We start from the raw sequence: 57,671 nt of genomic DNA, 5'->3' as shown, positions 1-57,671 counted from the left end.
ATAAAATTAAAAAGAGAAATACAACCATTGTTATGAGAAAACAAATCGCCGCAGCCAACTGGAAAATGAATCTTACAATAAAGCAGGGAGAAGCACTGCTGGATGCAATTATTGCCCAACCGCATTCTCTTGGTGCAGACCAGCAGGTAGTATTTGCAGTGCCTTTTCCATACCTGGCTATGGCACAGCAAAAAGTTGAAGGCAAAAACAATGTTTTCATTGCCGCACAAAACTGTTACAGCAAGAAAAGCGGTGCGTATACCGGCGAAACATCTGTTGAAATGCTGCAGTCAATCGGCATCAGCGTTGTAGTGCTGGGCCATTCAGAACGCCGCGAATATTTCAACGAAAGCAACCAGTTACTGGCAGATAAAGTAAACATTTGTCTTGAGTATAATATCACGCCCATCTTTTGTTGCGGCGAGCCGTTAGACATTCGCGAAGCCGGTACACAAAATGAATTTGTGGCCAAACAACTGGAAGAATCACTTTTTCATTTGTCTGCAGAACAGTTACAAAAAGTGGTTATTGCATATGAGCCTATCTGGGCCATTGGTACCGGCAAAACGGCTACCAGTGCACAGGCACAGGAAATGCATGCACACCTGCGTGCTGTTTTGGCAAAGCAGTATGGCGAAGAAGTTGCAGCCAACACCAGCATACTCTACGGCGGCAGCGTAAAGGCCGGTAATGCAAAAGAAATTTTCTCACAGCCAGATGTAGATGGCGGTCTTGTAGGAGGCGCATCATTAATTGCTGATGAGTTTGTTACCATTATCAACAGCCTTAAATAACAACATGTTTTTTATGTAGCCGGCATTGGTAACTTTATGCAGCTCCGGTTGTGTCACTCACTTGTACGTTCAGCACATTACTGAGCTTTTCGATGCAGCAGCACAACCCTGCTTTTACCAATATCGGCATAGCATGAAAAGACACATACAATTACAACCATTATCAAGACAGCACCACAACGGTTTATTGGCCGTACTGCTGCTAAGAAAAGGGCTCGACAAAGCAGCCAGTCTCAAAGACATGGCTGCTTTTATTTTAACGCTCTGGCAGCAGGATCTTGCTGCACATTTTGCCGCGGAAGAAAATGTGTTGTTGCCCGCTGTACCTGTTACAACAACAACCAAAACAAATATTAAGCGTTTGCTGGATGAGCACCGGCAGATTCGCGGCCAAATCAGTTTATTTGAAAAGAATGCGCCAACCAGTGAAGCTGTAAAAGCATTTGCTGCATTACTGGAACAACATATTCGTTTTGAAGAACGCATTTTTTTCCCGCTTGTTGAAACATTGCTCAGCGAAGCAACACTTGCACACATTGGTGCGGCGCTGCACGAAGACCTGCAAAACACCTGCATGAATTACCCTGTAAAGTTTTGGGAATAACGCAACGGCGTAAATCTTACTTCCATCCTATCTGTAACAAGAGTTGTATTTTAGCAGCATACAGCATACGCATGAATTTTAAAAAGTTACTGGCACAAAGTATTTTCTGGCGTGGGTTTTATTTTTTTTCCATTTTGCTGGTAAACATTTTTTTGTCAAGATACCTGCAGGCAGCAGGTTCTGGCAGTCTGTACTTTCTCACCATTATATTTTCTTTTTCACAGGCTGTACTGGCACTGGGGCTTGAGCAGGGTATTACATATTTTGCCTCGGGTAGTATGATTCCAAGAAACAGGCTTATCATTATTGATGCTGTGTGGAGCATTGTTGCAGGCCTGTTAATGATCGCAATAGTGCGTGTGTACCTTTACTTTGATGATACAATCCAATCTTCTTTAGATACCAACTGGCCACTGTATGGCTTTTTATACATTGCCGGGCAGTCTTTAATGAATTACACAACGGCACTTTATTATACAAAAGAAAATTACCTGCTGCCAAACTTTCTAATTTCGATTGTAAACATTGTGTACGTTTTTCTTATCCCGTCTAAAGATGCGGTAACTACAGCAAAAGAAACAGAACAGGTGATAACGCTCTACTTCTTTACTTTCTTTATCTCGGGTTTAGTTTTGTTGTGCTCGTTCCTGCTATACAACCGCAAAGAAGGAACCTATGGTTTACCATCGAAAACGTCTTTTAAAAATTTCCTGCGTTATTCCCTTACTGCTTTGGGTGCAAATGTTATTTTTTTCCTGGTGTACAGGATAGATTATCTTTTTGTAAATGAAAGCCCGGCCGCAACTGCAGAAGACATGGGCAACTACATACAGGTTGCAAAGCTGGGGCAACTGCTGCTGGTGGTGCCACAAATTATTGCGAGTGTTGTGTTTCCCCGCACGGCCAGTGGCATAGACCGGGAAAGACTGAATGCGGTGATCATGGTAATATCCCGTTTATTCTCGCAACTGTTCCTGTTGCTTTTTACAGGGGTACTTATTTTTGGTAAAGCCTTTTTTATAAAGTTGTTCGGAGAAACATTCAATGCCATGCAGGCACCCATGCTGATACTTATTCCCGGTATATTTTGCTTAAGCGTGCTGGTGCTGTTATCTGCGTATTTTTCGGGTAAAGGAAAAGTAAAGGTAAATGTGCAGGGCGCTGTAATGGCACTGGTGGTGATGGTAGCCGGCGCATGGATGTTTGTTCCCCGATACGGCATTGTAGCGGCTGCAGCCGTAAGCACTGTAAGCTATGCAGTAAATATGGCTTATTCATTGTTCGTATTTTATAAAGATTACCGGGTAAACTTTATCGATTTTTTCAGGTGGCGAAAAGATGACTATTCATGGATAAAGAACCTGCTGGTGAAAGAAAAATAGAAGAGCAGGAACGGGTTTCACCATGCTGCAAAGCGATACACAGTACAAGAGTGCGACGCAACAAAAGCTTAATAGCAGTAATATAGCCCGGCTCCAAAAAATTACCTAATCAATCTATCATGAAAGTGTTGTGGCTGGCAAGCTGGTACCCTAATTTACACGAGCCGTACAACGGCGATTTTATTCAGCGGCATGCCATTGCTGTAGCATCGGTTATACCGGTTGATGTAATACATGTGCTGCAAACCGGCCATAAAGTAAATGTGGCTGACGATGCAGTTACGATAACAAAAAAAGATGGATTGACCGAGTACATTTGTTCATTTGCCTTTCGCCAAACCGGGATAGGTATTGTTGATAAAATCCGCTACAATATTTTATACCACAGGTTCTACCGCAAAGTTGTCAAGGATTACATACAACAAAATGGCAGGCCAGATCTTGTTCACGTGCATGTACCTGTAAAAGCCGGCCTTATGGCATTGGAGTTAATGTACACATACAAGATTCCCTATATTGTATCTGAACAATCTTCTCATTACGAAGAACGCTCACCGGATTATTTTTTTAAACGCAGCAAATACTTCCGGCACAATACCAGACGCATTTTTGAAAATGCGCTTGCTGTAACCAATGTATCTGCAACCATTGGCAGCAGGCTGCAATCACTGTTCCAGATAAGATCTTACAAAACCATCCATAACCTGGTTGATACAACAAAGTTTTTTTACAGCGAACCGTTACCGCATCATACCCTGCGTTTACTACATGTATCGTCGATGAGTGAACAAAAAAATGTGGCAGGTATAATAACGGCACTTGCAACATTTGACAGGCATTACAAGTACTGGCAATGTACTTTTTGCGGCCCTCATGCGGCTGGGTTGCAGGAAATGGCTGCAACCGCCGGCATTGCAGATAAACTGTTTTTTACAGGTGAAATTGCTTACGCTGACGTTGCGTTACAAATGCAACAGGCAGACTTTTTTGTCCTGTTTAGCAACCATGAAAATTTTCCCTGCGTAGTGGTGGAAGCATTGTGTTGCGGACTGCCCGTTGTTTCGTCTGACGCCGGTGGTGTACGCGAAGCAATCGATGAAAGCAACGGCCTGCTTGTAGCGGTGGGCGATGAGCAACAACTGGCTGATGCTTTAAAGAAACTTACAGCAAACAGGCATGTATACAACAGGCCGCTCATTGCATCGCAGGCAAAAGGAAAATATAATGCAGCAGGTATTGCATCCGCATTTGTAGAACTATACCGAAGCACCATTAACAAAACCGGTGAAAAACAACAAAAAATATAACGGTGAGGAACACCCAGGTGTACACGTAAATATTAATGATATTGTTTGCAAGCATGTATTCTTTGCGGTCCTTATTGGTACTCATATAAAAATCGCTTTTGGAATAAAAGCGAAAGAAGCTGGTAACAATGGCAGGTATATTACCGCCACGGTTTCTAAATGCGAGAACAGCTTTCAGGAGAATAAGCACCGCTGTAAGTATGTGCAGGTAGCACATAATATATTCCAGTAATTGCAGAAAATAATCCATTCAGTTTCAGTTTTGCTCGTAAACAATTTCCATTCTCATTAGCACGAATTATCAAACGTACTGAAACAGCACGTAAAAATCATATAATCAGCAATCTGTAATTTATTATTATTTGTAATATGAAGAAAAGCCCGTTTCAACCTGGTGTTACTGTGAAGGTAATACGAATTCTTCAGATTAACATTATCCAATGATTATCTTTGCCGCATTATTAAAAAATACGGATGAAGCAAATCAGGAATTTTTGCATAATTGCGCACATTGATCATGGGAAGAGTACCCTGGCCGACCGGTTACTGGAGCATACCAAAACGATTACAGAACGGCAGATGATGGACCAGGTACTTGATGATATGGATCTTGAAAGAGAGAAAGGGATCACTATTAAGAGCCACGCTATTCAGATCAACTATTTTCATAAAGGACAGGAATATATTCTTAACCTCATTGATACACCGGGCCACGTAGACTTTAGCTACGAAGTTAGCCGTGCGCTTGCCGCGTGTGAAGGCGCGCTGCTGCTGGTTGATGCATCGCAGGGTATACAGGCCCAAACCATCAGTAATCTTTACCTGGCGCTCGATAATAATCTGGAGATCATTCCGGTGATCAATAAGATCGATATGGATGGCGCCATGATTCCTGAAGTAAAAGACCAGATCATGGACCTGATTGGCTGTAAAGAAAACGAGATATTGCTCGCAAGCGGCAAATCAGGCATCGGTATAGAAGGTATACTCGAAGCCATCGTAGAACGTATTCCATCTCCAAAAGGCAATGAAGACGGGCCTTTGCAGGCGCTGATCTTCGACAGTGTTTTCAACAGTTTTCGGGGTATCATCGTTTATTATCGTATTCTCAATGGCAGCATAAAAAAAGGCGATAAAATTCAGTTTGTTTCCACGGGCGAAGAATATTTTGCTGATGAGGTGGGTGTACTAAAACTTAGTATGACGCCAAAGAGTGAAGTAAAATGCGGAGATGTGGGCTACATTATTACCGGTATAAAAGTAGCCAAAGAAGTAAAAGTGGGCGATACCATTACACTGGCTGCCAACCCGGCGCCAATGATCAAAGGCTTCGAAGAAGTAAAGCCAATGGTATTCGCAGGTATCTTCCCCGTTAATACCGATGAGTTTGAAGAACTGCGGGATTGCATGGAAAAACTGCAGTTGAATGATGCTTCACTCACCTTTGAGCTCGAAACCTCGCAGGCCCTTGGCTTTGGTTTCCGTTGCGGATTTCTTGGGCTGCTGCACATGGAAATCATCCAGGAACGGCTGGAACGTGAGTTTAACCAAACGGTCATCACAACCGTTCCAAACGTGAGCTTCATCGCCTACACTTCCAAAGGCGATAAATTTATTGTCAACAACCCCGCTGAAATGCCCGATCCAACAAAGCTTGACAGGATCGAGGAACCATTCATCAAAGCGCAGATTATTACCCTGCCGGATTATATCGGCAATATCATGACGCTCTGCCTTGGCAAGCGCGGCATTCTTATAAACCAAAGTTATCTTACACTAACACGTGTAGAGCTGATTTTCGAGATGCCTTTAACCGAAATCGTGTTTGACTTTTATGATAAACTCAAAAGCCAGACACGCGGCTACGCTTCTTTTGACTACTCACCCATCGGCTACCGCGAGGCAGACATTGTAAAAATGGATATCCTGCTCAACAGCGATAAAGTAGATGCGCTCAGTGCACTCATACACCGCAGCCGCGCACAGGATTTTGGGCGCAAGCTTTGCGAAAAACTGAAAGAGTTATTGCCAAGACAGCAGTTCCAGATTGCCATACAGGCTGCCATCGGCGCAAAAGTTATTGCACGCGAAAACATCAGCGCTATGCGTAAAGATGTAACCGCGAAATGTTATGGTGGCGATATCAGCCGTAAACGTAAGCTGCTCGAGAAACAAAAAGAAGGTAAGAAACGCATGCGCCAGATTGGCAATGTGGAAGTACCGCAGGAAGCCTTCCTAGCAGTGCTGAAACTCGATTAAATGCGATAATATTTTATATCAAAACCGGCGCAATGAACATGCTGCCAGTTTTTTTATGTAGCGGTGTTGAATGTTTTTCTGCAAAAGAAAAATAATGTACCCGGCAGCAGTTTTTTATGGCATCACCTGTTGTGTCACTCACTTGTACGTTCGGTTTACATGGCAGCTGCGGCGATCAGTTTAACCCACCACCATTCGGTAACAATCAGTCTTACAAGAACATCGTTGCAGCATGCAATAAAGTAAAAAAGAAGAAACAAACATGCATAAAAAAAGCACGAAACAAAAGTAAAATACAGTTGCCGTGCTTATGTTGGTTGCTTTGGGGGTTAAGCAGCTATTTCAAACAAATTAGTTCACGTGATTTACAAGAAAGAGATCATTCGAGAATTCCTGCATGCAGGTTGTTCCTCTCTGGTAATCCCTGATGTTTGTAATATCGCCATCGTATTTTTTTGTTTCGTAGATCAACAGGCTCGATTGTGGCTCTGCATCAATCTTGGAAATATAAATAAGGTTGGCGTGTTGAATATCGAAAGTTGGGTGAAGATTGATCAGTAAAATAATTTTCTGGTAGTAATCATTGTGATAAGCAAGGCGGTAACGTTTAGGCTGCCTGGCTACCATGGTATTTACCATTTCTCTGATGTCGTTCCAGGAGTAATCATAGTACTGGATTCGGAATGGATTGGTGATAACTTCTTGTTGCATAACACACGGTTTTTAATAGATGATTGGATTCGGTTTTTTCAATAACTTAAAGTTAATATAGCCTGTACTGGCTATACAATTAAAAAAACACTAAGCCACCTAAGAATCAATTAAACTTTACCGTCTTTTATGAAAGAATAAATTTTTGTAATAATTATACTACAACTGCATTTGCTTCGTTCTACACGCTGCTAAAGTCCATTCTACAAACACCTGATCGCTAGGCCATTTTGTTGCAAATAACTGTTGATCGCCTGCGCAAACGCCACCGCGTGATCGCCATCTCCATGTACACAAATCGTTTGCGCCTTAACCGGCACTAGGCTTCCATCTGTAGTAGTAACAGCCTGTTGTAACACCATTTGCAAAACATGCCGCTGCATTGTTTGCACGTCAGTAATAACTGCTCCGTGCTGTGTGCGTGGTGTTAAACTGCCATCTGCGGTGTATGTTCTGTCTGCGAAAACTTCGGCCGCAGTACGTAAACCGGCTTTCTCCGCTGCCTTAACAGAATGGCTGTTGCTAAGCCCATAAAGAATAAGTCTGTCATCAAAGTCTTTTACTGCTGCGGCAATAATTGCTGCAATACGTTCATTGCCCGCACTCATATTGTACAATGCGCCGTGAGGTTTTACATGCTGCATAGATGCACCTTGTTTCAGAAGCTGCTGCTGCAATATTTCGAGCTGTGTAAAAACAAGATCATAATATCCTTTATCTGTAAGCCATATCTCTGCGCGGCCAAAATTTTGTTTATCATCGAAACCGGGGTGAGCGCCAATGGCCACGTTGTGCTGCAACGCCATACGAATAGTTTGCTCCATTGTTAAGGCATCGCCTGCATGATAACCACAGGCTATATTAACAGAGCTTACATGAGACATCAGTAAATCTTCACCGGGCATACCTTCCCCCAGATCGCAGTTAACATCTATTGAGAGCATATTATAAAAAAAAATGTTTCAGTTGTATCATGCATTGCTCTTGCAACACATGTAACCTTGATTGCTGTTGCATAAAAAGTGCATGCGCATTCGCAATACCGGTGAAAGAAAAACAGATAACTGCACCCGGCTGCATTTGCGACAGTAAAGCAATATGGCTGCTGCATACATGTGCAACAACAGGATAGCCACCCGTTGTCTGATGGTCTGCCATTAACACAACAAGTTCCCCGTTTGGTAAAAGCTGCACCGCTCATTTTGTAACGCCGGATGATATCGTTGTTGCTTGCGTGGTATGCGCAGGAAGGTTACCCTGCAACCTGTAACCCATACGATCACTCTGCCGGGTAATTGTAAAACCGTTATGCATCAAGGCTTCTTTACTTGCATCGCCCAGCGCATAAAAGTCTTTTCCCTGCAAACAACATATTTTGTTATCACTGGCATAAAATTCAGCGGTATCGATGGTTATTGGTATAATGATTACAGCAGAAGGCTCCATTGCTGTAGCCATTGTCCGTTCACCACGCAAAACCAGTACATCATTCTTTTGCAAACGCCTGCCATTATACCCGCCAACCGCTAATGCAGTGTTTGTACTGTAGCTTCCCAGCCACGCATCTGCATTTAGTTTACCCTGCACCGACAGATATACCCTTGCACCTGAACGATAATTCCTGAAAGTGAGTACGGATTGCCTCCCTGCAAGTATCGCGGTATTCAATGGCACAGGCTGTTCATTGATATGCGCACCAAAATCGCCGCCGCTTAATGCAACCAGGCAATCTTCTTCAAAAAGAAACGAAGCGGCCGGGAAATGCATTTCTATTACAGGCGTATGCATATTCTTACCAACGAGTATATTAGCAATAGACGCGGCGGCAGGGTCCATTACACCTCCGGGATTTACACCGAGGTGCTGATAACCATAGCGCCCCATATCCTGTACCGTATCGAACAGGCCTGACTTTAGCATGCGAATGCTCATCGTTTGTTGATTAATTCTTCGAAGTCTGTTTTGCTTATGGACACAAACTGTACAGTATCACCGGCATTTAAATAACAGGGAGCACTATTGTTTACATTGAACATCTTTACCGGGGTTCTGCCAATTATGTTCCAGCCGCCTGGTGAAGCGACAGGATAGATACCTGTTTGCGAACCGGCAATTCCAACGCTTCCCGCTGCTACGTGCTGTCGTGGCTTTTCAAGCCTTGGTGTGGCAATCATACTATCCACAGATCCCATATATGCAAAGCCGGGAAGAAATCCGATCATGTATACGCGATAGGTTTTTCCGGCATGTATATGGATCACATCCGCTATGGAAAGCCGGTTCTTTCGGGCAACCAGTAAAAGGTCGGGAGCAAAAACGACATCATAACAAACAGGTATTTCATGATGGCTACTTAAGGTATCAGGCACTTCTTGCCCGGTGAGCGCCTTGTTTACAATCGCATTGAAATAACCTTCAATATCCTGCTGTTCTTTTGCTATCGTTACAATGTCATACACAATAGTGAGTGTAGCATAAGCAGGAATAAGATCTGTTATGCCTGCAAACTTTTGTTGCTTTAAACAATGAAAAAGCGTGGTCACTTTCCGGTTGATGTCTTCATCGATATCATCACCAAATGAAACCGTGACTGCATGATCACCAAGGATGTGTATAGCGTATTCTCTTTCCAGTCCGTTGCTTTTATATGTTAGCTAATGCTATTCCTGCAGAACCTGCGGGTTTACAAGATTGGGTACCTTACCGTTCTGATAAAAACCGATGATATTCTCTGCTGCAAGCCTTGACATGCCATTCCTTGCCTCTTCTGTGGCAGAGCCAATATGAGGCAGTATAGCAACGGTGTCCATATTCAACAGGGGATTATCTTTCTGCATAGGCTCAGGATTCGTAACATCAAGCCCTGCGCCCCATATCTTCCTGTTGTTAAGTGCATCTATAAGATCCTGCTCATTGTGCACGCCACCACGGGATGTGTTGATAAAAATTGACGCAGGCTTCATTTGATCAAATGCAGCTTTATCAAAAATACCACGTACATCTTCTGTAAACGCGCTATGGACTGACAATACATCGCTTTGCTGTAGCAGCTCGCTGAAGCTGACATATTTTGCATTTAATAATTCTTCTGCGGCAGTATTTCTTTTGCGGTTGTGGTAAATGACTTTCATATTGTACGAGCCTTTACATCGCTTCGCCATTTCAATACCAATTCTGCCGAGACCGAATATGCCAAGTGTTTTATTTTTTAACTCGATGCCAAGATTTTCTGTGGGCGTAAAATGTTTCCAGTTTCCTTCCAGTATCTTTTTGTGCATATAGAACATTTTCCTGGATGCAGCGATCATTAATCCAAATGCAACATCAGCTGTGGCGTCTGTTAACACACCCGGCGTGTTCCCTACCTGTATGCCCTGGCTGGTGGCGGCGGCAATGTCAATGTTATCGTAACCTACGCCGAAGTTGGAAATAACATCAAGATGTTTACACTCATCCATAAATGTGGCATCGAGCCTGCCTGTAAGGGTGGCAAGAAGCGCATTGCTTTCTTTGGCTTTTCCCAATAATATATTACGGGGTATTGGTGTAAGGTTATCCCAGGTAGAAACAGTAAACCCTGCTGCTTTCAAAAGGTCTGTCCCGACTGTTGGTATTACACTGCTTACAAATACTTTGATTGCCTGGTTGCTTTTTTCCATATTAGGTGCTTATTATTCAAAGTTAAAAATTTGAACGCGGTAAACACCCGATATGGGGATTTATTGCTGAAACGTTACAGCTGCATCAATGAACCCTAAGCAGCTTGCATAAAAGTGGGCGGCATATGCAATATCGTAGCTGCAATATGCACTACAGCACAAGAGTGCGACGCAACAAAAGCTTAATGCATGTTCTGCAGCCCGGCACATAAAAATAACTTTGCATATACAATCTGTTTGTAAATTACAGCCTCAAAAATTTATATATGAAAAGACACGCAACAGCCGTATGGAACGGTTCAGGAAAAGAAGGCAATGGAGTCTTAACCACACAAAGTGGTGTGTTGAGCAATACACAATATTCATTTAATTCAAGATTTGCAGAAGGCATTGGTACTAACCCCGAAGAACTGGTGGCGGCGGCACATGCCGGCTGCTTTGCTATGAAGCTGAGTTTTGTACTGGGTGCTGCCGGTTTTACCGCAGACTCGCTTGAAGCAACTGCTACGATTGATCTTAACCCTGAGAAAGGTGCCATTGTAGGCTCTCATATTGTACTGAAAGCAAAGGTGCCCGGTATAACACAGGAAAAATTTGATGAATGTGCAGCAGATGCGAAAGCAAACTGCCCGATCAGCAAATTATTGAATACTGATATTACCCTGGAAGCTCAACTGGTTTAATGAATACTGCACCTGCCATAAGACAAGCAACGATCAACGATGTAGCCATTGTTGCAAAAATGTTTGATGCTTACCGTATGTTTTACCAGCAGCCTTCTGACATGAAAGGAGCAACCGAATTTATTTCGGAACGGCTGCGGCTAAAAGAAAGTGTAATACTTATTGCATTCATCAATGAACATGCAGTGGGTTTTACGCAACTCTTTCCCATTTTTACATCGGTAGGCATGCAACGTACATGGTTACTCAACGATCTTTATATTGAGCCTGTTGCAAGGGGCAAAGGCATAGCCAGTGCGTTACTGGATGCTGCGAAAGCACACGGTAAAAGCACCAACAGCAAATGGCTGATGCTGCAGACCGGCGCCACAAATGTGGCGGCACAGGCACTGTATGAAAAGAATGGCTGGCGCAAAGAAAATGATCTTTTTTACAGCATAAGCCTGTAAACAAAGAAGGCTCGCCTGCGGCGAGCCTTCTTTATAAATGCACAAACTATTTCAGGTAGCTCCTGATGAACCATGCCCACTTTTCGTGTTTCTCCATAAGGCCGGTTAAAAAGTCTGCATTACCGGCATCTTTGTATTTTTCCTGCATCAGGTCTACGTCTTTTCTCAGTTGTCTTACCATGGTTTCATGATCATCCAACAGGCTCTTAAGCTGTTTATTTTGATCGTTACTATAACCTTCTTCCTGCAGGTTGGTAAGCTTTAAATAATCGGCCATTCTACCTTCTGTGTAATGGCCCAGTGTGCGTACGCGTTCTGCCACTTCATCAATAATTTCATCCAGTTCATTATACAGGCCTTCATAAAATTTATGCATCTCCATGAAATTGGGACCTTCAATGTTCCAGTGATAATTACGGGTTTTAAGTGCCAGTAAAAATTCATCTGCCAGTATGGTATTGAGCTTTTGTGCTATCGCCTGGCTGTTCTTTTCTGTTAAACCAATATTCGCTTTCATAGCTTAGTATTTAAAGATTGCTAAAGTTACAATGTTAATACATTCATTTTTTCTTTGACGTGACGTACATCACCAAACGGAGCAATTTTATTGTACGCACACACTGTTGTGCATTTGCGGCAGCACTTAAACATCTTTTTTACTTTACCATTTATATTGTTACATTCAGTCTCGCATTCCAAAACCAACACCGTATGAGAAAGATTTACCCCATCAGCTTTGCATGCATACTGCTCCTCAATGCCTGCCAGAAAGAAATCAAACAACAACAAACTACCGCTGTAAATAGTTTACAGCAGGAAGATAAAATGAGCAAACAGGAGATCAACAATGCCATTATGGACAGGTTTTCACAAACCGGTTCTTTCAACTGGAAAGACGCTTCTGACAAGATGCTGTGGAGCGCTGCTCAAAACAGTGATAAAATATTTTCCATCGGTTTTAAACCGGTACTGGAAACAAATGTAGATGACCGCATGGCAAAAATAAACATCAACGATGCTGCCTGGAAAGATGCAAAAAAACAGGTGCTCGAGCTCATCTTGTCTTCCGAGAAAGAAAAAAATACGGGGCTTACCATAAATGACCTGGAAATATGGAAGAGCCAAAGGCTACCCGTAATCAATGTAAAGATTGAAAACATACAAACGCTGAAAGCTTTACGCAACCTGCCTTTGGTAAGATATGTTGAACCGATGGGTTACGACCCTATTGCAGCAGAAAGCAAAGCCGGCGATGCCAGTTTGTTTGATGGCAGTGGCTGCGGCGGATATGACGGGGACAACACACTCGTAAGCGGCAGCGATTATACCACTACTACGCCCAATACAAAAGTTTCGTGGAACTACAGCTTTCATGGCATTCAAAATGCGTGGACAAAATCTTCCGGGACAGGCGTAAAGATCCTTATAATTGACAGTGGCGTAAGCCCTGACCAGGACAATCTTAATGGTTCATTCAACCAGGGCCTTTCTGCCGGCAGAACTGTAGAAAAAATATTTACCATGCCTGGCGAAACATCTGCAGATGACCAGTGCGGCCATGGCACCGCCATGAGTGGCGCCGCTGCCGCGCCACGTGGCACTGATGGCAATGCCTGCGGTGTTGCATACAACAGTAACCTTGTAGTGTGCCGTGCTTCCAGAGATGTATTCATTGATGAAACGCAGGAAGTGCAGGGTGTTACAGATGCTTATACGTGGGGTGCAGACAACAGCAGCGTAAAAATCATCAGCATGAGTATGGGGCGCATTTCCAGCAGCGGCCAGATCAAAGATGCCATCAATTACGCGTACGGCAAAGGCAAACTGATGTTCTGTGCAGGTGGTACTTCCTTTAGCTGGACGTCTTTGTTTGTGGGCGTTATCTTCCCGGCAAGTCTTGAAAATGTGCAGGCCATTACAGGCGTTAAAGACAAAGCAAAACTTGCCGCCTGCAACGATTGTCACAAAGGCAAACAAATCGATTTTGTAATCGTGATGGAAAAATCAAATGGCGGCCTGCATGCACTTACAACAGCCATGAGCGGCGATGTACCCACAACGGTTGGTGGTTCTTCTGTAGCTACGGCCACTGCTTCAGGCATTGCAGCCCTTGTGTGGAGCCGTTTTCCAACGTTTACGAGAGAACAGGTGCTGGATAAACTTGCCACCACTGCCAGCAACTACCCTACTAAAAATAAAAGTTATGGCTGGGGCAAACTCAATGCCGATGCGGCTACCAATTAACAGTGTTACAATACATACAAAAGCCGGTTGCAATGTGTAACCGGCTAAAACTATATTTCTTTATTGTATCAAATGTAGTTTTCATGGCATCGCCTGTTGTGTCACTCCCTTCTGCGTTCCGTTTTCATGGCGGCTGCAGCGATCTGTACATTCAACATCCGCAATGAATCGATCATCACTGATGCAATTATTTGAACCGCTTAATTACTGCCACAGTTAACCCATGCTTAATAAGGCGAAGGGCTTACACTCGTCCAGCCGCCATCAATAACAAGACTTTGGCCGGTAATGTGGCCAGCCGCATCTGATACCATAAACAGTGCAGCATTGGCAATATCAGTTGCGGTGGCAGGCTTACCCAACGGTGTTATGCGCTGCCACGTAGCTTCATAATCTTTATCGTGTAATGTGCGCTCTGTAAGTGTGGCGCCTGGTGCAATTGCATTTACCGTTACCCGGTACTCAGATAATTCTATAACGAGATTTTTTGCAAGCATTTCCAGTCCCGCTTTTGTTATGGCATACGCGGCAAGGTTCTTATGCGCCTGGTGGCCAACAACAGAACTCATGAATAAAATACGGCCACCACTACCCTGCTGCTTCATTTGCTTTGCAGCGGCCTGTGCAAGAAAGAAACTGCCGCCAAGGTTAAGCCGCATGACTTTTGTAAAAGCCTCTTCGGTGTAATCAAAAAAGTCAGCAAACAATGTAATGCCTGCGTTGCAAATAATGATATCGAGCTTTCCGAAAACATTCACAGCCTTGCTAACCATCTGCTGAATAAAAATAACATCACCGGCATCGCCGGCAAAATCGATACAACTACCACCTTCCTTTTTTATAATATCTGCCGCAGTATCAGCAAGCATTTCATCAACATCATTTAATACAACTGATGCTCCCTGCAGACAAAGCTGCCTGCAAATTTCAAAACCTATTCCCTGTCCTGCACCAGTAACAATGGCAACCTTACCCGCAAACATTTGTTGAAACATGAATATCTTTTTAGTTAGCAATCATTATTATAAAAATCGAAAAAACACAGGCTGACTGTACCTGAACTGTTGAATTAACTTATACAGTACAAGTGAGTGACACAAGGGACGATGCCACCTGCACAAAAGCCGGTATCAAAAAATTTATTATCCATCGCATCCCTGCACCCAACATCCCATACTTTCTATACACTTAAGCCTTATAACTTATTACCTACTACTTATCACTTACTACTTACTACTTACTACTTACTACTTACTACTTACTACTTACCACTTACTACTTACCACTTACTACTTAATGCGAATCCCTTGTAACCTCGCTACCCGAACCTCCTCTTAAAAAATCCATATCGGCACCAAGATGTGCCTGCTCCACATGCATCTGGTACAGGTGCACATAACCACGTGCATGTACCTTTTCGGTTTGTTTCCATGCAGCCCTGCGCCTGTCAATTTCTGCATCTTCTACATGCAGGTGAAGCGACCTGTTTTCAGCATCCAGCGTTATCAGATCGCCGTTTTGTACCAGTGCCAGCGTGCCGCCTGCAGCAGCTTCGGGCGACACATGTAGAACAACTGTTCCAAAACCGGTACCACTCATACGGCCGTCGGAGATACGCACCATGTCTGTTACACCCTGCTCAAGTAATTTTTTTGGTAAAGCCATATTGCCCACTTCTGCCATGCCGGGGTATCCTTTGGGCCCCACATTTTTAAGCACCATTACAGCTGTTGCGTCTATTTCCAATGCAGGATCGTCTATGCGTGTATGATAGTCTTCAATGTTTTCAAACACCACTGCTTTGCCGGTATGCTGCAGCAGAGCAGGCGTAGCAGCAGAAGGCTTGATTACTGCCCCGTTTGGTGCAAGGTTGCCTTTTACCACAACAATACCTGAATCTGGTTTAAAAGGCTTTTCCATTGTACTGACAATATCACGGTTGCAACAGGTTTCTGCAGCGTTGAAGTTTTCTTCTAACGTTTTACCGTTTACGGTTATAACATCTTTGTTTAAAATGTTCTCCATCTCCTTCATTACAGCAGGTAGCCCGCCGGCATAATAAAGGTCTTCCATATAGTTTTCGCCTGAAGGCTGTATATTGGCCAGCAGGGGTACTTTTTGCGAGTATTTGTCGAAGTCGTCTATAGTGAGATCAACACCAATTCTGCCCGCTATTGCAAGCAGGTGAATAACAAAATTGGTAGAACCGCCGATAGCGGCATTTATCATAATGGCATTTTCGAAAGCTTTGCGGGTAAGCACTTTTGATAACGTAAGGTCTTCTTTCACCATTTCTACAATGCGCCTGCCCGATAATTGCGAGATCACTTTTCTTCTTGCATCAGCTGCAGGTATGGCGGCATTATTGGGTAGTGATAACCCCAGTGCTTCCACCATGGTGGCCATAGTTGACGCTGTACCCATTACAGCACAATGCCCTGGCGTACGTGCCATACAGGCTTCGGCATCTAAAAATTCAGCAGCTGTGATCTGGCCAAGCTTATGCATTACATCAAAGCGCCATACATCTGATGTGCCGATATGTTTTCCTTTCCAGTGGCCCTTTAACATGGGCCCGCCGGAGATAACCAGCGCAGGAATGTTTACACTACATGCACCCATTACAAGCGATGGTGTTGTTTTATCACAACCACACAACAATACAACACCATCAACCGGGTTGGCCCTGATAGATTCTTCCACATCCATACTCGCCAGGTTGCGGTACAGCATGGCCGTTGGTTTAATCAATGTTTCGCCAAGGCTCATTACAGGGAACTCTACGGGAAAGCCACCTGCTTCCAGCACGCCTTTTTTTACTGCTTCTGCAAGGTCTCTCAGGTGGCCGTTGCAGGGGGTTAACTCACTCCAGGTATTGCAAATGCCGATGACAGGTTTACCCTCAAAAAAATCTGCGGGTACACCCTGGTTCTTCATCCATGCACGATAGATAAAACCATCTTTTCCTTTTTTGCCAAACCAGTTGCTGCTGCGTAATTTTTGCTGTGCCATATGCGTAAACAATCAGCTTTAAAGATAGGTGTTTTGGGTTTTTTATAGATGCCGGTGGAGACGTGATGATTTTGACAGCGAAACTCGTTTGCTTTTTGAGAGAGAAAGCAATGATACCAGCATCGGTTTTTATGGCATCGTTGGTTGTGTCACTCACTTGTACTGTAGATTTTATGGCACCAATTCGTTGCGCTTTCTTGGGTTTTATTTAAAAAAAGGAAGACATGTAGCTTTGAAGAATATGGGTTAGCCGTATTTTGCAGAGGTCGCAGCATGCCTTCAGAAAACTGCAGAAATAGATAATGTATTTTGATTCACCCAAACATCAATGACTTAATTTCTATCTTGCAACTACAAAACTGGTTTTCTCTCCACTGTTTAGGTTAAGTAAATAGTAAATACCGGAACTATATGATGAAATATCTATAGTTGCGAAGCTATTAATGATCTTGGTTAAGATTTTTCTACCATCCTGATTTAATAATATTATGACTGATGGTTTAGTTGTATTAATGGTAAGAATCTCACTCGCTGGGTTGGGATATATAGAAAAATTTCTAGTGAGACTGTTTCCTTTTTGAAATAACGAAATAGCGGCCAAAGCTTGTGCATCGTCATTTTTAATCATACATGTTGCACTGTCGAAAACTCCTAAATAGGCATTGATAGGATTAGTAAGAACCAAAGAAAATTTCTCATTTGCCTCACGCATAATGTCTCCAGTTATGGGAACTGAAATAACCCCTGAAACTTTACCGGCTTTTATCATCAGTGTCCCTGATGTAGTTAAATAGTCTGCCCCTGCTATCGCATTTATATCACTGGTTGTATAGTTTACAAATACATCTTGGGTTGCGACCTTACTCAATATAATCTTAAACCTGGCACCTGAATATCCTAAATTACCTTCCGTTACTGAAATATTTTTAGCAAATGAAATTTCAACAGGGGATTCTCCTTTGAAGCAGGCGAGTTTAAAATCTGCTCCACCGCCTACTACGATGTTTCCATTAGATTTTATTGCTGCGGTGTAAGATTTATCATCAGTGCCAAAAGTTGCAATCGCTTTACCATTTTGCCCAAAAAGTAAATCATCACTTCCATCTTCATTAAATCGCGAAACATAAAACAGATTATAAACAAGACCTGTGATCAAAAATTTTTTATCCTGTTGAATCATTATTTGTCCGTAAGACGGGTAATTACCTGTAATTGCAGTTATTAGTTTTCCATTTGTTGAAAAGCTTGTATCAATGGTTCCATTACTATTATACTTTATTATAACTGCATGATAAATATTTTCAGCCGGATTAAAAGCTGATCCTGCGGCTAGTATCTTACCATCATCCAATAATACCATGCTATTAATCTGGTCATAATCTCCCCATAAATCGTTAACCACAGAACCATTGGAACCAAAAGTTGAATCAACAGTTCCCTTTCTTGTTAAACGAGTTATTTTAAAATCTGAGTTTGTATAAAATCCACCGGTTGATCCAGAAACAAGTATTTTATTATTGCTTAATATTCTGATATCATATACAGTTCCTTCATCTTCTCGGTTAATATATATGCCGTTTAATGCAAAGGAGGAATCTATTGAACCGGAAGGGTTATACCTTATAAGACAAAAACCATCACTGGTACCGCCTGCAAGTATCTTACCATCACTTTGAAGTGCGAGCGTAGCAATGGTGTTTTCTTTTGGGAAAGGTCCTATATAAGTGTATACAACACCATTTAGCCCAAAAGAAGAATCAATAAGTCCATTTGATAAAAAACGAACCAAAACAAAATGATCTGTTGAGTATGGCTGCTCAAATAAACCTCCACCAATTAAAATTTTACCATCGTTTTGTATTACAATTGCTGTAGCCACGAATAATGAAAGACCAAGATCAAAAGATTTTAGAACCTTACCATTTTCTCCAAAACTGTTATCTATACTACCATTTGTGTTATAACGACACAATATGAGACTATTAGGGTCTATCCAATTAATTGGGGAATTTCCTAACGCTAGTATTTTACCGTCATTTTGTAAAACAAGTTTCCTGCATCCATAACCATCAGCCCCTGTAGATGTTTCCAATTTGCCATTAATTCCAAATGTGCTATCAAGCGTACCAGCCTGTGAAAATGAAGTAAAAGAAATGATTAAAAACAACAGAATTGTGCCTAGAGATTTGAGTAGATTTATTTTCATGGGGTTTAGTGTTAAAATTGCAAAATACGATTATTTGAAAAGCAAAGTACGTTTCTATAAATCATCTATATATAATTATTAATTCCACAAACCGTAATACTAATAACTAAAATTACCATTGAGTTCGTTCTATCCTACTTTATAAACTATGAAGTTGATTTTAAGTGGAAACCACAGTGCCCCAAAGATCTGCAGTACAAGTGAGTGACACAAGGGACGATGCCATAGAAAACTGATGCCCGTAACAAAATAAAAATGGACAAACTGAAATTTCAGTTTGTCCATTTGTGGTGCCCAGGACTGGATTCGAACCAGCACATCCTTGCGAACGCTGCGACCTGAACACAGTGCGTCTACCAATTTCGCCACCTGGGCATTTGTGTGTACAGGGCTGCAAATATAATGATCAACTGCACTTGAAAAAAAAATTATACAACAAGCAGGCTGCAACCACGCAAATCGCTGTTGTCTATTCGGCCATGTACTTCAAAACTGCCGTCTTCGTACACAATGCCCACATCGTCTGTGGCAATAAAACTGCAGCTGTCTATATTGGCAAGATCGATAATATTAAGTGCGCCACGGCCCGCAGGCATTACGTGCAGGGGATCTTCTTCATCCCGCACCAGTACCTTCATCCATGGCGGGCAATAAAACCTGCCGTTTTGTGTTGCATACGCCTGGCTCAGTAGTTCCGTCATACCATATTCTGAATGAATTCCACGCACACTAAAAGCCTGTTTAAGTATTGTATGTACTTCTGCACGGGTTATTTCTTTTCTGCGGCCTTTCATGCCACCTGTTTCCATAACAGTAGTGTATTGCAGCGGCAACTGGTGTTGCTCAGCAAAGTCGAGCAGCGCAAATGTTACCCCTATAAGCAGTGTTTGCTGCTGCAAATGTTCCAGCTTCTTCAGCAAACTTTTTACCTGCTCAAATTCGTAGAGGTAAAAACCACTGCCCGGATGATTGCTTTGTTTTATAAGCGCATCTACCATTACTACAAGCGATGAATGTTGACGTTCCAGGTAAGACGGCAACAGCCCTATTACACACCAATCCGCCGCATTACCGTAAAACCGCTGAAAACATTGCATAAAACTTTGCCTGTACAATGCGGCATCTTTTACATAATGCCTGCTGTTTTGCATACCGGTTGTGCCGCTGCTTTCGAAAACCAGTTCCGCATCAAAAGTGCCTGTAATAACCTGATGTGTTTTAAAAATTGAGATAGGCAGGAAGGGAATATGTGTTAAGCTTAAAGGCGTGCCTGTATTAGATTGCAGCAGATCTGCCCACTGCCTGTACACTTTATTTTGCGTATACTGGTACCGGAATACCTCCGCAGCCATTGTTGCAAAAGCCATGTTTTCATCAAAAATATTGTTAACAATTCGGTTGCGCTGCACCATCAGTTGCCCTTATTTGTATAAATTTGAAGTGAAAGACAAATTAATGAGAGCAAAAGTATTGATTGCATTGTTTATTCTTGGCGCTGTTGCGGCCTGTAATAAAGATAAATTTACAACAGAACCTAAGCTTACGTTTAAAAGCGTAAACGGAGAAATATTCGGCCAGGGTGCACAGGTAAGATTTGTTATTGGCGCTACAGATAAGGAAGGCGATATCAAAGATACTTTATGGGTACAACGCAGGTCTTTTAAATGTCCGGAGTTTGTAAGCGACAGTGGTGTTGCCTACCCGCTTTCGCCAGACCTTGTTAAAAAGAATAACCTTGATTTTGAATTTGAAGTTGCGTATAACTATGATGTATCAATTGCGCCGATACTCGTAGGCTGCAGTGGCAAAGATGATTCATGCTATTTCCGCTTTTGGATAAAGGATGATGCAAACCACACCAGCGATACCGTAGTTTCTCCGACCATCGTTTTACTAGATCAATAAACTTAAACCTTTGCGTTGCTTAAACGCCTTGCATATTCTGTTTTCTTTGGAAATTATTTTTATGGATGCTGTACTGTTGCCCTTGCTGTAGAAGCAAGTATGCAACAGAACTTCACCCTTAATTCGCCCGCATTTTATGCTTTTATATTTTGTGCCACCGTCCTGTTTTACACTTATGCATATATAAAAGAATACCCCGCATCAGCAACAAATAAACGAAGCAACTGGTACACCGCCCATTACAAAAAAATACGGTATACGCAGTTAGTACTGGCAATCATATGTGTGTTGCTGCTGGGCATGCTGCTCATCAAAAACTTTAATGGTCTTATAGCTATTCCACCTGTATACCTGGTTTTACCCGCTGTGTCTTTCCTGGTGGCGCTGGCGTATTACGGTATTCCTTTGGCACCGGGCCTGCAATTCAACCTGCGCAATACCGGCTGGTTCAAACCCTTTGTAATCGGTTTTGTATGGTCTACCATGGTTACCTACATGCCGCTTTTGTGGCATGTGGCCGAACAAAAAAGCAACTACCAGCTCAGCATTATCAATGCATGGCTGTTTGTAAAAAACTTTATGTACATCAGCCTGCTGGCTATTTTATTTGATATCAAAGATTATAAAGAAGATCATAACCGGAAGCTCAAAACATTTGTGGTAGAACTTGGATTAAAGAAAACCATTTTTTTCATCATTGTGCCGCTTACGCTTATTGGTTTTATCGCTTTGCTGCTGTTTGCATACGTTGTGCATTTTCCGGCACTGCGCATTATCATTAACAGTATACCTTTTGTGTTACTGCTAATCGTTGCATGGAGCATGCAAAACAAAAAGTCTATTTTATATTATCTTGTTGTAATAGATGGGTTAATGCTCGTTAAAGCATTGTGTGGTATAACCGCAGCATTACTGGTTAAATGAACTGATTTGGATATTTTTGTTACCGGCAGCAGCACATGTAGCATCGTTCCTTGCGTCGCACACTTGTACAGCAAATCATTACGGAGCTTTTCGATGCGGCTACAAGACCTGCTTATATACAACAAGCAACAAAAGGTGGTATTTTTATCAATGGCAGGTGCTTATATAATTACTGCGTATTCACAATTCATCATATAAACCAACGTCCTGTAACATGGCAAAAGAAAAAGATAAAAAGGTAAAGCACAAACCGGTTATAACAGATGCTTCGTTTGCGTTTTTAAAAAATTACATCAACACACCTTCTCCGGTAGGTTTTGAAAGCGGCGGACAAAAGGTATGGCTGGACTATATTAAGCCCTTTACCGATACTCATTTTACCGACCCTTATGGCACAGCAGTGGCGGTTTTAAACCCAAACGAAACGTTTAAAGTGGTAATAGAAGCCCATGCAGATGAAATAAGCTGGTTTGTCAACTATATAAACGACCAGGGGCTCATTTATCTAAAACGCAATGGCGGTGTAGATCACCAGGTGGCACCTGCTAAACGTGTACTAATACATGGCAGAAAAGGCGCGGTAAAAGCCGTTTTTGGCTGGCCAGCCATCCACACAAGATTGGGCAACCCGGACCAGAAAGAGCCACAACCGAGAGTCGATAACCTTTTCCTCGACTGTGGTGCCCGCAACAAAAAAGAAATCGAAGCACTCGGCATTCATATTGGTGCTGTAGTTACCTACGAAGAAGGTTTCGATGAACTTGCCAACGATTACTACATAGGCCGCGCATTTGATAACCGCATTGGTGGCTTTATGATTGCAGAAGTAGCAAGGCTGCTAAAAGAAAACAAAAAGAAACTACCCTATGCATTGTATATCGTAAATGCCGTACAGGAAGAAATCGGTTTGCGCGGTGCTGAAATGATTGCACGACGCATAAAACCCAATGTTGCAATCATTACCGATGTTACACACGATACGCAGACACCTATGGTAAACAAGATCGTAGAGGGTGATGTGGCCTGTGGTAAAGGACCTTCACTGGCATATGGCCCTGCCGTACACAATAAACTTCTGAAGATAGTGGAAGATGTAGCAGAAAAGAAAAAGATCAATGTACAAATGCGCACTGTAAGCCGCAGCACCGGAACAGATACCGATAGTTTTGCATATGCCAATGACGGTTGCCCTTCAGTGTTGATCTCTATTCCGCTGCGCTATATGCATACACCAGTAGAAATGCTGCACAAAAGAGATATTGAAGATACCATTACGCTCATGTACGAAACCTTACTGGAGCTTTCTCCCAAAACCAATTTGAGCTACCTGTAAAATGTACTGCTAAAAAAATCGTATCTATGTGTTGCGCCCTTTGGCGCAACACTTTTTTTATGTACCTGCAGCAATTATTCAGGCAAAGCAAGTTTTGGTTCCTGGTGATCATTGTATTCATAACAGGGCAATTATTTATCAACTACAAAAGAGGTGTTGTGTTTACACCATTGTTTCACTATGGCATGTACTCGGCGGTAATAAGTCCTGAAAAAAACTACACCGTAACAGAGATCTTCGTAAACGGCAGGCGCCTTGCCGCAAAAGATTTTTCGTCGCAGGAATGGGACAATATCGTACTGCCAGCCGAAAAATTTTATATGCAGCAACAATGGAATAGCCTCAACTGGAACAATGACATCAGGCGTATGCTGCGCCTGCATGATTCGTCAGTATATACTAACAGCCTTACAGAAGCGGCATTTAAAAAATGGTATGCAAAAAGACTTACTGCTATAACCGGCATAAAAACAGACTCATTTCGCATTGCATTTACACCCTACGTTTTTAACGGTCAGAACCTGGCAAAAGAAAATCGAACACACTGAACAAAGATTTTAAATACAAAGTAATTGGCTGGTACAACATCATTTTTTACGCGCTGATGTTGTATAAACTCTTGAACGGGATGCTCCTGTTCCAGGTGCAACCTGCTTTCTTTTATACCCGGCAGGACGTTTTTACCTGGCTGTTTATGCAAACAGGTTTACATAAGTTACTCCTGAACAATATGGCAGGATTTATAATGATGGATACGCTTTTTTACAGCATGCCGCTTATTTACCTGTTTACTTACAAATTAAAACACCGCCTTTCTCCCATAGCAGCAATATTAATGCTCCTGATCAATCTTGCGTACATTCAATGTTATACATTGTACCCCATCAACTCTATTGAAAGCTATATAGCATGGTTGCTCTTTCCGGTGGTTTTTATTCCTTCAAACAGGCAAACTTTTTTACTGTTGTTCCGTGGCTTACGCTATTTCTTCCTGTTCTTTTTTGCTTCAGCCGCCGTATGGAAACTTGCACAGGGTGGTATTTTCAACCCTTCTGAAATGAGTGGCATCCTGTTGTACCAGCATAACCAGTTGCTTACAGGATCACCTGGTTACTGGCTTACCAATGTGTACCTGTTTTTAATACAGCACAAAACGCTATCATACCTGTTGTACCTTGGCGCCACGTTACTCGAGGCTGCATTTGTGGTAGGGTTTTTTACCACCAGGTACGATCGCTTGCTTGCCGTTTTGGTTATTGTATTCCTTATTGCAGATCATTTCATCATGCGCATACCGTATTACGAAATCAGTGCACTGCTGCTCACATTGCTGTTAAAATACCCTGAAAACAAACGGGTTTATGCTTAACTGTGTACAACGTGTTAGTACCATAAGGCTGAAATTTTTTATTTTTGCCGTTTATGAAAACAACTAGGAAGGTTCGTATTGCGGTTTTAGACATGAATGAAGGGCACCCTAACCAGGGCATGCGCTGTATTCGTGAAATATTGGGCTGGTGGGGAAAGAGCAATCATTACCAGGTAGAGTATAACGAGTTTGATGTAAGGGTACAGAAACAATTACCAGATCTTTCTTATGATCTTTATATATCAAGCGGCGGCCCAGGCTCTCCGCTTACAAGTGTTGGCCAGGAGTGGGACACTGCTTTTTGCAAATGGATAGATGCGGTTAATGAATGGAACAAAAACATGTCTAATTACCCAAAAAAACATATTTTCTTCATATGCCACAGCTTTCAGCTTGCCTGCCGCCATTATAATATTGCCACGGTTTGCCAGCGCAAATCAACATCCTTTGGTGTATTCCCGGTGCATATGACACAGGCCGGCAAACGCGAAGCAGTTTTCAATGGCTTACGTGACCCTTTTTACGCGGTTGACAGCCGGGATTTCCAGGTTATTGAACCCAATCATTCCCGTTTAAAAGAACTTGGCGGCGCAATACTGGCAATTGAAAAAGAAAGACCACATGTACCGTATGAACGGGCTATCATGGCGGTTCGTTTCAATGATTATTTTGTGGGCACACAATTTCATCCCGAGGCTGATGCAATTGGCATGAGCATGTACCTGCAGCGCGAAGACAAAAAGCAAACCGTTATAAACAACCACGGAGAACCCAAGTGGAGCAACATGATAGAGCAACTGAGCGATCCGCGCAAGATCATGTTTACGTACAATCATGTACTGCCAAATTTTTTAAACATGGCTGTGGGTGAACTGGTGGAGGGCTAAGGTTTCATACCAATGAATGCGCCTGTAATCATGCATTCAAACCCGCACAAAAATTTTCACTGGTTTTGGCTTCAGCGTTGGCTTTCAGTTGCACTGAATGCTTACCTATTGTTGTTTCAGCCGCAGTTTTTCATGGCATCGTCCCTTGTGTCACTCACTTGTACTGCAGTTTTTCATGGCAACAGTTGTACAGTCTTCCTTTGTTGTAACAACCCTCTTTCACTTGTAAGAAAATATATTTCGGCGCCCGGCTTTAAGGCAGGTATGTATACAATGCACCGGGCTGTGTCTCTTGCTCACCAATGTACTAACCGCTGAAGTGAGTGACACAACCTAAGCTTAATAGTAGCAATGCAGCTAAGTACATAAAAAAGAGAGAAGCATTGCCTCTCTCCTTTTCAGTAAGCTTTCAATATCGTTATTGGTTTCTGCCGATACAGTTAAGATCTGTAAATGCTTCTTCCAAACGTTTTACAAAATTATCCTGGCCTTTTCTTAACCAAACGCGTGGGTCGTAATATTTCTTGTTTGGTTTTTCAGCACCTTCAGGATTGCCTAACTGGCCCTGCAGGTATGCTTCATTCTTTTTGTAGTAGCCCAGTACACCTTCCCAGAATGCCCATTGCATATCGGTATCGATGTTCATTTTGATCACACCATAATCCAGTGTTTCGTTGATCTGGTGTTTTGGAGAACCGCTACCGCCATGGAACACAAAATATACCGGTTTGCTGCCTGCAGGCAGGCCCAGTTTTTCTGCAATGAACTCCTGGCTGTTTTTCAAAATAGACGGGCGCAGCTCAACATTACCGGGGCTGTACACGCCATGCACATTACCAAAAGAAGCAGCCACTGTAAACCTCGGGCTTACTTTTATCAATGCATCATAAGCCTGTGCAACTTCTGAAGGTTGTGTATACAATTTTGAATTCTCCACATCCGAATTATCAACACCGTCTTCTTCACCACCGGTTACACCAAGTTCTATCTCTATGCTCATACCAAGTTTCTCCATGCGTTTGAAAAACTCGAAAGAGATCTCGATGTTTTCATGCAATGGTTCTTCACTAAGATCGAGCATGTGAGAGCTGTATAAAGGGCGGCCATTTTTGGCTTTGTAATCTTCACCTGCTTTCAGCAAAGCATCGATCCATGGCAGCCATTTTTTTGCTGCGTGGTCTGTATGCAACACTACTGGTACACCATAATACGATGCTACGTTGTGCACATGCATTGCACCGCTGATGGCACCGATAATGTTTGCCTGCAATTTATCGTTAGGCATGCCTTTACCAGCTACAAACTGGGCGCCGCCATTACTAAACTGGATAATAACCGGGGACTGAACTTTTGCTGCTGTTTCGAGTACAGCATTTACAGAATCTGTACCGATAACATTTACCGCCGGAAGTGCGAATTTGTTGTTCCTGGCATCGTCGTATAATGCCTGTAATTCATCGCCGAACAAAACACCGGCTGAATATTTAGCCATGCTTTTTTACTTTTTGTTAATAGAATTATTTGGGGTAGCGAAGATAATGGTTAAAGCGCGAAAAACGCCGTGAATTATTCACCTGCCGCAGCGCTACACTAATGAACATTTGTTGCGGCACCTGTTCATTACAACATCTAAATAACCCGCTGTAGACACAGCGGGTTGTATGCATATATCAAACTCAAACCTGCGCATGATGCCTGAATGTTCTGCGATAGAATATCCAGTAAATGATGGGGAAGATCAGCAGTGTAAGCACACTTGCTGTAACCAGCCCGCCAATGATTACAATAGCCAAAGGCTTTTGCGATTCTGAACCGATACCTGTAGAAAGTGCCGCGGGCAGCAAACCGAGTGCAGCCATCATCGCTGTCATTACCACGGGTCTTGTTCTTGCCTTCACACCTTCCAGTATCGCTTTTTCAAGTGTAAGTTTTTGCTTTAGTTTTTTGTTGAATTCGGAAATAAGTATCACTCCATTTTGCACACAAATGCCAAACAATGCGATGAACCCCACACCGGCAGAAATACCGAAGTTCATACCGGTAATATGCAAGGCAAGTATACCGCCTATAAGTGCGAAGGGCACATTTACCAGCACCAGCAATGCATCTTTTATATTGCCAAACATGATGAACAATAAAATGAAAATTGCCACCAGGCTAACAGGCACTACCTGCCCCAGTCTTTTACCGGCCCTTACCTGGTTTTCAAATTCGCCGGCCCAGCCTACACTGTAACCCGGTGGCAGCTTTACATTTTTAAACACTTTGTCCTGTGCTTCGGCCACTGTACTGCCAAGGTCTCTTTCTCTTACAGTAAATTTTACACCTATAAACCGCTTGGAATTATCGCGGTAGATAAAGGCCGGGCCAGTCTGCTTACGTATGGCAGCTATCTCTTTCAAAGGAATTTTCTCACCACGCAGTGTTGGTACAAGTATGTTACCAAAGTCATTTTCATCTTTCCGGTAATCCTGCTGGTAGCGTATGCGTATATCAAATTTTTTCTCGCCTTCAAATTTTTCCGTTGCTGTTTTGCCACCGATCGCCATTTCGATAACGGCCTGTGCATCGGCCTTGTTTACGCCGTAGATCGCCATCTTTTCTTCATCCAGTTCCACGCTTATTTCGGGCTGGCCTATATTCCTGAGAATGCCCACATCTTTCACGCCCTGCACGGTTGCAATCTGTTGCTGCACTTCGTTGGCAATCCTGTCTAACGTGTTGAGGTCATCGCCAAAAATCTTTACCGCATTATTGGCGTTCATACCAGCTACGGCTTCGGCCACATTATCAATAATGGGTTGGGAATAGTTATAACCAATACCCTGGTAGTTTTTAAGTTTCTTATCCATTTCTTCCACCAGCTCATCATAGCTTATTTTTCGCTTCCATTCACTTTTAGGTTTCAGGTTCACCTGCATCTGCACATAATAAAAACCGCTTGGGTCAGTGCCATCATTGCTGCGGCCGGTTTGCGAAAGCACGCCATTCACTTCGGGGAAACTCATGAGGTCTTTGCGGAAGATGCTGACCATCTTTACTGTTTCATTTAATGAACTGCTCATCGGCATTTTTGCCTCTACCCATAATGCACATTCATTTAACTGCGGCAAGAATTCTGAGCCGAGCCATTTTATAGAAAACAGCGTAACACCAAGTAAACAAAACGCAGCAGCAAGGCTCAACCGCCGGTGCCCGAAGCACCACCCAAAGCCATTCTCCACCATCCTGTTGATAAAATTGACAAAGCGGTTATTCTTCTCGCGGACATTCTTTTTCAACAACAGGGAAGATAGTACCGGCACCAACGTGAGTGTAAACAGCAATGCGCCGATCAAAGCAAAACCAAGGGTCCACGCCAGTGGGGAAAACATCTTTCCTTCTACTTTCTCAAAAGAAAAAATGGGTAGTAACGCAGTAATGATAATCGCTTTTGAAAAGAAGACTGCCTTGCCCATTTCAGTACCCGTCTTTTTGATGATGCCCATTTTGGCCAGCTTGTTGAATTTATCCATACCACGCTGATGCGCCACATGATCCAGTGCCACAAACAATCCTTCCACCATTACAACCGCGCCATCTATGATGATACCAAAATCGACTGCACCAAGGGAAAGCAGGTTGGCGCTCATGCCTTTCAGCTTAAGACATAAAAATGCAAACAACAATGCCAGTGGAATAATGATGGAAACAATCACTGTTGTACGCCAGTCTGCCATAAACAAAAACACAATTACCGTAACGAGTATAATGCCTTCTGCAAGGTTGTGCATCACTGTTTCCGTGCAATAACTCATCAGGTTATCACGGTCATAAAAAGTAACCATCTTTACATCGGCAGGCAATACTTTCGTGTTCAGCTCATTGATCTTTTCTTTTAACGCCTGCAACACGATGGAAGGATTCTCACCCTTGCGCATTACCACTATTCCTTCTACCACATCATCGTTGTTATCCAGGCCTGCCTGTCCTACTCTTGGCGCACTTGCTTCTTTTACAGTTGCCACGTTCTTTACCAGTACAGGGTTGCCGTTTTCATTGTCTACAATGGTGTTTTCAATATCTTCCACAGATGATAATAAACCCAACCCACGCACCACATAAGCCTGCCCGTTTTTCTCAATTACATCACCGCCAACATTCAGGTTACTGTGCGATACTTTTTCATATAACTCCAGCGGTGTAAGGTTGAACTTCTGTAACCGCACTGGGTCAACACTTACTTCATAGATCTTTTCCTGCCCGCCAAATGCATTGATGTCTGCAACGCCCGGCACACTGCGCAGTTGCCTGTCCACAACCCAGTTTTGAATGGTAAGCAGGTCTCTCGTATCCCGCTTGCTGCTTTGCAATGTATAGCGGAATATTTCGCCGGTGGGGCCGTATGGCGGCTGCACATCCGGCGTTACATCATCGGGTAGCTGCACGTTGTGCAACAGGTTATTTACCTGCTGCCGCGCAAAAAAATCGTCTACATCATCTTCAAAAATGATCTTGATAACGCTTAGCCCAAACATAGTGGTAGAGCGTACGTTTGTCTTTCTTTGTACGCTGTTCATAGCCACTTCTATGGGTGTGGTTACAAACCGCTCTACTTCTTCGGCGCTTCTGCCGTTCCATTGTGTTACGATGATGATCTGCGTATTGGTAACATCAGGAAAAGCTTCTATGGGTATTTTCACAAAACTGAAAACACCGGCAATAATGATGATAGCCACCCAGAAGAATGTAAAGAATTTATTCTTCAGTGAGAAGGCAATGATATTTCTGATAAACTTGTTCATATTATTTTTTTTGTACCGGCTGCAGCACTAATGGCATCGCCTGTTGTGTCACTCACTTGTACTGCAGGGCTATGGGCGACAACGATACGTTTTCGCATAAAGGCGCCGATGCTAACAACACCACCGGACTGTAGCCGTTGCCGAACAGCGTGTAAAGCGCTGAAGAGTGCGACGCAACAAAAGCCTCATGCCTGTACTGCAGCCTGGTTCATCATAATTGTTGTGTACCTGCAACGTGTGTTAATCATTTAACGCATCGTACATGAGCAACTGGTTTTGTGTAACTACCTGCTCTCCTTCTGCAATGCCGGTTGATATGTAAACAGTATCGCCAACCTGTTTGTATATCTCTACCTGTCTCGTTTCAATGTGGCTGCGGTCTTTGTAAACCATTACCCAGTTTTTGCTTTTATCAAATATGATGGCGGCAGAAGGCACCGCAATCATCTTCCTGTTTTCATTGAACTGTAAAGACACCGTTGCACTCATTTCAGGTTTTAGTGCCAGGTCATCATTTGCAATACGTATACGCACCGTCATGGCTTTTGTATCAGGATCGAGTATGTTGAATATGCGGTCAACCTTTCCTTTGAACACACGGTCAGGATAGCTGATGGTTTTCACAGTTGCACTCATACCCTGTTGTATAGACGCAATATCTGATTCGTTAACATTGGCCAGCACCCACACTTCATTGATCTGCGCTATAGAAAAAAGATTGCTGATGTTGCCGCTGGTAATAAGTTCGTTTGGTGTAATATTTTTATTGATTACAAACCCACTGATGGGCGCCGTAACATTGTACAATGCACCAGGCTTTAAATGATAAATGTTATACACTTCGTTGATGCGCTGTTGTTCGGCCTTTGACTTTTCCAGTTCTTTCTCTGCTGCCACCACATCTTTCTCTGAATTGAGTTTACCTGCAAAAAGGTCTTTTGCTACCTGCAGGTTTTTCTCAGCCAGCGCCACATCGCTGTTGGCATCTAACCTTTCGTTCTCATAGCCTGCCACTTCGCTGCTGCGGATTACGGCAAGCGTTTGTCCCTGTTTTACAAAATCTCCCAGTTCGGCATTTACCTGGATTACATTGCCACCAACAACAGGATATACCTGTGAGAGCCTGTTATTATCTGCGGCGATCTTGCCGTATAATTTCAGTTCGGTTGTTACTGTATCTGAAGTTGCCCTGGCAAAAACCGTTTTTGCAAGCATGGTATCAGTTAATACAAATGCTGCACCCGGTACAGCTTCCGGCTTTGCGTGGTTGCATGCTGTAATTACCATTAGCATGACTGGTATAATTAATAGTTTCATTGCGGTGTGTTTTAGTAAAGCGTGTAAGCGGTTGTGTAATTGATGTTTTCTGCAGACAGTGCCAGTTGTTTACGAATGCGGTTCACTTCTGCAAGACTTTCGCTGTAGGATTCGAAAAAGTCTACAAACTCAACAATACTGATGTTTTGCTTTAAAAAGTTTTCGCGCATACCCTCGTATACATCAGTAAAATCTTTGTTGTAAACAGCTTGTGTTTTTTGAAATTCCTGGATACTTCTTTGCATGTTGTACCATGCAGCATTTACTTCTGCAGTAAGGCTGTTTTGCTGTAACTGTTCATTTACTGATGCCAGTTTTGTCTGCGTTTCTGCATATCTTATATTGCCCTGGTTACGGTTCCACAGCGGCAGCGGAATACCCACCGTAAAAAGGAACTGGTTATTGAATGCAGCGCCGCGCTGGTCGTAGGATGTATTGAGTGTAAGATCGGGCACTGCCAAGCTTTTCTGATATTTTACATTTAATGCTGCAATGTCTTTATTAACGGCGGCTAGCTGTATGTCTGCCCGGTTTGCAAGCGCAAGCTGAAGCAGGGAATCTACAACTGGCAGTCGATCGAATTGCTGCCACACCTGCTCATCAACATCCGGCACGATGAATTCGTTTACATTGAGCAGTACCTGCAATGTTTTTTGTTCATCCTGTATGGATTGCAGCAGGGTTGTTTTATTATTGTTGAGCTGTATGAATGTTGATTTGAGGCGTACCACTTCTTTCAGGGGCAGGTTACCTTTTTTAGCCTGCGTTTCGTATGCGTCAATAATGGTATCGAGCTGCTGCAATTGCGTATTGAATTTTTGCAGGGTCTTAAGATCAAAATACAGGCTATACATATTTGTATGCAGCGTGTATTTGAGATTGCGAAGCAGGTCACTAAATTCAAGGGCCGCCTGTTTTGAGTTTTGTTTCGCCAGTGCTATTTCGTTTTTTCGTTTACCGCCCAGGAGTATCAGTTGTTCAATTTCAGCTGTTTTTTCACCGTTAGCGCCAGCGTAAAGCAACTTCCTGTTATCCGCATCGTAAGCATTTACACCAAAACTTACCGTGGGATTGGGGTACAAAGACGCCTGTATTTCGAGTGCTTTTTGTGCGTCTACATTTAACTGGCCGGCAACTGCCAGCAGGTTTTTTTCCAGGAATAAATGGTCTGACGCGTTGATTGATATATGCAAGCTATCCTGTGCAAACACTTGTGCAGACAGCATAGCAAAGCACAGCAGCACAGGCATATACCTGCAACTGTATATTGCTTTTTTCATTGAAAATAGAATTAAGTAGAAAAATTGCATTGCGCACAATGGCGGCAAGCATTACAACAAGGATGTGATATATTATACTGCTGCGTCTGGCGGAGGGGTAAGAATATCTTTATAAGTAACAGGTAAACGCGAAATGTCTAACTCAGGATAAATGACTTTTTTATAACTGGTAAAAACCGGTGGTACAAGCTTCCATTGCTGCTGTTCAAAATTGTAAGAAGCAGACTTTGCAAGCAAAAAGTAGTGCGCCTGGTCATCATCTTCATCTTCGGGTGTTTTGTCTCGGTGATTGAAAACAACCTGGTAAATGTATTCGGCAACGGAGTTGATATCGTCCTTCTGCGTTCCATCTTTTGCATACTCGTCCATCTCGTCTACGCATGGTACAAACATGGTAGTGTTGATGTGAGAAAGTATTACAAGGAAAAGTAGAAATCGCCTCATGAGATGCGCAAATATAGAGCATGGACTAATGGAATAAGGCCTGGTAAAAATGATAAATGAAAAGGAAATGTTATAAAAAAGTACGCTGCCGGCCAGCAAAATGAAAAAAAGAAATTGGTGTTGTGATTTTTACAATTGTAAAACAAAGCTTAGCAGCAGAAAATTGCACCGCTCACGTAATAAATAAATATTATAGTTATCACCCGAAGCATGTGTTTAAAAAAGGTTTCTTTGCACCTTCAATTTAACCAACGTGCAAAAACAACCTGCAGCCAAAACAGCTTTTACACCATACCAGGTATTGGTAATTGTATTGCTTTCGCTTACCCAGTTTACCGTAGTGCTGGATTTTATGGTCATGTCTCCACTGGGCGATATACTGATGAAATCAATGGACATGAATACCACGCAGTTTGGCTTTGCAGTTTCAGGCTATGCATTCAGTGCCGGCATTTCAGGATTACTTACTGCAGGCTTTGCAGACCGCTACGACCGGAAAAAATTGTTATTGTTTTTTTACATTGGTTTTATAGTGGGCACATTGCTTTGTGGGCTTAGTCATACATACCTTATGTTATTGTTTGCGAGAATTGTAACAGGTCTTTTTGGCGGCGTAATAGGATCTATTTCCATGGCCATCATTGCCGATCTTTTCCCGCTGGAGCAAAGAGGCCGTGTGATGGGTTTTGCGCAAATGGGCCTTAGTGCAAGCCAGGTATTGGGCATACCAATCAGTTTATATCTTTCCAATATATGGGGATGGCAGGCGCCATTTCTTATGATTGTGGCACTTGCATCGGCTGTATGGATAACAACGCTGCTGAAAATGCAACCTGTAACTGCGCACCTTAACGAGGCTACAGAAAGAAATGCAGTGAAGCATTTGTGGAATACTGTAAAGCAACGCAACTACCGCATCGGTTTCCTGGCTACTGCCATGCTATCCCTTGGTGGCTTTATGATGATGCCGTGGGGCAGTGCATTTTCTGTAAACAACCTGCATGTAAGTTATGAGCAACTTCCATTTTTATTCATGGTTTCGGGTGTAGCATCGCTAATTGTTATGCCGCTTATCGGGAAGCTGAGCGACAGGATTGATAAATTTAAAATATTTACCATAGCCTCTGTATGGATGATGATCATGGTGATCATTTATACGCACCTTACACCTGTACCTTTTATTGTGGTAATAACAATGAATATTCTTTTTATGGCCGGCATCATGAGCCGGATGGTACCGGCGATTGCCCTTACTTCTTCGTTACCCAGGATGCAGGACCGTGGGGCATATATGAGCGTAAGTTCATCACTGCAACAGATTGCCGGTGGTGTTGCCGCAGCAGTTGGCGGCTTGATTGTAGTACAGCCAACCAAAACCAGCCCGCTGGAGCATTATGACACACTGGGCTTTGTAATTGTTGCTTTATCAGCCGTTTCTATATGGATGGTGTATCGTGTAAGCAGGATGATTAAAGCACAGGTTGCTGCTGCCGCCGGGCCGCAGCAACCCGAGGCTGTTTTGCACGAGGCTTAACGTATGCCACAAAGCCCTTTGTGAAGGAAAAGGGCTTTGACTAATTTCACTCTTGTTATCAGCCGCGGGTATGTGTGTTGCACAATGAAATCCCGGCTGATACAGTAGTTTAAATTGCTTCGGTCTTCGCACTGCTGCATAATGTTCTGAACGTACAAGTGAGTGACACAACGGAAGCTTCATAGCAGCACTACAGCCCGTCCCCATCACTTACACATGCGTGTCTGCAACGGGTTTAGATGCCTTGAGATCTCTCGTGTTCTTTTGTACGGCAATTGCAGCAAACAAGCTTAACGTAAAAGACATGGCATAAAATCCTTTCTCGCTTTTGGCGAGTGCAGCATTCCATAAACCTACCGTTAACAGCACGATTGCAAGCAGTGTACAAAACCATGCAATGCCGTAGTAGATATTGGTAATCGGTATGCCTTCCATCTGGTCGCGTACAGCTTTTTGAACAGAGACCACTGAGAACAAACCAAACATAAGCACCGTAAAGTAATAGCCCTTTTCATTGAGCTGCATATCTGCATTCCATAAACCAATGATAAAAGCAACTGTACCGATAAAAAACGCAGCCCACGATGCTGCAATAAAAGCCGAAGAGGGCTGAAGAACCTGTTTTTGTTCCATAAAAAATATTTATGCAACCAAAACTATAGCGTGGTTAAAACCTGTTATTTGACTTTTATCAAAATCGCTATAAGCGTTTTGTTAAAGCCTGCCGCGGATACGGCTGAGCGTTTCCTGGCTGATGCCAAGGTAGGAAGCGATGTGGCCAAGAGATACCCTTTCCAATATATGTGGTCTTTGCAACAATAAATCGTTGTATAGTTCTTTCGCGGTTTTGAAATGTGCATTTACAAAACGTTCTTCCAGCTTTATATAATACTTCTCGTAGGCAATTCTTACAAGCCGCTCAATCTCGTGGTGCTCATTATACAACGCTGTAAGTTTTTCTTTTGAGATGCGCCACAGTACCGCAGGCTCTATAAGCTGTATGTTTTCAACTGCCGGCGTATGGGTAATAAAGCTGTGAAAAGATGTTACAAAATCATTTTCAAAAGCAAACCAGTGCGTTACTTCTTTTCCATCCAGTATGTAATAGCCGCGCAAGGCGCCTTTCTCGAGAAAGTACATATACCGTGCAACCTGGCTTTCGCGGATGAGGTAATCATTTTTTGACAGTTCTACCCTCTCGAAACAATCTTTCAATGCCTGCTGTGCTTGCGTTGACAGCGGGTAAAAAACTTTTATATAATCCAGCAGGTATTCCATATGGTGATGCCTTGAATGAATAATTTTTTATGCAATGCTTTCAGAAATGCCGGTTGTTGTATTTTCTTTACCACCTGCCTCCACCTGTTTGGTAGGATCGATAATAAACCAGAGGCAGCAGCCCGCAAGCGTTACAAAAGAAACAATATAAAGCGGGTAATTATAGCTATGGGTTATATCGGCCAGTTTACCAAACGATAATGCCAGGAAAAAGGCGCCCATTTGCCCGAAGAAATTCATGGCACCGGTTACGGTACCTGTGTTGTTGCGGCCTATATCTGCACAAACCGCGTATGAAGACATTACTGCGAATGAATAGGAAAAATTTGCAGCAATAAGGCATATGGCACTCCATTCATTGCTGGCAAAGAATGCCGCCAGTAATATCATGCTTCCGCACATACCCATACCTGTGATACCCATAAAACGCCGGCCTGTTTTTAGTCCTTTTGTTTTTACGATCCAGTCGCTGAAAAAACCACCGGCAAGCAGGCCTATAATGCCGGCAATGAACAAAGAAAAGATAACCGGGGAGGTTTCCTGTTCCGTAAAATGCCGGCCCTCCTGCAGGTAAACGGGCATCCATGCCACAAAGAAGTAATTGGACCATTGAAAACAGAAATACATGCACATAACTGCCCATACCGTTTTATTTTTCAGGATCAGTTTCAGCGATATGAGGTGTTGCTCTTTACGGTGCCTGCATCCCTGCTCTATATCATTTTTTTCCTTTGGCGCAATATGCTTCATCTGCCATGGAAAATCTTTGAACCAGTAATAACACCACAGCACCCAGGCCACGCCAATGATGGCGTTTACATAAAAAGGCATGCGCCAGCCATACGATGCTGCCAGCGGAATAATGATCAGCGGCGCAATTGCAGACCCGATCTGCGAGCCAATGCCAACCCATGTTAATGCACGCCCGGTCTCGTTTGCAGGAAACCATCGCGAAACCGTTATAAGGCAGTTGGGGTATGTGCCGGACTCTCCCATGCCAAACAAAAAGCGTACGGCTATCAACGATACCAAACCGGTGGCAAAACCTGTAAGCGCAGTAAAGAATGACCACCACAATACAATGCGTATAAAAACTTTTCTCGGGCCAATGCTGTCGCCTAGTAACCCCGATGGAATTTCAAATACCGCGTAAGCCAATGCAAAAGCCGCAAGCACCCACCCAAATTGCTCATTAGACAATGAGAATTCGTTTTTGATACGGACACCTACAATCGAAATACAGATACGGTCAAGGTAAGTAAGCGTGGTTAATGCACACAAAAAAGCAAGTACACGATAACGGTAAGGAAAATACTTCATTGGCAAAAATTACAGGCGTTACGCAATCAAAACAGTAAGATAAGCATTCACCCGTAAAAAATTCCCGGCATACATTTTTGGTAGCCGGCTTTTGTACTCTGTGGCATCGCCTGTTGCCACGCTCGGTTCAGGGTTCCGTTTTTTATGGCGACTGCAGCGATACGGTGCAGCCAACTTACCATTCGCTGCCCGGCGGCTGTTTGTATGTTGAAGCAATCAATACGTGAGCTGTGAATGATCTTTGCAAACACGTCAATTACACAAATCTGCCATAACGTTTAACTTTAAGGAAAATACAATTATTATGTGGTGGGTATATGCACTTTTATCAGCAGCTTTTGCATCGCTTACAGCCATCTTTGCCAAGATTGGTGTAAAAAATATGGATACCGACCTGGCCACAGCTATCAGAACAGTGGTCATTCTCTTACTGGCGTGGGGGCTGGCTTTGTTCAAAGGCGTGGTGCCTTCTATACAAAGCCTGTCGAAGCAAAACTGGCTGTTTCTTATGCTTTCCGGTTGTGCCACAGGTTGCTCCTGGATCTTTTATTTTAAAGCCCTGCAGGCTGGAAAAGTCTCCCAGGTGGCGCCGGTGGATAAACTGAGTCTGGCGCTTACCATTTTGCTTTCTGTTATATTTCTTGGCGAAACACTTACCCTGAAAACCGCTATTGGCGCACTACTCATAATAGGCGGCACCGTAGTGCTGATTTTATAAAATTTGCCCGCTTACAATGCAGTGTGTGAAATGTTTTATTTTTAACGACAAGTAGTGCCAAATGCTGAAAACTCTGCCGGTTCTTATCTTATCCTGTTTATTAATGATCTGTTTCAATGCCTGCCAGCCTGCCAGTGCATTTGATGATAAAACCATAGCGCATGATACCGCCAGCATCAGCGCAGGTGAAAGTGTGTTCAACCAGCGTTGCGAAGGTTGCCACAACTTCAGGCAGGATGGCATTGGTCCGCAACTGAATGCAGTTACAAAAGAAGTAACCACGCAGTGGCTTACTGATTTTATCAAAGATCCGCAGGCTATGATCAGCCACGGTGATGAGCGTGCAGGTAAACTGTACGCCCGCTACAAAGTATCAATGCCATCATTTGGTTCGCTTACCGACAACGACATACACCATATCATTGCCTTTTTAAACACTCATACAGCAACAGTTACAGCGGAAGATGCCGATGCGGTAAAAGATCCTGTGCCTTCAAAAATTCCAAAATCTGCGCTCACTGCTAACCTGCAGTTTATTGCACAGTTGCCAGCCTCTGCTGATAGTGGCAAAAAGCCATTGGCAAGAATAACCCAGATGATTGTACAGCCGGGCAGCAACAAACTGTTCGTGCTCGACCTCAGGGGAAATCTTTACCAGCTTACCGGCAACACCAGTTCAGTATTCATGAACATGAAACAACTAAAGCCAGGCTTTATTGCAGAACCCGGGCTAGGCAGTGGTTTTGGCAGTATTGCTTTTCACCCGGCGTTTATGCGCAACGGACTATTCTATACAACGCACACAGAAAAAACCGGCTCCGCAATCGCAGACTTTGGTTATGCAGATTCCATCAAAGTTTCATTACAGTGGGTGCTTACAGAGTGGAAGGCCAATGATGTAAATGACCGTACATTCAAGGGTACCAGCAGGGAGTTGCTGCGCATTAACATGGTTTCGGTTATTCATGGCATGCAGGAAATAGCCTTTAACCCGTTTGCAAAAAAGGGTGATGAAGATTATGGCCTGCTGTATGGCGGCATCGGGGACGGCGGATGCACCGAAAATGGTTTTTTACTTGCACACAACAAGGCTAATCTCTGGGGAACGGTAATTCGAATAGACCCCTCAGGCAGCAACAGCCGCAATAGAAGGTACGGTATTCCTGCAACGAACCCTTTTGTGCATACACCCGGTGCTGCACCCGAAATATTTGCGATGGGTTTCCGCAACCCGCATAGAATTACGTGGCTGGCCGGCGGAGCCATGCTCGTTAGCAATGTTGGACAAGCAAACATTGAATCAGTAAATATGGTTACAGCCGGCAGCGACTTTGGCTGGCCATTAAGAGAAGGAAATTTTGTAATTCACGATACCGGCAACATAAATAAAGTTTACGCATTGCCGGCAGATGACAGTGCCATGCATATTACATACCCTGTTATTGAATACGACCATGATGAAGGAAAGGCCATCTCTGGTGGCTATGCATACAAAGGCCCCATTGCAGCCTTAAAAAATAAGTTCCTTTTTGGCGATATACCTACCGGCCGCTTATTTTTTACCAACATCTTCAACATTAAACAGGGAAGTATTGCCCCGTTACAGGAATGGTCTGTTGCAATAGATGGAAAAACTGCAAGCCTTCAAACGTTATGCGGTAATGACCGCGTTGATCTTCACTTTGGCACTGATGCCAACAATGACCTTTATATAATGACGAAAGCCGATGGAAAAATCTACAGGATTGTATCCGCTGCTGAATAGTATTGTTGCCGTACAAGAGTGCGACGCAACAAAAGCCCGGCTATATTACTATAGCCGGGCTCATAATTTTTTCTTCAGGCAACCCTTATTGAATACTGTCTGACAAAGGTTTTTGAGAAGCTGTATCTACAAATCCCGAGTCTGGTATGGAAGGGTTTGTGGCATTGGTATTATCTGGTGCCGGGCCTGTGGGTGCATCTGTACTGATTGTACTGTCACTGCCCGTTGCATCGTTGCTGCCTGTACCACACGCTGTTAAATACACAGATGCTGATGCGAATAATATAATTGCTAGTTTTTTCATCATTCAATTTTTTAGTTAACAATTCTTGGTGGAATTTCTGACGGCAGATCGGCCGGTATTTCAGGCTCCGGTGTTGGATCCTCCGGGAATTCCGGTTCATCGTCGGGCTGTATTTCAGGCTCCTTCGAAGGCGTATATGGATCTTCTTCCGGCATGTCAGGCTCTATTTCAGGCGATATATCCGGTTCTTTTATTTCCGGATTTTTCGGTTCTCTTGGATCGTTCATGGTGTTTGATTTAGCTTTTACTAAAACTGTTTTGTAACAATAAGTTTTTTCGAAAACACAATGTTGTTCTTCAATTTTATGCTGGCGTAATACATGCCAGCGGGCAATGCATTGAAGAAAACTTTATTGTTACCATTCTGCAGGTTACTAATGATGCAGGGCTTACCGGCTGCGTTATACAACACAACCTGCCCCCTGTCTCCCTCCCTGATGGAATTAATATATACATTTACACTGCCGCTGGCCGGGTTTGGCCACATGCTTACATTGGCAGGACTTGCGCTATTGCCCGGCTTTGCCATAAATGTATTCATCGCAATGTTGTTGCTGCCGGATTGCGCACTGGCGCCGTTAAGGCTCATTAATGCAATCACACAAATCATTGTAAAAATCCGTTGCATAAGAACTCCTTTTTTTATAAGGAGGTCAAAAATCCATGCCATTCTTTGCTGCCTCTTCTTTCAATGCGTCGTGTGCAGCATCGTCCCCATCAATTTCCTCAGTATTGTCAACTGCAGCAGTTTGCTCATCGTAGGCACGCTCTACATTCTCGTCTGTATTTGTATTTCTCTTAACGGCAGCCGGCGCATCGGCCGGTAACTTCCCGGTGGTTTGTTGCTTTTTTTCCATATACAGGCATTTTTACAGTGGTAAAATATACCTCAGTTAAGAGGCCATTTCATCGAATGTTTCTTCTGCATCTTCTGCCAGCTCATCAGCTGCTGTATTACGGTCCAGTGCTGCATTCAACGGGCAGTGCCCGGTAGTGCCACGATACAGGAGCAAGGCACCTGTTGCTATTTCAGTCCATGATATACCTGGTTTCTTTTTCATAGATACCAAACCTGCAATAACCAATGCAAGTCCGCCTGCAGTTGATAGTACCCTTTCTTTCTTGCTGATGTTTACATCGCCGGTAAGAATGTCGATAATGTTGTTCATAAGTGTGTTTTATATAGATGAAACAATTATCATGCGCAAATAGTAGCTGGTGCAGATTGATTGCCTGTAAATGCTCTTATGGTGCAGGCTGTTGTTTTTTATGGCATCGCCTGTTGTGTCACTCACTTGTGCGTTCCACTTTTATGGCAGCAGTTCGCAACAGTTTATATTTTCGTGGCCATGCAACCCAATGTAAAGCACAATAAAAATAAAGCATAGCCAAACTTCATTCGTGCTGATATAAAGAGAGATCATGATATGTACACTCACTGCTTTACATAATGTAAGTTGCCATTTTAAAATACACTTAAAATGCAGGGCATCCCTTCACGATCCTAAATTTTATTGGGCATACTACGTTCTTTTGAAAAAAGAGCCGAATGAAATTGGGACGTGTGTTTTTTTTCCTCCTCATCGTAGTGCTGCCTGTAGCAACCTTTTCTCAAAACAAACTTTTTACCAGCCAGGTGATTGCTGCAGATTCCTCGGCGGTGCCGGCGGTTATTACCATTCAAAGTTCTGACAGTACGGTAATAAAAAAGATGATCACAGACAGCCTCGGTCATTTAACCATACAACATTTAAAAGATGGCAAGTTCATCCTGCACGTAAGCGCACTTGGCTTCGAAGATTATTATATGCCATTCTCAGCAATAGCAGGCAGTTACCTGTTGCCACGCTTTGTTGTTTTACAGCAATCGTCTAACGCGCTGGCAGCAGTGGTGGTAGCCGCAAAGAAACCGGCAGTAGTGGTAAAAAATGATACACTCGAATTCAATGCGTCAGCAATAAGACTGGGTGAAGATGCTTCAACAGAAGACATCTTTCAAAAACTGCCCGGCATTGAAGTAAGTAAAAGCGGTGCAATAAAAGCAAGTGGTGAAACGATAACACAGATTTATGTTGATGGCAAACCCTACTTTGGTGCAGACATAAAAGCGGTTACCCAAAACTTCCCGGCAGATATGATTGATAAAATACAGGTGATCAACAAAAAACCGGAAGGTACCCCTGACGATGGCAGTTATGAAAAGATCATCAACATTACCCTGAAGAAGAATAAAAAACGCGGCGTATTTGGCAACACTGCATTGGCTGCAGGTACACCGGGCACGTATGATGCGCGGTCTGCCACCAACTACCTGCACTACGATACAAAACTTTCTGTTATTGCAAACACCTCTAATACCAACAACGGCAATACAGACGCAAACGCACCCGGCAACCTTGCCACCACTGCCGTAAAAGCAAGTTACGCGGCTGCTTCCACAAAAATGGATGTAAGTATCTGGACAGCTTATAACAGCAGCAACAACAAGACCAGTCAGCAACTATTCCGCGAAAATTTCCTGGTAGATTCATCCGGCTACTACGCTGAGAATAACAACGGGCAATACAAAAACAGGAACATTGGTGCAGGCCTGTACGTGGAATACAGGCCCGATTCCTTTTCGGTGGTAAAGGTCAACCAGTCTGCAGGCTTTTCTGCTGATAACAGCAGCAGCAATGCAGTATTTACCACAGCAGGCACCGATAAAACAACGATCATCAACGAAGGGTCTTCTTCGCTGAACGGGAACAATAAATCTAAATGGCTGAATGGCAGCATTAACTACAACAGGCGCCTTGCCGCCAATGGCAGAAGTTTCAATTTTGAACTGGTAAACAGGTTAAATACCGGCAATGGCCGGTTGTTCAGCCTTTACCACAATATATACCCTGACACCTTAGCCGGCGTTTTGCAAAACCGCCTGAACAACCAGGAAAACACCGGCAAAAATGTGGTAGCCACTGCTTCTTACAACGAACCGGTTACTGCAAATGGCACGCTGTCTTTCTCGTATGGCATTAACTACAACAACAATGATCTGCCTAAAACCATTTATGCGTACAATGCCGCGACTGGCGCGTACGATTTACTGCTGGCTGATATCAGCAATCATTTTGATAATACATCAAAATCGGGTACCGCTGCAGTTACCTACAATTACCACACAAAAAAGGCCGGCTTTTTTGCGGGACTAAGATGGAAGCAGGCGGCGATTAACAGCAATACCTTTAACAAAGACAGCAGTTACAGTGCAGCCTTCAGCGGCCTGCTGCCTAATGCGGGCGTGTATATAACGGCAAAAAAAATACAGCAAAACCTGGATTACAATATGTACATCAGGGCACCGGATGCCATTCAGTTGCAACCGATCATTGATAATACCAACCCATTGTACACCAGGCTGGGAAATCCTGACCTGCAATACAGCGTGGTGCAAACGCTCAAATACAAACTGAACTGGTACAGCAGTAAAAAAGAAACCGGTTTAAATGCACTGGCCAGCATTTCCTTTCTTTCGAACAACATTAGTACAAACCTTGTGTACGATGAAACAACGGGCAAACAGGTGATTACGCCCATTAATACCGGAGGCGCATACAACTGGAATGCGTGGTGCACTTTTTATAAACCTTTTCATATAGGCAACGATAAGCTGAAATGGAACGTCAATGTATCAGGCAGCGGTGCTGCTGCCGGCAACCTTTTAAACGGCATGGAAAATACCGGTACTTTTAAAACCATGCGTGTACTGACAGGCCTGATCTATGATGGTAAAGAATGGCTGGATGTGCGTACCAATGTGAGCTTTACCAAACAAAGCAGCAGGTACAGTTTGCAGCAAGACATGGATGTATCTACAGGCTATATTACGGTTAACCCGGTTATAACGGTAAGGCCAACAGCAAAAACAGAGATCAACATTGATTATGATTACCGCAGTCTTAAAGGAAGCAATGAAAATCTGAACAATAACGTAAACCTGCTCAATGCCAACATAAGGCAGTACGTGGATGATAAAAAAGCAATAGCCATCTCGCTCAAAGCCTTTGATCTGCTAAATGAAAACAACAATACCACCAGGATTTTTGGAGACAGCTATATGCTGGATACCACTACCAATACACTTTCAAGATATTTTATGCTGAGTGTAAGCTTCAGGCTGCAGCATTTTAATTAGCGTTTGTACAACGCATTTGAATGGCAACCGTTTTCGCGCATCGTTTGCTGAGTAAAGTGCCGAACGCACAAGTGAGTGACACAACCGGTGCTCAATAGTACTACAACTGCCGGTTACCAAATTTACTGTGCCGTTAACCTGCCTGTTACGGTGGTTTTATAAACAGGACCACCAATACTGCCCGTTAATTCCACACCGCAGAATGTAACCTGTAGTTTGCCATTTACGTGTGTAACATATGCTTTACCGCCGGTTGGCTGAAAAAAGATGCTGCTATACAGAGAGGTGATAAATACTTCATATACATTTTCGCTGCCAAAGGCCATACCACCTGTGGCAACTGTGTACTCACCATCTTCGGGCTCCTGCTCTAACCAGAAAGGGTGAAAATAAACGTTGATATCAGGATAGCCGAAAGACTGGTAACCGCCAATGTACCTGCGGTTCCAGGTATAATCTATACCATAGGTGGCAGTAGAAAAAGCGATATCGGGGATGCTTGAAAAACTTGCCGTATTGTTTGATGGATCGCAGGGTGCATCAACAGGCTCATTGATCACTTCGATATAAATGCTGTCATGTAGCGTTTCGCAATCGGGATTACTGATGGTAAGATAATACCAGCCTTCGTTTATTTTGGTTGCATAATCTGTGTAGTAATCTTCATCGAGCGAAATATCATTTGGCATCTTACTGTGGCGCCACGTATAATACCCGCTAACAACCGTTGAAACATCGAGCTGGATAGGCTCTCCCACATAATAGGAAGTTTTAGCAGTAACGATCTTTACTTTCTTCAACTCGTTACAATATTCTTCTTCCGGCGAAACTGATGATTTGGTGCAGCCACTGAACACCAGCATAAATAAAAGGCTTGCAGAAATGAGCAACGCTTTTTGCATAAAGGGTTTAGTTTAGTGCAGCAAAATAAAAGCATTTGCCCTACACTGAGCTTTAAATAACCTTATAGTTAAGCATCATTGTTATTTAATCTTACCACTTACAAAAGGGTTACCCTTTACATAGTACCGGTAAGGCAGTAAGGCATCTTCCGCAGCATAATCAACACCTATACGTGCAGAGGCAATTACAGCCTTATCGTACGCATGGTAGCCGTCATCTACAATAAATATTGCTGTACCAAACAGATCAAAACCGGTATGCCTTGTGTAAATACCCAATGCCTTTGACACATTGCCGGGCCCTTTGGTGATCGTAGTATCCAATTGCAGCTTACGGCAACGATCAAGCATTACATCAATACCATATACCGGTTCTGCACCTCTTATTAAAACTGCATGCGGTATGTTTTTTGCATTGGAGACCACGTTAAATAAATGATGTATTCCGTAACATAAATAAACATATGCCGTACCAGGTTCTCCAAACATTATTTCCGTTCTTGCAGTTCTGCGGTTATTGTATGCATGCGATGCCTTGTCAGCAGCACCATTATAAGCTTCTGTTTCCACAATTCTTGCGGCCGTTAACCGGTTGTCAAAATTGGTGACAAGTATTTTACCGATCAGTTGCTGCGCAACAACCAACACATCGGGCCTGTTATAAAAGTCTTTGCGCAGTCTCCGTTCTGCATCCAGCAAAATGCTGCTGTCAATATAATTAGGTTCAAAACGTTTCAATTCTCCTAAATTTAACCGCTAAAATAACCGCATTGTTAAAAGAAATCATCATCTCTATACAAAGCTATTTTAAAGCGCATGCTTTTATCCGTAAGCATAAGCTTTGGAAGTGGATCATTATACCCGGTATTATTTACGCTGTGCTGTTTTTTGTTTCCATGTATTATTTTATACATACGGCCAACAATTTTAATGAGTGGCTTACCCTGAAAACAGGTTTAAAAGCATGGCTCGATAAGATCAACAGCGGCATCCTCGGTTTTCTTTTTACACTGGCTGCACTGGCATTGCTGGTGGTGGAAGTAATGTTGTATTTCTCTTTGTTCAAATATACCTGGCTCATTATTGGTTCCCCGGTCTTTGCCTACCTCAGCGAAAAAACAGATGCCATACTCAATAATACAGATTACCCTTTCAGTATGCCGCAACTGCTTAAAGACATGTGGCGGGGCATAAAAATAGCGCTGCGGAATGCGTTCTGGCAAACCGTTTACGTAGTAGCCATTTTGTTATTATCACTCATACCGATTGCCGGCATGGGCGCGCCGCTTATCGCACTCATGGTAGAATGTTACTATTATGGTTTCAGTATGCTCGATTACAATTGCGAGCGTCGCAAAATGAATGCTGCAGAAAGTATTTATTATATCGGCAACCACCGTGGGCTGGCTATAGGCAACGGCCTTATATTTTATCTCATACACCTTGTACCCGTTATAGGCTGGGTATTTGCGCCGGCTTACGCAGTAATTGCGGCCACCTTTAGTATGCACGAGGTAAAGCCAAAAGAAAGTATATTGCCCGTTAGCAATGCAAATTAATGATGATGATGTTACGGGCATTTGTTTGCATGGCATCGCCTGTTGTGTCACTCACTTCAGGGTTCCGTTTTTATGGCGGCTGCAGCGTTCCGGTTATGCAGGAGCTTTAGTACACAGCCGAAAAAAATTATACCATGAATCAACAATCTACAGGTAAAATATATCTTATACCAACTGTACTGCACGAAGATGAAAAAGCTTTGCACGCATTGCCTGCATACATTACTGAGGCTGTAAAAGATTGCCAGGTCTTCTTCGTGGAAAACGAAAAGACCACGAGGCGTTTTTTTAAAAAGCTTTGGAAAGAAATGGTGATTGACGATTACGAATGGTACCCCATACACAAAGCGGAAGCAGCAGCAAAAACACAGTTTGCGCAATGTATTAAACAACAAAAAAACATTGGTATTGTAAGTGAGGCAGGCTGCCCCGGCGTAGCAGATCCCGGGCAGCTACTTATTGCAGTGGCGCAGGAAATGCATGCAACCGTGGTGCCGCTTGTGGGGCCAAGTTCCATCCTGCTTGCGCTTATGGCAAGCGGCATGAATGGCCAATCTTTCCAGTTTGTTGGTTACCTGCCTATTGATGACCAGGAAAAGAAAAAAGCCATCAAAGAACTGGAAGAATATTCAGCAATAAAGAATTGCACACAACTCTTCATTGAAACGCCTTACCGCAACAACCAGTTATTTAAAACATTACTTGCCACCTGCAGGAACGAGACAAAGATTTGTATTGCCGCAGATATAACCGGTGCAAACGAAAGCATTCAAACAAAAACAGTGAAAGAATGGAAGCAGGTAAATATTGATATACACAAGAAGCTGGTGATTTTTTTGTTGTATGCAGGTTAACGAGAAAGAATAATCATCTTATTGTAAAACAAGTGGCGCATACAATCATTTGCGCCGCTTGTATATTTTACGTGTAGTCGTAAATTATTTCATTACTTCCTCAATAACATGCCCGATGCAACCGCTTGGCATTTGCACATGCAGCATGGCACTAATGGTAGCAGCAATATCTGTCATATATGTTTCGCGGTTGGTTTTACCATGCTTTATACCCCAGCCATACCATAACAAAGGAATATGTGAATCATAAGGGTTCCATAACCCGTGCGAGGTGCCGTTGCCGTTGCCTTCCACATAACCCGGTTTTAAAATAAATTGCACCTCTCCGCATCTTGCAGGAAAATAACCATTACTGATCATCTCTCTTTGCTTTGCGGTCAATGGTGTTTCCATTACTTCACCGATCTCAAATGCCTGTGCAATTTCTTTTTGTTGCAACAGTATGCTAACAGCGGCTTTGTGTATGGCCTCTTTATCAAGCTTTGCAGAATCAATGATCTTATTATTAAAAACAACGAGGTAATTAACAAAATCAAGTGCCAGCTTGTCGTAGCCGAATTGCTCTTTCAGTGCGGTGTTCATATCGCTCAGCACTTTGGTATCGTTGAATGCGCCACCCGGTAATTTGTTTTCGATTGAAAAGTTAGGTACATGTGCCACGGCATGATCCGCCGTTAAAAAAACAGTATACTGCCCCTTGCCTACGGTGGCATCCAGGTAAGTAAAGAAACGGCCAAGGGTTTCATCTAACCTTACATAATCATCCAACTGCTCCCATGAGTTTGGCCCAAACGCATGACCGATATAATCAGGTGAGGAAAAGCTGACGGTAAGCATGTCTGTTGTACCATTATTGCCCAGGTTTTCGGCTTTTACAGCCGCTATCGCCATTTCAGCAGTAAGCGAATTACCATACGGTGTGGAAGCGATGCGTCCATATTCCTTCCCGGCAAATTTTGTGAGATCGTATGGAAATGTAGAGGTGATTTTTCCGAGTGGTTTATTCTCGTAAGGCTTATCATCTGCAGTACAGTATTTCGTATACACGTTTTCGGGCAGGTAAAGGTTCCAGTTAAGCTTATAGAAAGAATCAACAAGTTTCCGGCTGTTGAATGCTTTTACCCATGCCGGCAGATCATTCATGTAATAGGTACTGGTAATAAAATCGCCGGTCTTATAATCGTACCAGTAGGCTGCATTGGCCGCGTGCCCTGCCGGCAGTATTGCACCACGGTCTTTAATGGCCACACCCACCACTTTGCTTTTAAAATTGGTAGCTAGTTTAAGCTCATCTCCTATGGTGGTGGTGAACATATTTTTGGGGCTCATTTTACCGGCGTTTGTAGTACTTCCTACGGTTTGTACACTGTCATCATCTGTACAGTAAACACCTTTCTTTAGCATGTTGTCGTACCAGTTATTGCCAACAATGCCATGTACAGCTGGTACAGACCCGGTGTATACGCAGGTATGGCCGGCTGCCGTTACAGTAGGCGTATACGGAATAAATGTGTTCTCGCAGGTAAAACCTTCGTTCAGTAATCTTTTAAAACCACCATTGGGTTTAAACAAATCGTTATAGCGATAAAGATAATCCCAGCGCATCTGATCTATTACGATACCTACCACGAGTTTGGGTCTTTGAACACCCTGCATACCCGCTGGAGGTTTTTGTGCAAAAGAAAAATGAACGGAAAGAATAACAGCAAATAAGGTTAGAAACTTGCGCATGAAACAGTATTTACGGACAAAGATAGGGATGCGTAGTTTTTATTACCTGCTGTTCACAAATAGATAAAACAGGCGTTACTGCCGGGCCGGTTCCCGATACCTGCCAGATGCTTTTAACGCGTGTCCGGAAACGGATTCAAACCCCGCCAGGCATTGAGCGCAGGTAGTACTCCGTGCGGGAGGCTAAAAGCCGCAGAACCGGTAAACGGGTGTTTGAAGCAACATTTTTGTTGAAATAGTTCCACAGTTTTTGACGTATGTCGGTTTATCTAAAGCAAAAACAAACCAGTTTTTCAACTGGCACTTTTTTGGAAATATTCGGGTGTAAAAGATAATTGTTATGAAAACTGTGCTAAAGAAAATTACCGCTGATCATCGCGTAACAAGAGTATCCATGTTTGTGGTTTCGTTTCTTATGATTGCCTTTATCGGCGCAACGATATATGTTATGTACCAGGGCTTTTAAAGAATCTTGTATCAATGTTTGTTTTTTGTTCTTTAAAAAGTTTGTTACGTGCGGTTATGTGATAAAACAGCGTGGCCGCATATGCTGAAGAGCGTAAAGAACGTACAAGTGAGTGACACAACAAAAGCTCCATAGTAGCCATACAGCCGGTACACAAATAATCATACAACCTTTGCAATAAACCGGCCTATATAAGGCATGGCAACAAATTCTTTCTTTTCCACTCTTAGAATAAAATACACAAAACCTGTCGTAAGCAGGGCACCGGTTGCGAGCGAGAAGATGTCGTTTTCCCAAATGGCATTAACGCCTTTATGAACAAAAAATAATAGTATAACGATCGTGATATAAGCCAGTAATTTCTTCCAGGCGTAGGGCACGTAATACGCCTTTTGCCCCCACACAAAACTGGTAACCATCATTGTTGCATAACAGGCAAATGTGGCCCAGGCGCTGGCCATGTAACTGAAGTATGGTATAAACAAAAAATTGATGAGAAAAGTAATGCCTGCACCTATAAAGGTGATGGTGGCCCCCGCGCTGGTGCGGTTACTTAACTTATACCATATACTTAGGTTATAGTAAATGCCCAAGCATATATTAGCGAGTACCAATACCGGCACAACACCTAGACCATCCCAATAAGCTTCGCTGATGAAATGCTTCCAGACAGGTATAAATAAAGTGATGAGCAGGAATGTAACGCATACGGTAATTACAAAGAACTTCATGACACGTGCATAGGTTTTCTGCGGGCTGCCGCCTTCTGCCTGTTTAAAGAAAAATGGTTCTGCCCCGAGCCTGAACGCCTGTATAAATAAGGTAATAAGTATAGAGAGCTTATAGCATGCATTATAAACACCCACTTCTGCTTCGCGGTGGGCTACACTGCCTGGCAACCACCAGCGCAGCATAAGCCTGTCGAAGGTTTCGTTGATCATACCGCCCATACCTGCCACAACAAGCGGCAGTGAATAAAGCATCATTTCTTTCCATAGCCTGCTGCTGAAATTGAAGCTGACCTGTTTTATTTCGCCGGTTAACAATACAAGCGTAAATACACTCTGTATCAGGTTGGCTAACAGCACGTAGACGACAGGGTTTGTCTGCGGGCTGTAGAGTATGTTTAAAAAGCTGTTGGCATCTGTATTTACATGTTTGGGGCACCAGGCTACATAAAACCATGTAACAGCAATGTTGATAAGAATGCCTGCAATCTTTATAAATGCATATTTTCTTGGGCGTTGCTCCTGCCGTAGTTTGGCAAAGGGTATGGTGCTTATCGCATCTGCTGCTATGATGAGTATGCTTAGCTGAATGATAGCGGGGAAACCCTGCAGCCCGATAGCCGCTCCAAAACCATCCTGGAATATAAACAGTAGGATTGTAAGCAGTACTGTAGAAAACAGCAGGGATAAAAAAGAAGTACTGTAAATGCTGCTTTTGTTCTCTTCCTTTGATGCATACCTGAAATAGGCAGTTTCAAAACCGTATGTGAAAATGATATTGAGAATAGGAATCGCAGAATAAATTAAGCCGATCTTACCATAATCTTCTTTATGTGCCAGGTTGTATGTAAGCAGCGGCGTAAGCAGGTAATTGATGAACCTCGCCGCAATAGAACTAACCCCATACCAGATCGTTTGCCCCGCTAATTTTTTAATGCTGCTCAATCGTGCTAAATTTCGTACAAATGTAATGGTAGTTTTTATGTTGTTGATTGTACAACAATGTGAAAGTGTATGACCGGAGATAATTTTATGGTGCACCTGTACATAATCACGTATACGGAAAATTTAAGTGGTACACATTTGTTATGTTATTATCTTTCTTTTGTAAAAAAACTGCTTATGAATAAGAAACTCCTGCTTGCCTTTACAGGCTTTTTTTGTACGCTGTTGTTGCATGCACAGGTAAGAGATGGCAGAACGACCATTGACACAACCGTTCGTTCTGCCGTAATTTTTGATTCAGACCTTAGCCAGGACGAAGCCGAAGATGCAATTGAAGGGTACTTCGACAGCCTTCACATTGAAAAAGAAAAAGGTAAAGGTTTCATCATCAAAAAATCACTTGGCTATATGTTGTTTAAAAGAGCCAAAGTGGAGCTTGCAGGCGATGCCTTTGATTATTATTTTGTAGTGGAGGAAAAGAAACAAAAAGGAAAAGATGCATCGGTTGTTTACATGGCTGCAGCTAAAAGCGGCACAAATTTCTTTTCGTATGATGATAAAGCATGGAGCGAACTAAAAGACTTTGCAGCCTTCCTGCAGAGCAATTATTTTGAGCAGCATAAACTGTACGTGCAACTGGCCGGCACAAATAAAGACCTGGAAAAAAAGAAGAAAAAACTGGAAGAACTGCTGAAAGAAAAATCTGCGCTGGAAAGCGGGATCAGCACAGACTCTGCACAAATCGTAAACTTTAATGAATCGTTGATGAAACTTAAAGCAAAAAAACAATGACAAATACTATCGCAACCGGGTGCTAAAAGTCACCCGGTTTTAGTTTGCGCCTGTTTTGCTTTACCGAAGACTGCTGTTTTTTTCTTTCGAGTATTTTTTCTTTCACTGCTTTGGGAACTTTGGTGGCAATCCGCACTTTCTTTTTTACAAGTGCCTGTTGTACCAGTGCATGCATTTTTCTGATCACCTGTTCTTTATTGCCCTGTTGCGTTCTTTCTGTTTGTGATTTTACGAGCAGGAAACCATCTGACGTTATGCGGGTGGCCAGTTTTTCGAGTACCAGTTGTTTTTGCGCTGCTGATACAAGTGTGGAATTCATCACATGCCAGCGGCCCTCTACCATTGTTTCAACTTTGTTTACGTTTTGCCCGCCCTTACCGCCGCTACGTGCCGTTTGAAAGATTATTTCGCCTGTGATGTTCATACAACGAATTACACAATTTTTTACGAATTATAAACAATCAGCTTAAAATAAGGCGGAATGAAAGCCAATTCGTGGTTTTGCCGTTAATTCGTGGTTATGAGAGCCGTTATACAAAGGGTTACAGAAGCATCTGTTACGGTTGATGGGCAGGTTACCGGCGCCATTGGCACAGGCCTGCTTGTATTGCTGGGTATTGAAGATGCTGATAGCAATGAAGATATTGAATGGTTAAGCAACAAGATCGTTAGCCTGCGCATTTTTAACGATGCGGCGGGTATTATGAATATCAGCCTGAAAGAATATGGTGGAGATATACTGCTGGTGAGCCAGTTTACCTTGCACGCAGCTACCAAAAAAGGCAACCGGCCATCTTACATCAAAGCCAGCAAACCCGCTGTTGCTGTGCCTTTGTATGAGCAAATGATTGAACAACTGACAACGGATCTTGGGAAGAAAATTTACACCGGCATTTTTGGTGCAGACATGAAAGTAAAGTTATTGAACGACGGCCCGGTGACGATTCTTATTGATACAAAGCTGAAAGAGTAAAGGAACCCCGAAGAAAGGTGAAAAATAAAATGAATAATAAACTTAAAAGGTCTTTATGACTATTCAACAGGCACAGGCACAGGTAGACGAATGGATAAAAACCGTTGGCGTTCGTTATTTCAATGAATTAACCAATCTTGGCATATTAATGGAAGAAGTGGGAGAGTTATCAAGATTGATGGTGCGTACTTATGGCGAGCAATCGTTTAAAGAAAGTGATAAAGGCAAAGAAATAGCAGATGAAATGGCCGATGTTCTTTGGGTGCTTATTTGCCTGGCCAACCAAACGGGTGTTGACCTTACGAGTGCATTGCAGCGCAACTTTGAGAAAAAAAATATACGGGATGCGGAGCGCCACAGGAACAACGAAAAACTGGATGGAGATAAAAATTACCATAAGCTCTAAGTATTGCCAACGCGTAAGCTATGCAGTATCGTTGTTGCCCACGGCGCTACAGTACAAGTGAGTGACACAACAGGCGATGCCACGAAGTACCAGTGCCGGTCTCCAAAAAAATAAACAGTTAATATGCGTGTATCAGTAAAAGACATCTGGAAAATTCTAAAGCAGACATTCAAAGATTTTGGGGATCTGAAGATAACCCGCATGAGCGCCGCACTGGCATACTATACCGTTTTTTCTATTGCACCTATGCTCATTGTTATTATTACACTGTGCGATATTTTTTTGGGCCGCGATGCCATAGAAGGTAACCTGTATGCACAAATACAATCTTTTGTTGGCCAGCAGGCCGCCCTGCAAATACAGGAGCTGATAAAAAATGCCACCGTATCAAACGATATTACCTGGGCATCACTCATTGGTATTATTGCGCTCATTTTTGCGGCAACAGGTGTGTTTGCTGAAATACAGGATTCCATCAACCTTATATGGCGGCTAAAAGCCAAGCCACGCAAAGGTTGGATGAAAATGCTCATCAACAGGCTACTGAGTTTTTCTATGGTGGTAACACTTGGTTTTATCCTGCTTGTATCGCTTGTGATAAATGCATTGCTTAGTTTACTGGTAGAGCGGCTGGTAAATCTTTTTCCGGGAGCAGAAGTATACATCGTGTATGGCGTAAACATACTGCTGCAGTTTATTACCATCAGTTTTTTATTTGGAATAATCTTTAAAGTGTTGCCCGATGCTAAGATCCACTGGCGCACGGTAAGGGCGGGTTCCTTTACCACAGCGCTGCTGTTTATGATTGGTAAGTTTGCCATTGGCCTGTACCTCGGCAAAAGCAATGTCAGCAGCTCGTATGGCGCAGCGGGTTCTCTTGTCATCATTTTGCTGTGGGTATATTACTCTGCCATTATCCTTTATTTTGGTGCGGCCTTTACAAGGGTATATGCGCAGTATACCGGCGCGCATATTTACCCCAATACTTATGCAGTGTTTGTGCAGCAGATAGAGGTAGAAAGCAAAGGATCGCTCGATGATCAGCAGACAGCAGTAAAGACTTCTGTAAAAGCGCATGAGATAACCATCGACAAAGAAGTACCAAAAGAATAATTTGTTTGCCGGCTCTGGTAACATTGTGGGGCTTCCGTTGTGTCACTCACTTGTACTGCAACGCCGTGTGCAGCAACGATGCCTTTTCCTTTACCAGGCTACAATTTAAAGCCGGGTAAACAACTACCGTCATATTATTTCGCAGACTGGTCAACATTCTCGATCAGTTGTTTCATCATATCTTCCTGCTTTGCGTATTTGTTATCGGTTTTCATAAACTTCAGCTTTTTGTCAAAACCTTTGTCCATCATTTCATAACCTCTTTGCGCCTGCGCAGTATCATAAAAGTTTTGTGCCCATTCTTTATCATGCTTGTACAGGAAGTCTAACTGCACACCGTTAGATGCTACCACCAGCGGCGAGTCGAACCAGTTGTAAGAAATAAAGGGCCGCTCAAACTGCTGTCCGTCCGCGAACAATAATTTCCAGAAATGAAGGTGGTTCAACACGCGGTCTTTTATTTGTGCATCGCTCTCGGCTGCCGAGGGTTGTATACGCCATTTATTGTTTTCAATACTATAAGGATCGTCTTTTATATCATTGTACTTGTCCCTGTCAAGATCCAGGTAAAACTGGCAGTAAGCCTTATTCAGCAGCAGGTCGTAATAATTATCTGCAGACGAATGCCTGTTAACGATTTTATTGAGCGAGAACTGGTCAATGTCAAAGATCAGCCTTGTACCGGTTATGCTGTCTACCCGCACGGTTATATCAAGCGCATCACCCGATGCATCATCCAGCAGCAGATGCTGGCTGGTTTTATCGTAGTGCCAGTTGCCATGCATGTATTGCTTCAGCATCACCATATCAAAAGTGCTGTCGCTGCGCAGGATGAGTTTATTGCCCAGCAGAAAACGCTTCAATGCAATCTCGTCATTGTCTACAGCAAGTTTTATATTACCGATCAGGTCATACATGGCAGGCATTTCCAGGCGGGTAAAATCCCAGCGGCCAACCAATAATTCAGACTTATCTTTTTTACAGGAAGCCAATGCAGATATAAGCAGTAAGACGCAGCAAAGTTTTTTCATGTTTGGCGAGGGTTTAGGTGCAAAATAAAGAAAAGTCTTTTCCGGTGCTTCAAGCCAGTTTTTCAGACCATTCCAGCCCGCCCGGAAGTTCAGCGCTTGTAAACTCTATATGAATGACCCTTCGTCTTTTGTTGTTAACTGTTCTGCCGGAACTGTAAAGCAGGAGTGGTTTCATTAGCATTACTCCACCTTTTGGCACCCTGCACGTTACCTCGCATAGCAGCGATTTCATAATCGGTAAAAATACGCGCTGTTACAGCAAAGCCATTGTCAGATAACTCCGTTTTATAAGAATTGGGCAGGTGCATGCGAGAACATTAAAAAACGCGCCGCAAAGCGGCGCGTCATCAAACAATATTATTTATTGCCACCCGGTTGTGGAGGGCGCTTTGGTTGAAAATTAGGTTTGGGCCTGTTCTCATTTCTTCTTTCACCACCCTGCTGCTGGCCACCCCCCTGCTGTGGCCGTTGCTGTTGCGGCCTGTTTTGCTGCGGTCTTTCGGGCCTGTTGCTTTCAGGTCTGCCCTGCTGGGGCCGGTTTGGTTGTTGCGGCCTGTTTTGCTGCGGCCTGTCAGGCCTGTTATCAGGACGTCCGTCGCGCTGCTCACGACGCTCTTTCTCATTCCGGCGTTTGCTGGTTTTTTCCAGGCTGCGTAAACTTACCTGCCCCACCACATCTACAAATGCATGCTCCACTTCTGCGGCAATTTTGTTGGCACTCAGATCAACCGGTTTAAGATCATCAACAGCCTCTCCGCGGTGGTTGGCCCTCAAAATATCTTTTACCCTGTGTATGGTAAGCGGGTATTGCATACTGCTGCCCGGCAGCGTATACCACATCAGGTTTTTGAAAATATCTTTTTTGATGAGAGCTGCGGTACCCTTGGTGGTTTGCAGTGTTTCTGCGTTATTGGGAAAATGTTGCAGCGCGTCGAGGTAAGTATCAAGTTCATAATTCAAACAACACTTCAGCCTGCCGCACTGGCCGCTCAGCTTGGTTTGATTGATGGATAAATTCTGGTAGCGGGCGGCCGTAGTGGTTACACTTTTAAAATCGTTGAGCCATGTACTGCAGCATAGCTCCCTGCCGCAACTGCCAATACCGCCAACCTTTGCAGCCTCCTGTCTTATACCAATCTGGCGCATCTCTACCTTTACTTTAAATTCTGATGCGTAGATCTTGATAAGCTCACGAAAATCTACGCGGTCTTCAGCAGTATAAAAGAAAGTGGCTTTTTTTCCATCGCTTTGTATCTCTACCTCTATCAGCTTCATCTGCAGGTTTAGCTGAATGGCAATGGAACGGCTCCTGGCCAATGCTGCTTTTTCCCTGGCTTTATTCTGCAGGTGCAGCTCAATATCTTTGTCTGAGCTGCGGCGCAATACTTTTTTAAGATCAGGGTTCATTTCATCCACACCTTTCTTTTTCATCTGTAAACGAACCAGCTCGCCGCTAAGGCTTACTTCGCCTACATCAAAACCGCTTACACCCTCTACCGTTATATATTCTCCTTTCTCAAAA

57 protein-coding genes, 1 tRNA gene and 1 pseudogene (2 of these 59 cut by a window edge) are annotated in these 57,671 nt (G+C 43.2%); 26 read left to right on the top strand and 33 right to left on the bottom strand.

Going from position 1 to position 57,671, the window contains the following annotated elements; all coding sequences use genetic code 11:
* The 5 genes from I5907_RS20650 to I5907_RS20630 form a co-directional block, all read left to right on the top strand.
* Window positions 1-4, top strand: the 3' end of a protein-coding gene (locus tag I5907_RS20650) for a putative sugar nucleotidyl transferase (RefSeq protein ID WP_196992745.1). 1,160 nt of this gene lie to the left of the window's left edge; the window shows 4 of its 1,164 coding nt (coding positions 1,161-1,164); its start codon lies off the left edge, out of view; its stop codon occupies window positions 2-4.
* Between the two features lie 28 nt (window positions 5-32).
* Window positions 33-794 (top strand): triose-phosphate isomerase, encoded by a 762-nt coding sequence (tpiA, locus tag I5907_RS20645; RefSeq protein ID WP_196992744.1) that lies wholly within the window; start codon window positions 33-35, stop codon window positions 792-794.
* A gap of 133 nt (window positions 795-927) precedes the next feature.
* Entirely contained in the window at window positions 928-1,398 is a 471-nt protein-coding gene (locus I5907_RS20640; RefSeq protein WP_196992743.1) for a hemerythrin domain-containing protein, read from the top strand.
* Window positions 1,399-1,469: 71 nt separating this feature from the next.
* Complete coding sequence (locus I5907_RS20635) at window positions 1,470-2,780, top strand: lipopolysaccharide biosynthesis protein (RefSeq protein ID WP_196992742.1); 1,311 nt, start codon at window positions 1,470-1,472, stop codon at window positions 2,778-2,780.
* Window positions 2,781-2,899: 119 nt separating this feature from the next.
* On the top strand, window positions 2,900-4,087 hold the full coding sequence (locus I5907_RS20630) for a glycosyltransferase (RefSeq protein WP_196992741.1): 1,188 nt from the start codon (window positions 2,900-2,902) through the stop codon (window positions 4,085-4,087).
* On the opposite strand, the gene I5907_RS20625 is transcribed toward I5907_RS20630, so the two are convergent.
* A complete protein-coding gene (locus tag I5907_RS20625; RefSeq protein ID WP_196992740.1) occupies window positions 4,053-4,337 on the bottom strand; it encodes a hypothetical protein in 285 nt (94 codons plus the stop codon). The genes I5907_RS20630 and I5907_RS20625 overlap by 35 nt on opposite strands.
* Window positions 4,338-4,561: 224 nt before the next feature.
* On the opposite strand from I5907_RS20625, the gene lepA reads away from it, so the two are divergent.
* Complete coding sequence (gene lepA, locus I5907_RS20620) at window positions 4,562-6,346, top strand: translation elongation factor 4 (protein WP_196992739.1); 1,785 nt, start codon at window positions 4,562-4,564, stop codon at window positions 6,344-6,346.
* A 351-nt stretch (window positions 6,347-6,697) separates the two neighbouring features.
* On the opposite strand, the gene I5907_RS20615 is transcribed toward lepA, so the two are convergent.
* The 5 genes and pseudogenes from I5907_RS20615 to I5907_RS20590 all read right to left on the bottom strand — a co-directional run bounded on the left by I5907_RS20615 (window position 6,698) and on the right by I5907_RS20590 (window position 10,716).
* A complete protein-coding gene (locus tag I5907_RS20615) occupies window positions 6,698-7,057 on the bottom strand; it encodes a hypothetical protein (RefSeq protein WP_196992738.1) in 360 nt (119 codons plus the stop codon).
* Window positions 7,058-7,260: 203 nt separating this feature from the next.
* Entirely contained in the window at window positions 7,261-8,001 is a 741-nt protein-coding gene (locus I5907_RS20610; RefSeq protein ID WP_196992737.1) for a 5-oxoprolinase subunit PxpA, read from the bottom strand.
* A 1-nt stretch (window position 8,002) separates the two neighbouring features.
* Window positions 8,003-8,941: pseudogene (locus tag I5907_RS20600) on the bottom strand (5-oxoprolinase subunit C family protein).
* Window positions 8,942-8,985: 44 nt separating this feature from the next.
* Entirely contained in the window at window positions 8,986-9,666 is a 681-nt protein-coding gene (gene pxpB, locus I5907_RS20595; RefSeq protein ID WP_346266800.1) for a 5-oxoprolinase subunit PxpB, read from the bottom strand.
* Window positions 9,667-9,717: 51 nt separating this feature from the next.
* A complete protein-coding gene (locus I5907_RS20590; protein WP_231402211.1) occupies window positions 9,718-10,716 on the bottom strand; it encodes a 2-hydroxyacid dehydrogenase in 999 nt (332 codons plus the stop codon).
* A gap of 266 nt (window positions 10,717-10,982) precedes the next feature.
* Between I5907_RS20590 and I5907_RS20585 the strand changes: the two genes are divergently transcribed.
* Both I5907_RS20585 and I5907_RS20580 read left to right on the top strand, forming a co-directional pair.
* The gene (locus I5907_RS20585; protein ID WP_196992734.1) at window positions 10,983-11,399 is read left to right on the top strand and encodes an OsmC family protein; all 417 of its coding nucleotides are present in this window, start codon (window positions 10,983-10,985) and stop codon (window positions 11,397-11,399) included.
* Window positions 11,399-11,848 carry a GNAT family N-acetyltransferase gene (locus I5907_RS20580; protein WP_196992733.1) on the top strand — a complete coding sequence of 150 codons (450 nt, stop codon included), beginning with the start codon at window positions 11,399-11,401 and terminating at the stop codon, window positions 11,846-11,848. The genes I5907_RS20585 and I5907_RS20580 overlap by 1 nt, the downstream gene beginning before the upstream one ends.
* Window positions 11,849-11,894: 46 nt before the next feature.
* On the opposite strand, the gene I5907_RS20575 is transcribed toward I5907_RS20580, so the two are convergent.
* Window positions 11,895-12,365: a Dps family protein gene (locus I5907_RS20575; protein ID WP_196992732.1), complete on the bottom strand. Its 471-nt coding sequence runs from the start codon at window positions 12,363-12,365 to the stop codon at window positions 11,895-11,897.
* A gap of 194 nt (window positions 12,366-12,559) precedes the next feature.
* Here I5907_RS20575 and I5907_RS20570 point away from each other — a divergent pair, with 194 nt between their 5' ends.
* Complete coding sequence (locus tag I5907_RS20570; RefSeq protein WP_196992731.1) at window positions 12,560-14,092, top strand: S8 family peptidase; 1,533 nt, start codon at window positions 12,560-12,562, stop codon at window positions 14,090-14,092.
* 227 nt (window positions 14,093-14,319) lie between these two features.
* Here I5907_RS20570 and I5907_RS20565 read toward each other — a convergent pair whose 3' ends face one another.
* The 5 genes from I5907_RS20565 to I5907_RS20545 all read right to left on the bottom strand — a co-directional run bounded on the left by I5907_RS20565 (window position 14,320) and on the right by I5907_RS20545 (window position 20,677).
* On the bottom strand, window positions 14,320-15,087 hold the full coding sequence (locus I5907_RS20565) for an SDR family NAD(P)-dependent oxidoreductase (RefSeq protein ID WP_196992730.1): 768 nt from the start codon (window positions 15,085-15,087) through the stop codon (window positions 14,320-14,322).
* 298 nt (window positions 15,088-15,385) lie between these two features.
* Entirely contained in the window at window positions 15,386-17,104 is a 1,719-nt protein-coding gene (locus I5907_RS20560; RefSeq protein WP_196992729.1) for an IlvD/Edd family dehydratase, read from the bottom strand.
* Between the two features lie 340 nt (window positions 17,105-17,444).
* Window positions 17,445-19,310 carry a Calx-beta domain-containing protein gene (locus I5907_RS20555; protein ID WP_196992728.1) on the bottom strand — a complete coding sequence of 622 codons (1,866 nt, stop codon included), beginning with the start codon at window positions 19,308-19,310 and terminating at the stop codon, window positions 17,445-17,447.
* Window positions 19,311-19,598: 288 nt separating this feature from the next.
* Window positions 19,599-19,685 (bottom strand) — tRNA-Leu (locus I5907_RS20550).
* 53 nt (window positions 19,686-19,738) lie between these two features.
* Window positions 19,739-20,677, bottom strand: a complete 939-nt coding sequence (locus tag I5907_RS20545; protein WP_231402210.1) for a long-chain-fatty-acid--protein ligase — start codon at window positions 20,675-20,677, stop codon at window positions 19,739-19,741.
* A gap of 73 nt (window positions 20,678-20,750) precedes the next feature.
* Between I5907_RS20545 and I5907_RS20540 the strand changes: the two genes are divergently transcribed.
* The 6 genes from I5907_RS20540 (at window position 20,751) to I5907_RS20515 (ending at window position 25,728) form a co-directional block, all read left to right on the top strand.
* Window positions 20,751-21,215, top strand: a complete 465-nt coding sequence (locus I5907_RS20540) for a hypothetical protein (RefSeq protein ID WP_196992726.1) — start codon at window positions 20,751-20,753, stop codon at window positions 21,213-21,215.
* Between the two features lie 15 nt (window positions 21,216-21,230).
* On the top strand, window positions 21,231-22,139 hold the full coding sequence (locus tag I5907_RS20535) for a UbiA prenyltransferase family protein (protein ID WP_196992725.1): 909 nt from the start codon (window positions 21,231-21,233) through the stop codon (window positions 22,137-22,139).
* A gap of 214 nt (window positions 22,140-22,353) precedes the next feature.
* A complete protein-coding gene (locus I5907_RS20530) occupies window positions 22,354-23,472 on the top strand; it encodes a M42 family metallopeptidase (protein ID WP_196992724.1) in 1,119 nt (372 codons plus the stop codon).
* 26 nt (window positions 23,473-23,498) lie between these two features.
* Window positions 23,499-24,020 (top strand): hypothetical protein, encoded by a 522-nt coding sequence (locus I5907_RS20525; protein WP_196992723.1) that lies wholly within the window; start codon window positions 23,499-23,501, stop codon window positions 24,018-24,020.
* 71 nt (window positions 24,021-24,091) lie between these two features.
* Window positions 24,092-24,841, top strand: coding sequence for a hypothetical protein (locus tag I5907_RS20520; RefSeq protein ID WP_196992722.1), 750 nt, complete (start codon window positions 24,092-24,094; stop codon window positions 24,839-24,841).
* A gap of 53 nt (window positions 24,842-24,894) precedes the next feature.
* Window positions 24,895-25,728 (top strand): type 1 glutamine amidotransferase, encoded by an 834-nt coding sequence (locus I5907_RS20515; protein WP_196992721.1) that lies wholly within the window; start codon window positions 24,895-24,897, stop codon window positions 25,726-25,728.
* Window positions 25,729-26,146: 418 nt separating this feature from the next.
* On the opposite strand, the gene fbaA is transcribed toward I5907_RS20515, so the two are convergent.
* From fbaA to I5907_RS20490, 5 genes are all read right to left on the bottom strand, one after another.
* The gene (gene fbaA / locus I5907_RS20510; protein WP_196992720.1) at window positions 26,147-27,220 is read right to left on the bottom strand and encodes a class II fructose-bisphosphate aldolase; all 1,074 of its coding nucleotides are present in this window, start codon (window positions 27,218-27,220) and stop codon (window positions 26,147-26,149) included.
* 184 nt (window positions 27,221-27,404) lie between these two features.
* A complete protein-coding gene (locus tag I5907_RS20505) occupies window positions 27,405-30,512 on the bottom strand; it encodes a CusA/CzcA family heavy metal efflux RND transporter (protein ID WP_196992719.1) in 3,108 nt (1,035 codons plus the stop codon).
* A 240-nt stretch (window positions 30,513-30,752) separates the two neighbouring features.
* The gene (locus tag I5907_RS20500; protein ID WP_196992718.1) at window positions 30,753-31,829 is read right to left on the bottom strand and encodes an efflux RND transporter periplasmic adaptor subunit; all 1,077 of its coding nucleotides are present in this window, start codon (window positions 31,827-31,829) and stop codon (window positions 30,753-30,755) included.
* Window positions 31,830-31,840: 11 nt separating this feature from the next.
* A complete protein-coding gene (locus tag I5907_RS20495) occupies window positions 31,841-33,109 on the bottom strand; it encodes a TolC family protein (protein WP_196992717.1) in 1,269 nt (422 codons plus the stop codon).
* A 72-nt stretch (window positions 33,110-33,181) separates the two neighbouring features.
* Window positions 33,182-33,553, bottom strand: a complete 372-nt coding sequence (locus I5907_RS20490; RefSeq protein ID WP_196992716.1) for a hypothetical protein — start codon at window positions 33,551-33,553, stop codon at window positions 33,182-33,184.
* Window positions 33,554-33,806: 253 nt separating this feature from the next.
* Between I5907_RS20490 and I5907_RS20485 the strand changes: the two genes are divergently transcribed.
* Window positions 33,807-35,087, top strand: coding sequence for an MFS transporter (locus I5907_RS20485; protein ID WP_346266799.1), 1,281 nt, complete (start codon window positions 33,807-33,809; stop codon window positions 35,085-35,087).
* 210 nt (window positions 35,088-35,297) lie between these two features.
* Here I5907_RS20485 and yiaA read toward each other — a convergent pair whose 3' ends face one another.
* From yiaA to I5907_RS20470, 3 genes are all read right to left on the bottom strand, one after another.
* On the bottom strand, window positions 35,298-35,720 hold the full coding sequence (yiaA, locus tag I5907_RS20480; RefSeq protein ID WP_196992715.1) for an inner membrane protein YiaA: 423 nt from the start codon (window positions 35,718-35,720) through the stop codon (window positions 35,298-35,300).
* Between the two features lie 81 nt (window positions 35,721-35,801).
* Window positions 35,802-36,365 (bottom strand): Crp/Fnr family transcriptional regulator, encoded by a 564-nt coding sequence (locus tag I5907_RS20475; protein ID WP_196992714.1) that lies wholly within the window; start codon window positions 36,363-36,365, stop codon window positions 35,802-35,804.
* Between the two features lie 27 nt (window positions 36,366-36,392).
* Window positions 36,393-37,685 (bottom strand): MFS transporter, encoded by a 1,293-nt coding sequence (locus I5907_RS20470; protein WP_196992713.1) that lies wholly within the window; start codon window positions 37,683-37,685, stop codon window positions 36,393-36,395.
* Window positions 37,686-37,989: 304 nt separating this feature from the next.
* Between I5907_RS20470 and I5907_RS20465 the strand changes: the two genes are divergently transcribed.
* Both I5907_RS20465 and I5907_RS20460 read left to right on the top strand, forming a co-directional pair.
* On the top strand, window positions 37,990-38,403 hold the full coding sequence (locus I5907_RS20465; RefSeq protein ID WP_196992712.1) for an EamA family transporter: 414 nt from the start codon (window positions 37,990-37,992) through the stop codon (window positions 38,401-38,403).
* 103 nt (window positions 38,404-38,506) lie between these two features.
* Window positions 38,507-40,168 carry a PQQ-dependent sugar dehydrogenase gene (locus I5907_RS20460; protein ID WP_231402209.1) on the top strand — a complete coding sequence of 554 codons (1,662 nt, stop codon included), beginning with the start codon at window positions 38,507-38,509 and terminating at the stop codon, window positions 40,166-40,168.
* Window positions 40,169-40,253: 85 nt separating this feature from the next.
* On the opposite strand, the gene I5907_RS20455 is transcribed toward I5907_RS20460, so the two are convergent.
* Genes I5907_RS20455 through I5907_RS20435 form a run of 5 tightly spaced genes read right to left on the bottom strand, consistent with a single transcriptional unit; the run spans window position 40,254 to window position 41,641 of the window.
* On the bottom strand, window positions 40,254-40,472 hold the full coding sequence (locus tag I5907_RS20455; RefSeq protein WP_196992710.1) for a hypothetical protein: 219 nt from the start codon (window positions 40,470-40,472) through the stop codon (window positions 40,254-40,256).
* Between the two features lie 11 nt (window positions 40,473-40,483).
* Window positions 40,484-40,699, bottom strand: coding sequence for a hypothetical protein (locus tag I5907_RS20450; RefSeq protein ID WP_196992709.1), 216 nt, complete (start codon window positions 40,697-40,699; stop codon window positions 40,484-40,486).
* 20 nt (window positions 40,700-40,719) lie between these two features.
* The gene (locus tag I5907_RS20445) at window positions 40,720-41,100 is read right to left on the bottom strand and encodes a T9SS type A sorting domain-containing protein (RefSeq protein WP_196992708.1); all 381 of its coding nucleotides are present in this window, start codon (window positions 41,098-41,100) and stop codon (window positions 40,720-40,722) included.
* 25 nt (window positions 41,101-41,125) lie between these two features.
* Window positions 41,126-41,329, bottom strand: coding sequence for a hypothetical protein (locus I5907_RS20440; protein ID WP_196992707.1), 204 nt, complete (start codon window positions 41,327-41,329; stop codon window positions 41,126-41,128).
* 36 nt (window positions 41,330-41,365) lie between these two features.
* Window positions 41,366-41,641 (bottom strand): YgaP family membrane protein, encoded by a 276-nt coding sequence (locus I5907_RS20435; protein WP_196992706.1) that lies wholly within the window; start codon window positions 41,639-41,641, stop codon window positions 41,366-41,368.
* A gap of 380 nt (window positions 41,642-42,021) precedes the next feature.
* Between I5907_RS20435 and I5907_RS20430 the strand changes: the two genes are divergently transcribed.
* The gene (locus tag I5907_RS20430) at window positions 42,022-44,649 is read left to right on the top strand and encodes a TonB-dependent receptor (protein WP_196992705.1); all 2,628 of its coding nucleotides are present in this window, start codon (window positions 42,022-42,024) and stop codon (window positions 44,647-44,649) included.
* Window positions 44,650-44,771: 122 nt separating this feature from the next.
* Here I5907_RS20430 and I5907_RS20425 read toward each other — a convergent pair whose 3' ends face one another.
* Both I5907_RS20425 and I5907_RS20420 read right to left on the bottom strand, forming a co-directional pair.
* Complete coding sequence (locus tag I5907_RS20425) at window positions 44,772-45,551, bottom strand: hypothetical protein (protein ID WP_196992704.1); 780 nt, start codon at window positions 45,549-45,551, stop codon at window positions 44,772-44,774.
* Window positions 45,552-45,632: 81 nt separating this feature from the next.
* On the bottom strand, window positions 45,633-46,289 hold the full coding sequence (locus I5907_RS20420) for a DNA-3-methyladenine glycosylase (protein WP_231402208.1): 657 nt from the start codon (window positions 46,287-46,289) through the stop codon (window positions 45,633-45,635).
* A 32-nt stretch (window positions 46,290-46,321) separates the two neighbouring features.
* Between I5907_RS20420 and I5907_RS20415 the strand changes: the two genes are divergently transcribed.
* Complete coding sequence (locus I5907_RS20415) at window positions 46,322-47,110, top strand: EI24 domain-containing protein (protein ID WP_196992703.1); 789 nt, start codon at window positions 46,322-46,324, stop codon at window positions 47,108-47,110.
* A 134-nt stretch (window positions 47,111-47,244) separates the two neighbouring features.
* On the top strand, window positions 47,245-47,964 hold the full coding sequence (locus I5907_RS20410) for an SAM-dependent methyltransferase (RefSeq protein ID WP_196992702.1): 720 nt from the start codon (window positions 47,245-47,247) through the stop codon (window positions 47,962-47,964).
* Between the two features lie 84 nt (window positions 47,965-48,048).
* On the opposite strand, the gene pafA is transcribed toward I5907_RS20410, so the two are convergent.
* Window positions 48,049-49,695, bottom strand: coding sequence for an alkaline phosphatase PafA (gene pafA, locus I5907_RS20405; RefSeq protein WP_196992701.1), 1,647 nt, complete (start codon window positions 49,693-49,695; stop codon window positions 48,049-48,051).
* A gap of 340 nt (window positions 49,696-50,035) precedes the next feature.
* Between pafA and I5907_RS21860 the strand changes: the two genes are divergently transcribed.
* Entirely contained in the window at window positions 50,036-50,161 is a 126-nt protein-coding gene (locus tag I5907_RS21860; protein ID WP_283016304.1) for a hypothetical protein, read from the top strand.
* 161 nt (window positions 50,162-50,322) lie between these two features.
* Here I5907_RS21860 and I5907_RS20400 read toward each other — a convergent pair whose 3' ends face one another.
* Window positions 50,323-51,834 (bottom strand): oligosaccharide flippase family protein, encoded by a 1,512-nt coding sequence (locus tag I5907_RS20400; RefSeq protein WP_231402207.1) that lies wholly within the window; start codon window positions 51,832-51,834, stop codon window positions 50,323-50,325.
* Window positions 51,835-52,011: 177 nt separating this feature from the next.
* On the opposite strand from I5907_RS20400, the gene I5907_RS20395 reads away from it, so the two are divergent.
* Window positions 52,012-52,626 (top strand): hypothetical protein, encoded by a 615-nt coding sequence (locus I5907_RS20395; protein ID WP_196992700.1) that lies wholly within the window; start codon window positions 52,012-52,014, stop codon window positions 52,624-52,626.
* Between the two features lie 22 nt (window positions 52,627-52,648).
* Here the strand turns inward: I5907_RS20395 and arfB are convergent, their stop codons facing one another.
* Entirely contained in the window at window positions 52,649-53,050 is a 402-nt protein-coding gene (gene arfB / locus I5907_RS20390; RefSeq protein WP_196992699.1) for an alternative ribosome rescue aminoacyl-tRNA hydrolase ArfB, read from the bottom strand.
* Between the two features lie 96 nt (window positions 53,051-53,146).
* Between arfB and dtd the strand changes: the two genes are divergently transcribed.
* The 3 genes from dtd (at window position 53,147) to I5907_RS20375 (ending at window position 55,118) form a co-directional block, all read left to right on the top strand.
* The gene (gene dtd, locus I5907_RS20385; RefSeq protein WP_196992698.1) at window positions 53,147-53,599 is read left to right on the top strand and encodes a D-aminoacyl-tRNA deacylase; all 453 of its coding nucleotides are present in this window, start codon (window positions 53,147-53,149) and stop codon (window positions 53,597-53,599) included.
* Between the two features lie 55 nt (window positions 53,600-53,654).
* Entirely contained in the window at window positions 53,655-54,005 is a 351-nt protein-coding gene (locus I5907_RS20380) for a nucleotide pyrophosphohydrolase (RefSeq protein WP_196992697.1), read from the top strand.
* A gap of 123 nt (window positions 54,006-54,128) precedes the next feature.
* Entirely contained in the window at window positions 54,129-55,118 is a 990-nt protein-coding gene (locus tag I5907_RS20375; RefSeq protein WP_196992696.1) for a YihY/virulence factor BrkB family protein, read from the top strand.
* A 134-nt stretch (window positions 55,119-55,252) separates the two neighbouring features.
* Here I5907_RS20375 and I5907_RS20370 read toward each other — a convergent pair whose 3' ends face one another.
* From I5907_RS20370 to I5907_RS20360, 3 genes are all read right to left on the bottom strand, one after another.
* Window positions 55,253-56,149: a hypothetical protein gene (locus I5907_RS20370; RefSeq protein WP_196992695.1), complete on the bottom strand. Its 897-nt coding sequence runs from the start codon at window positions 56,147-56,149 to the stop codon at window positions 55,253-55,255.
* A 49-nt stretch (window positions 56,150-56,198) separates the two neighbouring features.
* Window positions 56,199-56,381, bottom strand: coding sequence for a hypothetical protein (locus tag I5907_RS20365; protein WP_196992694.1), 183 nt, complete (start codon window positions 56,379-56,381; stop codon window positions 56,199-56,201).
* 125 nt (window positions 56,382-56,506) lie between these two features.
* Window positions 56,507-57,671 carry the 3' portion of a PSP1 domain-containing protein gene (locus I5907_RS20360; RefSeq protein ID WP_196992693.1) on the bottom strand. The gene runs 206 nt beyond the window's last position, so 1,165 of the gene's 1,371 nt are visible here — the last part of the coding sequence; the start codon falls outside the window, past its right edge; it ends in the stop codon at window positions 56,507-56,509.

It is taken from the genome of Panacibacter microcysteis (assembly GCF_015831355.1).
Taxonomy (GTDB): Bacteria; Bacteroidota; Bacteroidia; order Chitinophagales; family Chitinophagaceae; genus Panacibacter; species Panacibacter microcysteis.
Note: the sequence above shows the minus strand (reverse complement) of the source record. Positions and strands in the feature narration are given on the sequence as shown.

Excerpts from the sequence above, each read along its gene's own strand:
- I5907_RS20460 (WP_231402209.1), top strand. The coding sequence starts at position 38,507 with ATGATCTGTTTCAATGCCTGCCAGCCTGCCAGTGCATTTGATGATAAA.
- I5907_RS20580 (WP_196992733.1), top strand. The coding sequence starts at position 11,399 with ATGAATACTGCACCTGCCATAAGACAAGCAACGATCAACGATGTAGCC.
- I5907_RS20440 (WP_196992707.1), bottom strand. The coding sequence starts at position 41,329 with ATGGAAAAAAAGCAACAAACCACCGGGAAGTTACCGGCCGATGCGCCG.
- I5907_RS20555 (WP_196992728.1), bottom strand. The coding sequence starts at position 19,310 with ATGAAAATAAATCTACTCAAATCTCTAGGCACAATTCTGTTGTTTTTA.
- I5907_RS20465 (WP_196992712.1), top strand. The coding sequence starts at position 37,990 with ATGTGGTGGGTATATGCACTTTTATCAGCAGCTTTTGCATCGCTTACA.
- I5907_RS20515 (WP_196992721.1), top strand. The coding sequence starts at position 24,895 with ATGAAAACAACTAGGAAGGTTCGTATTGCGGTTTTAGACATGAATGAA.
- I5907_RS20445 (WP_196992708.1), bottom strand. The coding sequence starts at position 41,100 with ATGCAACGGATTTTTACAATGATTTGTGTGATTGCATTAATGAGCCTT.
- tpiA (WP_196992744.1), top strand. The coding sequence starts at position 33 with ATGAGAAAACAAATCGCCGCAGCCAACTGGAAAATGAATCTTACAATA.
- I5907_RS20375 (WP_196992696.1), top strand. The coding sequence starts at position 54,129 with ATGCGTGTATCAGTAAAAGACATCTGGAAAATTCTAAAGCAGACATTC.
- I5907_RS20570 (WP_196992731.1), top strand. The coding sequence starts at position 12,560 with ATGAGAAAGATTTACCCCATCAGCTTTGCATGCATACTGCTCCTCAAT.
- I5907_RS20545 (WP_231402210.1), bottom strand. The coding sequence starts at position 20,677 with ATGGCTTTTGCAACAATGGCTGCGGAGGTATTCCGGTACCAGTATACG.
- I5907_RS20455 (WP_196992710.1), bottom strand. The coding sequence starts at position 40,472 with ATGAAAAAACTAGCAATTATATTATTCGCATCAGCATCTGTGTATTTA.
- I5907_RS20430 (WP_196992705.1), top strand. The coding sequence starts at position 42,022 with ATGAAATTGGGACGTGTGTTTTTTTTCCTCCTCATCGTAGTGCTGCCT.
- I5907_RS20495 (WP_196992717.1), bottom strand. The coding sequence starts at position 33,109 with ATGAAAAAAGCAATATACAGTTGCAGGTATATGCCTGTGCTGCTGTGC.
- I5907_RS21860 (WP_283016304.1), top strand. The coding sequence starts at position 50,036 with ATGAAAACTGTGCTAAAGAAAATTACCGCTGATCATCGCGTAACAAGA.
- I5907_RS20560 (WP_196992729.1), bottom strand. The coding sequence starts at position 17,104 with ATGGCACAGCAAAAATTACGCAGCAGCAACTGGTTTGGCAAAAAAGGA.
- I5907_RS20590 (WP_231402211.1), bottom strand. The coding sequence starts at position 10,716 with ATGGAAAAAAGCAACCAGGCAATCAAAGTATTTGTAAGCAGTGTAATA.
- I5907_RS20410 (WP_196992702.1), top strand. The coding sequence starts at position 47,245 with ATGAATCAACAATCTACAGGTAAAATATATCTTATACCAACTGTACTG.
- I5907_RS20500 (WP_196992718.1), bottom strand. The coding sequence starts at position 31,829 with ATGAAACTATTAATTATACCAGTCATGCTAATGGTAATTACAGCATGC.
- I5907_RS20425 (WP_196992704.1), bottom strand. The coding sequence starts at position 45,551 with ATGCAAAAAGCGTTGCTCATTTCTGCAAGCCTTTTATTTATGCTGGTG.
- I5907_RS20530 (WP_196992724.1), top strand. The coding sequence starts at position 22,354 with ATGGCAAAAGAAAAAGATAAAAAGGTAAAGCACAAACCGGTTATAACA.
- I5907_RS20490 (WP_196992716.1), bottom strand. The coding sequence starts at position 33,553 with ATGAGGCGATTTCTACTTTTCCTTGTAATACTTTCTCACATCAACACT.
- I5907_RS20380 (WP_196992697.1), top strand. The coding sequence starts at position 53,655 with ATGACTATTCAACAGGCACAGGCACAGGTAGACGAATGGATAAAAACC.
- fbaA (WP_196992720.1), bottom strand. The coding sequence starts at position 27,220 with ATGGCTAAATATTCAGCCGGTGTTTTGTTCGGCGATGAATTACAGGCA.
- I5907_RS20640 (WP_196992743.1), top strand. The coding sequence starts at position 928 with ATGAAAAGACACATACAATTACAACCATTATCAAGACAGCACCACAAC.
- yiaA (WP_196992715.1), bottom strand. The coding sequence starts at position 35,720 with ATGGAACAAAAACAGGTTCTTCAGCCCTCTTCGGCTTTTATTGCAGCA.
- I5907_RS20370 (WP_196992695.1), bottom strand. The coding sequence starts at position 56,149 with ATGAAAAAACTTTGCTGCGTCTTACTGCTTATATCTGCATTGGCTTCC.
- I5907_RS20615 (WP_196992738.1), bottom strand. The coding sequence starts at position 7,057 with ATGCAACAAGAAGTTATCACCAATCCATTCCGAATCCAGTACTATGAT.
- I5907_RS20435 (WP_196992706.1), bottom strand. The coding sequence starts at position 41,641 with ATGAACAACATTATCGACATTCTTACCGGCGATGTAAACATCAGCAAG.
- I5907_RS20470 (WP_196992713.1), bottom strand. The coding sequence starts at position 37,685 with ATGAAGTATTTTCCTTACCGTTATCGTGTACTTGCTTTTTTGTGTGCA.
- I5907_RS20450 (WP_196992709.1), bottom strand. The coding sequence starts at position 40,699 with ATGAACGATCCAAGAGAACCGAAAAATCCGGAAATAAAAGAACCGGAT.
- I5907_RS20475 (WP_196992714.1), bottom strand. The coding sequence starts at position 36,365 with ATGGAATACCTGCTGGATTATATAAAAGTTTTTTACCCGCTGTCAACG.
- I5907_RS20625 (WP_196992740.1), bottom strand. The coding sequence starts at position 4,337 with ATGGATTATTTTCTGCAATTACTGGAATATATTATGTGCTACCTGCAC.
- I5907_RS20635 (WP_196992742.1), top strand. The coding sequence starts at position 1,470 with ATGAATTTTAAAAAGTTACTGGCACAAAGTATTTTCTGGCGTGGGTTT.
- I5907_RS20610 (WP_196992737.1), bottom strand. The coding sequence starts at position 8,001 with ATGCTCTCAATAGATGTTAACTGCGATCTGGGGGAAGGTATGCCCGGT.
- pafA (WP_196992701.1), bottom strand. The coding sequence starts at position 49,695 with ATGCGCAAGTTTCTAACCTTATTTGCTGTTATTCTTTCCGTTCATTTT.
- I5907_RS20525 (WP_196992723.1), top strand. The coding sequence starts at position 23,499 with ATGTGTTGCGCCCTTTGGCGCAACACTTTTTTTATGTACCTGCAGCAA.
- I5907_RS20365 (WP_196992694.1), bottom strand. The coding sequence starts at position 56,381 with ATGAAATCGCTGCTATGCGAGGTAACGTGCAGGGTGCCAAAAGGTGGA.
- I5907_RS20505 (WP_196992719.1), bottom strand. The coding sequence starts at position 30,512 with ATGAACAAGTTTATCAGAAATATCATTGCCTTCTCACTGAAGAATAAA.
- I5907_RS20585 (WP_196992734.1), top strand. The coding sequence starts at position 10,983 with ATGAAAAGACACGCAACAGCCGTATGGAACGGTTCAGGAAAAGAAGGC.
- lepA (WP_196992739.1), top strand. The coding sequence starts at position 4,562 with ATGAAGCAAATCAGGAATTTTTGCATAATTGCGCACATTGATCATGGG.
- I5907_RS20395 (WP_196992700.1), top strand. The coding sequence starts at position 52,012 with ATGAATAAGAAACTCCTGCTTGCCTTTACAGGCTTTTTTTGTACGCTG.
- dtd (WP_196992698.1), top strand. The coding sequence starts at position 53,147 with ATGAGAGCCGTTATACAAAGGGTTACAGAAGCATCTGTTACGGTTGAT.
- arfB (WP_196992699.1), bottom strand. The coding sequence starts at position 53,050 with ATGAACATCACAGGCGAAATAATCTTTCAAACGGCACGTAGCGGCGGT.
- I5907_RS20565 (WP_196992730.1), bottom strand. The coding sequence starts at position 15,087 with ATGTTTCAACAAATGTTTGCGGGTAAGGTTGCCATTGTTACTGGTGCA.
- I5907_RS20630 (WP_196992741.1), top strand. The coding sequence starts at position 2,900 with ATGAAAGTGTTGTGGCTGGCAAGCTGGTACCCTAATTTACACGAGCCG.
- I5907_RS20575 (WP_196992732.1), bottom strand. The coding sequence starts at position 12,365 with ATGAAAGCGAATATTGGTTTAACAGAAAAGAACAGCCAGGCGATAGCA.